Origin of the sequence: Cryobacterium sp. M23, assembly GCF_002929655.1 — a bacterium.
Lineage (GTDB): Bacteria > Actinomycetota > Actinomycetes > Actinomycetales > Microbacteriaceae > Cryobacterium > Cryobacterium sandaracinum.
This window is the reverse complement of record NZ_PJJV01000076.1, coordinates 1-56,088: the sequence shown is the minus strand read 5'-3', so window position 1 is coordinate 56,088 and position 56,088 is coordinate 1. Positions and strand designations below refer to the sequence as shown.

General features: G+C 63.7%; 53 protein-coding genes, 1 tRNA gene and 10 pseudogenes (1 of these 64 only partly in view). 24 read left to right on the top strand and 40 right to left on the bottom strand.

The features are described 5' to 3' along the window. The 8 genes from CXY82_RS11805 to CXY82_RS11775 all read right to left on the bottom strand — a co-directional run. Window positions 1-47, bottom strand: the beginning of a protein-coding gene (locus CXY82_RS11805) for a hypothetical protein (protein ID WP_104171093.1). Its footprint begins 292 nt before the window's first position; the window shows 47 of its 339 coding nt (coding positions 1-47); it begins with the start codon at window positions 45-47; the stop codon falls past the left edge of the window. 79 nt (window positions 48-126) lie between these two features. Then, window positions 127-318 (bottom strand): ANTAR domain-containing protein, encoded by a 192-nt coding sequence (locus tag CXY82_RS18000; protein ID WP_233199310.1) that lies wholly within the window; start codon window positions 316-318, stop codon window positions 127-129. Beyond that, window positions 284-1,000: a hypothetical protein gene (locus CXY82_RS18630; RefSeq protein ID WP_370443705.1), complete on the bottom strand. Its 717-nt coding sequence runs from the start codon at window positions 998-1,000 to the stop codon at window positions 284-286. Before CXY82_RS18630 ends, CXY82_RS18000 begins: the two co-directional genes overlap by 35 nt. A gap of 167 nt (window positions 1,001-1,167) precedes the next feature. Next, window positions 1,168-1,416: a hypothetical protein gene (locus CXY82_RS11795; protein ID WP_104171092.1), complete on the bottom strand. Its 249-nt coding sequence runs from the start codon at window positions 1,414-1,416 to the stop codon at window positions 1,168-1,170. A 254-nt stretch (window positions 1,417-1,670) separates the two neighbouring features. Further along, the gene (gene mtnN, locus CXY82_RS11790) at window positions 1,671-2,396 is read right to left on the bottom strand and encodes a 5'-methylthioadenosine/S-adenosylhomocysteine nucleosidase (RefSeq protein WP_104171091.1); all 726 of its coding nucleotides are present in this window, start codon (window positions 2,394-2,396) and stop codon (window positions 1,671-1,673) included. Further along, window positions 2,393-2,845 (bottom strand): S-ribosylhomocysteine lyase, encoded by a 453-nt coding sequence (locus CXY82_RS11785; RefSeq protein WP_104171090.1) that lies wholly within the window; start codon window positions 2,843-2,845, stop codon window positions 2,393-2,395. The genes mtnN and CXY82_RS11785 overlap by 4 nt, the downstream gene beginning before the upstream one ends. Window positions 2,846-2,933: 88 nt before the next feature. Further along, a tRNA-Val gene (locus CXY82_RS11780) sits at window positions 2,934-3,006 on the bottom strand. Between the two features lie 71 nt (window positions 3,007-3,077). Next, window positions 3,078-3,545, bottom strand: coding sequence for a peroxiredoxin (locus CXY82_RS11775; RefSeq protein WP_104101900.1), 468 nt, complete (start codon window positions 3,543-3,545; stop codon window positions 3,078-3,080). Between the two features lie 256 nt (window positions 3,546-3,801). Between CXY82_RS11775 and aceE the strand changes: the two genes are divergently transcribed. From aceE to CXY82_RS11745, 6 genes are all read left to right on the top strand, one after another. After that, complete coding sequence (gene aceE / locus CXY82_RS11770) at window positions 3,802-6,528, top strand: pyruvate dehydrogenase (acetyl-transferring), homodimeric type (protein ID WP_104171089.1); 2,727 nt, start codon at window positions 3,802-3,804, stop codon at window positions 6,526-6,528. An 8-nt stretch (window positions 6,529-6,536) separates the two neighbouring features. After that, complete coding sequence (locus tag CXY82_RS11765; RefSeq protein ID WP_104101895.1) at window positions 6,537-7,742, top strand: CdaR family transcriptional regulator; 1,206 nt, start codon at window positions 6,537-6,539, stop codon at window positions 7,740-7,742. A gap of 105 nt (window positions 7,743-7,847) precedes the next feature. Beyond that, the gene (locus tag CXY82_RS11760; RefSeq protein WP_104171088.1) at window positions 7,848-8,774 is read left to right on the top strand and encodes an ACP S-malonyltransferase; all 927 of its coding nucleotides are present in this window, start codon (window positions 7,848-7,850) and stop codon (window positions 8,772-8,774) included. 12 nt (window positions 8,775-8,786) lie between these two features. Continuing rightward, window positions 8,787-9,791 (top strand): beta-ketoacyl-ACP synthase III, encoded by a 1,005-nt coding sequence (locus tag CXY82_RS11755; RefSeq protein ID WP_104171087.1) that lies wholly within the window; start codon window positions 8,787-8,789, stop codon window positions 9,789-9,791. Window positions 9,792-9,855: 64 nt separating this feature from the next. After that, the gene (locus CXY82_RS11750; protein ID WP_104171086.1) at window positions 9,856-10,104 is read left to right on the top strand and encodes an acyl carrier protein; all 249 of its coding nucleotides are present in this window, start codon (window positions 9,856-9,858) and stop codon (window positions 10,102-10,104) included. A gap of 90 nt (window positions 10,105-10,194) precedes the next feature. Continuing rightward, window positions 10,195-11,430, top strand: coding sequence for a beta-ketoacyl synthase (locus CXY82_RS11745; protein ID WP_104171085.1), 1,236 nt, complete (start codon window positions 10,195-10,197; stop codon window positions 11,428-11,430). Between the two features lie 93 nt (window positions 11,431-11,523). Here CXY82_RS11745 and CXY82_RS11740 read toward each other — a convergent pair whose 3' ends face one another. Next, the gene (locus CXY82_RS11740) at window positions 11,524-12,045 is read right to left on the bottom strand and encodes a DUF3145 domain-containing protein (RefSeq protein WP_104101883.1); all 522 of its coding nucleotides are present in this window, start codon (window positions 12,043-12,045) and stop codon (window positions 11,524-11,526) included. 231 nt (window positions 12,046-12,276) lie between these two features. Here CXY82_RS11740 and CXY82_RS11735 point away from each other — a divergent pair, with 231 nt between their 5' ends. After that, entirely contained in the window at window positions 12,277-12,861 is a 585-nt protein-coding gene (locus CXY82_RS11735; protein ID WP_158252019.1) for a PadR family transcriptional regulator, read from the top strand. A gap of 51 nt (window positions 12,862-12,912) precedes the next feature. On the opposite strand, the gene CXY82_RS11730 is transcribed toward CXY82_RS11735, so the two are convergent. Both CXY82_RS11730 and CXY82_RS11725 read right to left on the bottom strand, forming a co-directional pair. Beyond that, window positions 12,913-14,739 carry a bifunctional 3'-5' exonuclease/DNA polymerase gene (locus CXY82_RS11730; RefSeq protein WP_104171083.1) on the bottom strand — a complete coding sequence of 609 codons (1,827 nt, stop codon included), beginning with the start codon at window positions 14,737-14,739 and terminating at the stop codon, window positions 12,913-12,915. Window positions 14,740-14,746: 7 nt separating this feature from the next. Next, on the bottom strand, window positions 14,747-15,436 hold the full coding sequence (locus CXY82_RS11725; protein ID WP_104171082.1) for a phosphoribosyltransferase: 690 nt from the start codon (window positions 15,434-15,436) through the stop codon (window positions 14,747-14,749). A gap of 229 nt (window positions 15,437-15,665) precedes the next feature. On the opposite strand from CXY82_RS11725, the gene CXY82_RS11720 reads away from it, so the two are divergent. Both CXY82_RS11720 and CXY82_RS11715 read left to right on the top strand, forming a co-directional pair. Further along, window positions 15,666-16,331 carry a hypothetical protein gene (locus CXY82_RS11720; protein ID WP_104171081.1) on the top strand — a complete coding sequence of 222 codons (666 nt, stop codon included), beginning with the start codon at window positions 15,666-15,668 and terminating at the stop codon, window positions 16,329-16,331. Window positions 16,332-16,375: 44 nt separating this feature from the next. After that, a complete protein-coding gene (locus CXY82_RS11715; protein WP_104171080.1) occupies window positions 16,376-16,579 on the top strand; it encodes a hypothetical protein in 204 nt (67 codons plus the stop codon). A 383-nt stretch (window positions 16,580-16,962) separates the two neighbouring features. On the opposite strand, the gene CXY82_RS11710 is transcribed toward CXY82_RS11715, so the two are convergent. After that, window positions 16,963-17,850, bottom strand: a complete 888-nt coding sequence (locus CXY82_RS11710; RefSeq protein WP_104171079.1) for a hypothetical protein — start codon at window positions 17,848-17,850, stop codon at window positions 16,963-16,965. Window positions 17,851-18,702: 852 nt separating this feature from the next. Beyond that, window positions 18,703-19,104 (bottom strand): VOC family protein, encoded by a 402-nt coding sequence (locus tag CXY82_RS11705; RefSeq protein WP_104171078.1) that lies wholly within the window; start codon window positions 19,102-19,104, stop codon window positions 18,703-18,705. Window positions 19,105-19,473: 369 nt separating this feature from the next. Here CXY82_RS11705 and CXY82_RS11700 point away from each other — a divergent pair, with 369 nt between their 5' ends. Further along, window positions 19,474-19,914, top strand: coding sequence for a nitroreductase family deazaflavin-dependent oxidoreductase (locus tag CXY82_RS11700; RefSeq protein ID WP_199180947.1), 441 nt, complete (start codon window positions 19,474-19,476; stop codon window positions 19,912-19,914). A 50-nt stretch (window positions 19,915-19,964) separates the two neighbouring features. Here CXY82_RS11700 and CXY82_RS17075 read toward each other — a convergent pair whose 3' ends face one another. The 10 genes and pseudogenes from CXY82_RS17075 to CXY82_RS11665 all read right to left on the bottom strand — a co-directional run bounded on the left by CXY82_RS17075 (window position 19,965) and on the right by CXY82_RS11665 (window position 28,410). After that, window positions 19,965-20,159 carry a three-helix bundle dimerization domain-containing protein gene (locus CXY82_RS17075; protein ID WP_134343049.1) on the bottom strand — a complete coding sequence of 65 codons (195 nt, stop codon included), beginning with the start codon at window positions 20,157-20,159 and terminating at the stop codon, window positions 19,965-19,967. Window positions 20,160-21,347: 1,188 nt separating this feature from the next. Continuing rightward, a pseudogene (locus tag CXY82_RS11695) lies at window positions 21,348-21,668 on the bottom strand (hypothetical protein); the annotation flags it as partial. 153 nt (window positions 21,669-21,821) lie between these two features. Beyond that, the gene (locus CXY82_RS11690) at window positions 21,822-23,783 is read right to left on the bottom strand and encodes an amino acid transporter (protein ID WP_370443704.1); all 1,962 of its coding nucleotides are present in this window, start codon (window positions 23,781-23,783) and stop codon (window positions 21,822-21,824) included. Between the two features lie 188 nt (window positions 23,784-23,971). After that, a pseudogene (locus CXY82_RS11685) lies at window positions 23,972-24,957 on the bottom strand (magnesium and cobalt transport protein CorA); the annotation flags it as partial. Then, on the bottom strand, window positions 24,948-25,394 hold the full coding sequence (locus tag CXY82_RS17635) for a CorA family divalent cation transporter (protein ID WP_304481770.1): 447 nt from the start codon (window positions 25,392-25,394) through the stop codon (window positions 24,948-24,950). The pseudogene CXY82_RS11685 and the gene CXY82_RS17635, both read right to left, overlap by 10 nt. Window positions 25,395-25,488: 94 nt before the next feature. Beyond that, window positions 25,489-25,560 (bottom strand): annotated as a pseudogene (locus CXY82_RS18625) (hypothetical protein); the annotation flags it as partial. Between the two features lie 45 nt (window positions 25,561-25,605). Beyond that, window positions 25,606-26,067: a CorA family divalent cation transporter gene (locus tag CXY82_RS17625; RefSeq protein WP_233199318.1), complete on the bottom strand. Its 462-nt coding sequence runs from the start codon at window positions 26,065-26,067 to the stop codon at window positions 25,606-25,608. A gap of 222 nt (window positions 26,068-26,289) precedes the next feature. Further along, window positions 26,290-26,808, bottom strand: a complete 519-nt coding sequence (locus CXY82_RS11675) for a hypothetical protein (RefSeq protein WP_370443701.1) — start codon at window positions 26,806-26,808, stop codon at window positions 26,290-26,292. A 100-nt stretch (window positions 26,809-26,908) separates the two neighbouring features. Beyond that, complete coding sequence (locus CXY82_RS11670; RefSeq protein ID WP_199180943.1) at window positions 26,909-27,379, bottom strand: class F sortase; 471 nt, start codon at window positions 27,377-27,379, stop codon at window positions 26,909-26,911. A 260-nt stretch (window positions 27,380-27,639) separates the two neighbouring features. Beyond that, entirely contained in the window at window positions 27,640-28,410 is a 771-nt protein-coding gene (locus CXY82_RS11665; protein ID WP_104171074.1) for a hypothetical protein, read from the bottom strand. A 393-nt stretch (window positions 28,411-28,803) separates the two neighbouring features. Here CXY82_RS11665 and CXY82_RS17360 point away from each other — a divergent pair, with 393 nt between their 5' ends. Next, complete coding sequence (locus CXY82_RS17360) at window positions 28,804-29,037, top strand: hypothetical protein (RefSeq protein WP_158252181.1); 234 nt, start codon at window positions 28,804-28,806, stop codon at window positions 29,035-29,037. 665 nt (window positions 29,038-29,702) lie between these two features. On the opposite strand, the gene CXY82_RS11660 is transcribed toward CXY82_RS17360, so the two are convergent. The 5 genes and pseudogenes from CXY82_RS11660 to CXY82_RS11640 form a co-directional block, all read right to left on the bottom strand. Then, complete coding sequence (locus tag CXY82_RS11660; protein WP_104171136.1) at window positions 29,703-30,923, bottom strand: MFS transporter; 1,221 nt, start codon at window positions 30,921-30,923, stop codon at window positions 29,703-29,705. 27 nt (window positions 30,924-30,950) lie between these two features. After that, window positions 30,951-31,741 (bottom strand): annotated as a pseudogene (narI, locus tag CXY82_RS11655) (respiratory nitrate reductase subunit gamma). Next, window positions 31,741-32,388, bottom strand: a complete 648-nt coding sequence (gene narJ, locus CXY82_RS11650) for a nitrate reductase molybdenum cofactor assembly chaperone (RefSeq protein ID WP_104171073.1) — start codon at window positions 32,386-32,388, stop codon at window positions 31,741-31,743. The pseudogene narI and the gene narJ overlap by 1 nt, the downstream one beginning before the upstream one ends. Then, window positions 32,385-34,106 carry a nitrate reductase subunit beta gene (gene narH / locus CXY82_RS11645; RefSeq protein WP_104171072.1) on the bottom strand — a complete coding sequence of 574 codons (1,722 nt, stop codon included), beginning with the start codon at window positions 34,104-34,106 and terminating at the stop codon, window positions 32,385-32,387. Before narH ends, narJ begins: the two co-directional genes overlap by 4 nt. Continuing rightward, window positions 34,106-37,834, bottom strand: coding sequence for a nitrate reductase subunit alpha (locus CXY82_RS11640; RefSeq protein WP_104171071.1), 3,729 nt, complete (start codon window positions 37,832-37,834; stop codon window positions 34,106-34,108). The genes narH and CXY82_RS11640 overlap by 1 nt, the downstream gene beginning before the upstream one ends. Window positions 37,835-38,253: 419 nt before the next feature. On the opposite strand from CXY82_RS11640, the gene CXY82_RS11635 reads away from it, so the two are divergent. Continuing rightward, window positions 38,254-39,102 carry an alpha/beta fold hydrolase gene (locus tag CXY82_RS11635; protein ID WP_104171070.1) on the top strand — a complete coding sequence of 283 codons (849 nt, stop codon included), beginning with the start codon at window positions 38,254-38,256 and terminating at the stop codon, window positions 39,100-39,102. Between the two features lie 50 nt (window positions 39,103-39,152). Here CXY82_RS11635 and CXY82_RS11630 read toward each other — a convergent pair whose 3' ends face one another. After that, window positions 39,153-39,566 carry a hypothetical protein gene (locus tag CXY82_RS11630; protein ID WP_104171069.1) on the bottom strand — a complete coding sequence of 138 codons (414 nt, stop codon included), beginning with the start codon at window positions 39,564-39,566 and terminating at the stop codon, window positions 39,153-39,155. A gap of 51 nt (window positions 39,567-39,617) precedes the next feature. Between CXY82_RS11630 and CXY82_RS17355 the strand changes: the two genes are divergently transcribed. The 3 genes and pseudogenes from CXY82_RS17355 (at window position 39,618) to CXY82_RS11625 (ending at window position 40,842) form a co-directional block, all read left to right on the top strand. Beyond that, window positions 39,618-39,776, top strand: coding sequence for a hypothetical protein (locus CXY82_RS17355; protein WP_158252180.1), 159 nt, complete (start codon window positions 39,618-39,620; stop codon window positions 39,774-39,776). A 55-nt stretch (window positions 39,777-39,831) separates the two neighbouring features. Beyond that, a pseudogene (locus tag CXY82_RS18620) lies at window positions 39,832-39,930 on the top strand (hypothetical protein); the annotation flags it as partial. 63 nt (window positions 39,931-39,993) lie between these two features. Beyond that, the gene (locus CXY82_RS11625) at window positions 39,994-40,842 is read left to right on the top strand and encodes a transposase (RefSeq protein ID WP_369828351.1); all 849 of its coding nucleotides are present in this window, start codon (window positions 39,994-39,996) and stop codon (window positions 40,840-40,842) included. A gap of 197 nt (window positions 40,843-41,039) precedes the next feature. On the opposite strand, the gene CXY82_RS11620 is transcribed toward CXY82_RS11625, so the two are convergent. Continuing rightward, window positions 41,040-41,639: a TetR/AcrR family transcriptional regulator gene (locus CXY82_RS11620; RefSeq protein ID WP_104171067.1), complete on the bottom strand. Its 600-nt coding sequence runs from the start codon at window positions 41,637-41,639 to the stop codon at window positions 41,040-41,042. A gap of 131 nt (window positions 41,640-41,770) precedes the next feature. On the opposite strand from CXY82_RS11620, the gene CXY82_RS11615 reads away from it, so the two are divergent. From CXY82_RS11615 to CXY82_RS17995, 5 genes and pseudogenes are all read left to right on the top strand, one after another. After that, window positions 41,771-43,039 carry a sugar ABC transporter substrate-binding protein gene (locus tag CXY82_RS11615; protein ID WP_233199308.1) on the top strand — a complete coding sequence of 423 codons (1,269 nt, stop codon included), beginning with the start codon at window positions 41,771-41,773 and terminating at the stop codon, window positions 43,037-43,039. Window positions 43,040-43,149: 110 nt separating this feature from the next. Continuing rightward, entirely contained in the window at window positions 43,150-44,010 is an 861-nt protein-coding gene (locus CXY82_RS11610; protein ID WP_233194030.1) for a carbohydrate ABC transporter permease, read from the top strand. A gap of 2 nt (window positions 44,011-44,012) precedes the next feature. Beyond that, window positions 44,013-44,834 carry a carbohydrate ABC transporter permease gene (locus tag CXY82_RS11605; RefSeq protein ID WP_198411515.1) on the top strand — a complete coding sequence of 274 codons (822 nt, stop codon included), beginning with the start codon at window positions 44,013-44,015 and terminating at the stop codon, window positions 44,832-44,834. A gap of 11 nt (window positions 44,835-44,845) precedes the next feature. Further along, window positions 44,846-46,024, top strand: a complete 1,179-nt coding sequence (locus CXY82_RS11600) for a glycoside hydrolase family 1 protein (protein ID WP_104171064.1) — start codon at window positions 44,846-44,848, stop codon at window positions 46,022-46,024. An 11-nt stretch (window positions 46,025-46,035) separates the two neighbouring features. Beyond that, window positions 46,036-46,621 (top strand): annotated as a pseudogene (locus CXY82_RS17995) (transposase domain-containing protein); the annotation flags it as partial. Between the two features lie 57 nt (window positions 46,622-46,678). Here CXY82_RS17995 and CXY82_RS11590 read toward each other — a convergent pair. Continuing rightward, window positions 46,679-47,072: pseudogene (locus CXY82_RS11590) on the bottom strand (transposase); the annotation flags it as partial. Between CXY82_RS11590 and CXY82_RS11585 the strand changes: the two are divergent. Beyond that, on the top strand, window positions 47,056-47,484 hold the full coding sequence (locus CXY82_RS11585) for a TetR/AcrR family transcriptional regulator C-terminal domain-containing protein (protein WP_104171063.1): 429 nt from the start codon (window positions 47,056-47,058) through the stop codon (window positions 47,482-47,484). The pseudogene CXY82_RS11590 and the gene CXY82_RS11585 overlap by 17 nt on opposite strands. A gap of 63 nt (window positions 47,485-47,547) precedes the next feature. On the opposite strand, the gene CXY82_RS11580 is transcribed toward CXY82_RS11585, so the two are convergent. From CXY82_RS11580 to CXY82_RS11560, 5 genes and pseudogenes are all read right to left on the bottom strand, one after another. Continuing rightward, window positions 47,548-48,201 (bottom strand): hypothetical protein, encoded by a 654-nt coding sequence (locus tag CXY82_RS11580; RefSeq protein ID WP_146069116.1) that lies wholly within the window; start codon window positions 48,199-48,201, stop codon window positions 47,548-47,550. Next, on the bottom strand, window positions 48,131-48,874 hold the full coding sequence (locus CXY82_RS11575; RefSeq protein ID WP_104171061.1) for a GPP34 family phosphoprotein: 744 nt from the start codon (window positions 48,872-48,874) through the stop codon (window positions 48,131-48,133). Before CXY82_RS11575 ends, CXY82_RS11580 begins: the two co-directional genes overlap by 71 nt. Window positions 48,875-49,323: 449 nt before the next feature. After that, the gene (locus tag CXY82_RS11570; protein WP_104171060.1) at window positions 49,324-49,767 is read right to left on the bottom strand and encodes an integrase core domain-containing protein; all 444 of its coding nucleotides are present in this window, start codon (window positions 49,765-49,767) and stop codon (window positions 49,324-49,326) included. A 210-nt stretch (window positions 49,768-49,977) separates the two neighbouring features. After that, window positions 49,978-50,193, bottom strand: coding sequence for a DUF2945 domain-containing protein (locus CXY82_RS11565; protein ID WP_104171059.1), 216 nt, complete (start codon window positions 50,191-50,193; stop codon window positions 49,978-49,980). Between the two features lie 470 nt (window positions 50,194-50,663). Then, window positions 50,664-51,059: pseudogene (locus CXY82_RS11560) on the bottom strand (recombinase family protein); the annotation flags it as partial. Between the two features lie 560 nt (window positions 51,060-51,619). Here CXY82_RS11560 and CXY82_RS11555 point away from each other — a divergent pair. Both CXY82_RS11555 and CXY82_RS11550 read left to right on the top strand, forming a co-directional pair. Then, window positions 51,620-51,850: a PLD nuclease N-terminal domain-containing protein gene (locus CXY82_RS11555; protein WP_104171058.1), complete on the top strand. Its 231-nt coding sequence runs from the start codon at window positions 51,620-51,622 to the stop codon at window positions 51,848-51,850. A gap of 266 nt (window positions 51,851-52,116) precedes the next feature. Beyond that, window positions 52,117-52,614, top strand: coding sequence for a GNAT family N-acetyltransferase (locus tag CXY82_RS11550; protein ID WP_255408588.1), 498 nt, complete (start codon window positions 52,117-52,119; stop codon window positions 52,612-52,614). A 68-nt stretch (window positions 52,615-52,682) separates the two neighbouring features. Here the strand turns inward: CXY82_RS11550 and CXY82_RS11545 are convergent, their stop codons facing one another. Next, window positions 52,683-53,639 carry an MFS transporter gene (locus CXY82_RS11545; protein ID WP_370443703.1) on the bottom strand — a complete coding sequence of 319 codons (957 nt, stop codon included), beginning with the start codon at window positions 53,637-53,639 and terminating at the stop codon, window positions 52,683-52,685. A gap of 334 nt (window positions 53,640-53,973) precedes the next feature. On the opposite strand from CXY82_RS11545, the pseudogene CXY82_RS11535 reads away from it, so the two are divergent. Further along, window positions 53,974-54,117, top strand: a pseudogene (locus CXY82_RS11535) (IS256 family transposase); the annotation flags it as partial. A gap of 198 nt (window positions 54,118-54,315) precedes the next feature. Here the strand turns inward: CXY82_RS11535 and CXY82_RS11530 are convergent. From CXY82_RS11530 to CXY82_RS18610, 3 genes and pseudogenes are all read right to left on the bottom strand, one after another. Then, the gene (locus tag CXY82_RS11530) at window positions 54,316-54,738 is read right to left on the bottom strand and encodes a DUF302 domain-containing protein (protein WP_104171056.1); all 423 of its coding nucleotides are present in this window, start codon (window positions 54,736-54,738) and stop codon (window positions 54,316-54,318) included. 73 nt (window positions 54,739-54,811) lie between these two features. Then, entirely contained in the window at window positions 54,812-55,552 is a 741-nt protein-coding gene (locus CXY82_RS18615; RefSeq protein ID WP_370287903.1) for a multicopper oxidase family protein, read from the bottom strand. An 18-nt stretch (window positions 55,553-55,570) separates the two neighbouring features. Further along, window positions 55,571-55,999, bottom strand: a pseudogene (locus CXY82_RS18610) (multicopper oxidase family protein); the annotation flags it as partial. Window positions 56,000-56,088: the final 89 nt, after the last annotated feature.

Genomic DNA, 56,088 nt, shown 5'->3' with positions numbered 1-56,088 from the left:
TCATCGCCCGTGATGACCGATCCGCCGGGGTGAAATAGACGCTTCATGGTAGACCCCTGATTGTTCACGAAATGGACATGTGCAGCCAGGGTCTGGGGCATATTCCAATTCTAGACCGTGCGGGGTTTATAGGTCGAGGGTTCGGTTCACAACCTGTTCGGCAACCTCGACCAGCCGCTGGCCGTTGTCGCGGGCATATTGACGCAGGATCGCGAAGGCCTCTTCCATGTCGACGGTGTGGGTGAGAGCGACGACGCCCTTGGCCTGCTCGATTAGAACGCGGTTACTGAGCGCGCGTTGCAGCTGCGCCCGAGCCACGCCGCTCTCCCTGATGGCGCGTTCCTGAAGAATGCCGATGGTGGCGGTGTCGGCCAGCGCCTGAACGTGCGCAGGTCCTCCGCTCCCAGACCGCCGAGGCAATCCCAGAAGAGATTGAGCGATCCGATGGTCGTCGCTCGCAGCCGCAGGGGAACCGAATGCATCGACTTGAAGCCGAGTTCGAGCGCTCCCGCCCGGAACCGTGGCCACGCCGGGGCGAGGACATAGAGGTCGGGAATGGCCACGGGTAGCCGGTCGTGTAGCACTCGACGCACGGCCCATTGCCGGCCCGCAGCTGCAGGATCTCAATCAGGCGACTTCGTTCGTTGGTTGAGGCCATTACCTCGAGATCGTTGTCGTTGTAGGCGGAGAGGATGATCCCGACCGCGGACGCCCCGAAGAGTGTGGCGCAGGTCTCTACGAGTGTGTGCAGCAGGTCGACGACGTCGTACCCGACGACAAGCGGGTCGGCCAGCGTGACGAAGGTCTCAACCAACTGACCTTCACGTGTTCTGGTCACCATAATTCCATCCCAATACCGGTCTAATTCTGATGTAAAATCGACCCTTCGCGCCACAACATCGTCCGCTACCTCGCGGACCGTGCGCGCGTGGGAGAACGCGTAGCCCTGGAGGATCAGGAGGGCATCCGAGGCTCCCACGTTCAACTGGGCCAGTACCATCCCCGTCGCCTGGTGCACGAAGCGACGCGAGTAGCCCTCGTCGGCGTCAGGGTCCGGCTTCACCGTATGCTCGAGCAGGACGCGCCGAAGCACCTGCCGGGCGGCGATCCCGACCAGCATCGTGGCGTCGCGATCTCAAGTCCGGTCAGGGTGCGGGGGCGGCGGGATTACAGGTCAACCGCTCCGATGTCCAACGTTCCGACGACCATCGGGAACGCGAACACGCCTTCGACGTCGCTCGCGCACACGGTTTCGGTGCCGAACGGTGCGCCGAGGGTGGAGATCGCCACGCCGGTGACGGGCAGCACCCGCAGGAACGACGAACACAGGTGCGTGCTGTTCAGGTGCGCGTTGGGCAACTCCTCGACGGCGAGGCCGAACGATTGACGGTCAGACCGGGACATGACGACGTTCACCCCCCCATGGCATCCGTTACTCGGGTCGAAATTACTCGCATCGAAGTCGCTCGCGCGTGAGTGTGAACGGTGCCTTCACGACCACTCGACTCCGCGGGAAAGCAACGATTATTCCGCGGCGGGCAGCGACTTTCTCAGTCACGCCGTTTCCAGCGTATCGCGCGGAACCCGGCTCCGCAGAGCGATTAAAGAACCTGCGTCCGACCTTTGCACGCACCGAGGATCGGTGACGGCCGGATGGGGCGTAGGCCGAGTCAGTCGGCGAACCTGCGCAGCATCTCCAGCACGACCGCGGCCGAGCGGTCGGCCGCGTCGTCGATGTGGGTGAGGTGATCGTCAATCGGTCCGCACAGGTCGGAGATGCCGCGGACCGCCACGAACGGTACGCCATAAGCGAAGCAGGTTTGAGCAGCGCCCACGGATTCCATGTCGGTGGCGAGAACCCCGGGGAACAGCACGCGGAGGCTCTCTGCGCGCTCCATGTTTACGAAGGCGTCGTTGGAGACCAGCAGCCCGCGGCGCACGACCAGCGCCGATCCGTCGGGCATCCGGGCAGCCGACTCGGCGCCGCGCAGCGCCTCAGTCGCGCCCTCGTAGCGAGCCGGCATGCCGGGCACCTGGCCGAGCGCGTACCCGAAGACGCGTGCGTCAGCGTCGCTGTTGAGGTATTCGCTCCCGATGACCACCTCGCCCACCCGCACCTGGGCACCCACCCCGCCGGCCGAACCCGCGCTGATCACCAGCGGCGACGCCTCGGGGTCCTCGGCGCGCACAAAGAGGAGTGCGGATGTCGTCCCACCGGCCGCGTTGACCAGCCCGATGCCGCTCTGCACGAGCAGCACTTCACGCCCGGCCAGGGTGAGGCGGTGCCGGCGGGCCCTGCCGATGGCGACCGGCGGCGCGGAAGCGGTGGCCGCCGCCAGGAACGGAGCGGCCTCCTCCTCCATCGCGACCAGAATGATCGCGTCGACGGTCGTCATGCGGTGACGGTGGCCCAGGCGCCGCGGGCGGCCAGGAAGACCTTCACGGCGTCCTGGGCGGCTGCCAACGAGTGGTTGGCTCCCCACCCGCACTGAACCTCGTTGGCGGCGGGCACCTCGGTGGCGCCGAGGATGTCGGTCATGGTGGCCTCGATCAACTCGAGGACCTCGGCGTACTCCGGCTGCCCCTGCAGAATGAGGTAGAAACCGGTTTGACAGCCCATCGGCGAGAAGTCGATGACTCGGGTGGAATGGTTGCGGGAGTGCTCGGCGAAGAGGTGCTCGATCGAGTGCACTGCCGGCATCTCCAGGTGAAGGACGTTGGGCTGGGTGAAGCGCACGTCGTACTTCACGATGGTGTCCCCCTGCGGCAGCATCTTGGTATCGGCCAGGCGCACGTAGGGTGCGACAACCGTACGGTGATCGAGGTTGAACGATTCGACGTTCATGCGTGGCTGATTCACGTGTTCTCCCTGGAAACTGTCGTGGCACTCGGCTGGGGCTCGTTCGCAACGGACGTGATCAGGGGGTTATGTGTGGGCCCTACCGGGCTCGAACCGATGACATCCACGGTGTAAACGTGGCGCTCTACCAACTGAGCTAAAGGCCCCTGACGCAACGGCCGGTGAAGGCCGTGGTCCATCATACAGATTCTGCGCGCCGGGTGGACCGCGGCCGGGTTCAAGCCGGCTGGAGTTCGCCGATCGCAGCCCGGTAGGCCTCCAACGACCGGGGCTCGCCCGGCGCGGTGATGAAGCTGGCCCGGATGATCCCCTCAGGGTCGATCAAGAACGTGGCCCGGTTCGCAAAGCCCTTTTGCTCGAGGAACACCCCGTATTCCTTAGCGACCGCACCGTGCGGCCAGAAGTCGGCCAGGAGGTCGAAGGTGTACCGTTCCTGTTCCCCCCAGGCACGCAGGGCGTGACGGGAATCGACCGAGATGCCGAGCAGTTCCACCTCATTGGCGACGAACAACGACAGGTTGTCCCGCAGCTCGCACAACTCGCCACTGCAGATTCCGGAGAACGCCAGGGGGAAGAAGACCAGGGCGACCGACTTCTTCCCGCGGAACTCGCTGAGCTGCACCCGCTCGCCGAACTGGTTGAAGAGCTCGAAATCAGGAGCCTGGGTGTCATTTTCCAACGCCATGGAGCGCTTCCTTTCGTGCGCCCACGGGAACGATGCAAGGCGACGCCACAGCCTAGCCCCGCCTCCTGCCGGAACCAAGATGAGCGTCCCGAGGGACCCTCGATTCCCGGCCCGAACGGCGCTCACCGACCGCGCACAAACCGAAGGCAAAATCTGTAGGCTTGCGTGGTGCCATCGGTCGTGATCCGACCGTCATCCGGCACCGCTAACTTGGCAGGTTCGCTTCGATGGTCTGCCCAACAGAGAGAGGTCGAGTGTGACTGTCAACGACCAGGACCCGTATTCGGTTAACAGCACGGATGCGGACCCGGAGGAAACCGCCGAATGGTCGGAATCGCTGGACGCGCTCGTATCGGCCCACGGTCACCAGCGTGGTCGGGAGATCATGCTGACGCTCCTGAAACGCTCCAAGGAACTGCACCTCGGCGTGCCCATGGTGCCGACCACGGACTACATCAATACCATCGCGGCCGGCAATGAACCCGACTTCCCCGGTGACGAAGACATCGAGCGCCGCTACCGCGCCTGGATACGCTGGAACGCCGCCGTTCTCGTGCACCGCGCTCAGCGCCCCGGCATCTCCGTCGGCGGCCACATCTCGACCTATGCATCCTCCGCTGCCCTCTACGAGGTCGGCTTCAACCACTTCTTCCGCGGCCAGGACCACCCGGGCGGCGGAGACCAGATCTTCATCCAGGGCCATGCCTCCCCCGGAACCTACGCGCGGGCCTTCCTCGAGGGCCGCCTGAGCACCGACCAACTCGACGGATTCCGCCAGGAGAAGTCCCACGGCCCCAACGGGCTGTCCTCCTACCCGCACCCGCGACTGATGCCGGAATTTTGGCAGTTCCCGACGGTCTCCATGGGACTCGGCCCGATCAACGCCATCTACCAGGCGCAAACCAACCGGTACCTCACCAACCGCGGGATCAAGGACGCCAGCGACCAGCAGGTCTGGGCGTTTCTCGGCGACGGCGAGATGGACGAGGTCGAGAGCCGCGGGCAGCTGCAGGTTGCCGCCAACGAGGGTCTCGACAACCTCAATTTCATCGTCAACTGCAACCTCCAGCGCCTCGACGGCCCGGTACGCGGCAACGGCAAGATCATCCAGGAACTAGAAAGCTTCTTCCGCGGCGCCGGCTGGAACGTCATCAAGGTCGTCTGGGGTCGCGAGTGGGACGAGCTGCTCTCCCGCGACACCGATGGCGCCCTGCGCGACCTGATGAACGCCACCCCCGACGGCGACTACCAGACGTACAAGGCCGAGAGCGGTGCGTACGTGCGCGAGCACTTCTTCGGCCGCGACCCCCGCGCGCTCAAGCTCGTCGGGGGTTACACCGACGACGACATCTGGAACCTCAAGCGCGGTGGCCACGACTACCGCAAGGTCTACGCGGCATTCAAGGCCGCATCCGAGCACAAGGGCCAGCCGACCGTCATCCTGGCCAAGACGGTCAAGGGTTACGCCCTCGGCCCGAGCTTCGAGGGCCGCAACGCGACCCACCAGATGAAGAAGTTCACCCTCGACAACCTCAAGACGTTCCGCGACAGCACTCACATGCCGATCACGGATGCCCAGCTCGAGGAGAACCCCTACCTCCCGCCGTACTTCAAGCCGGACGAGGACGATGAGGCGATCCAGTACCTGCATGAGCGCCGCCGCGCGCTCGGCGGGTACGTGCCGGAGCGTCGCAGCAAGTACACGCAGATCACCCTGCCGGGCGACGCGACCTACGCTCCCACCAAGAAGGGTTCCGGCACGCAGGAGATCGCGACCACGATGGCCTTCGTGCGGCTGCTCAAGGAACTGCTGCGCGCCAAGGACTTCGGACACCGCATCGTGCCGATCATCCCGGACGAGGCTCGCACCTTCGGCATCGACGCGTTCTTCCCGAACGCCAAGATCTACAACCCCAGCGGCCAGCAGTATACCTCGGTCGACCACGCGCAGCTTTTGGCGTACAAGGAGAGCCCGCAGGGCCAGATCCTGCACGTGGGGATCAACGAAGCCGGCGCGATGGCTGCCTTCACCAACGTGGGCACGTCGTACGCAACGCAGGGTGAGCCGCTCATCCCGATCTACGTCTTCTACTCGATGTTCGGCTTCCAGCGCACGGGCGACGCCATGTGGGCCGCGGGCGATCAGATGACCCGCGGGTTCATGATCGGCGCCACCGCCGGACGCACCACCCTCACCGGTGAAGGCCTGCAGCACGCCGACGGCCACTCGCCGCTGCTGGCCTCGACGAACCCCGCCGTGGTCTCGTACGACCCGGCCTACGGCTACGAGATCGGGCACATCGTGCGGTCGGGACTCGAGCGGATGTACGGAGGAACGCACGCCGACCCCAACGTCATGTACTACATCACGGTCTACAACGAGCCGCAGGTACAGCCGCGCGAGCCCGACGACGTGGACGTGGACGGCATCGTGCGCGGCATCCACCGCGTCAGCGCGTCCGATGTGTCGGGTCCGAAGGCGCAGCTGTTGGCCTCCGGCGTCTCCGTGCCCTGGGCACTCGAGGCCCAGGCCCTTTTGGCCGAGGACTGGGGAGTGTCCGCCGACGTCTGGTCGGTCACCTCCTGGGCCGAACTGCGTCGCGATGGCATCGCGGTCGAGGAACACAACTTCCTCTACCCGGACGACGCGCCGCAGATCCCCTATGTGACGGAGAAGCTGGCCGGCACCGCCGGACCGTTCATCGCCGTCACCGACTTCATGCATGCGGTGCCCGATCAGATCCGGCAGTTCGTGCCCGGCGACTTCGCGACCCTCGGCGCCGACGGGTTCGGTTTCTCCGACACCCGCCCGGCGGCCCGCCGCTACTTCAAGATCGACGGACCGTCGATGGTGGTGCGCGCACTCGAACTTCTCGCTCGCCGAGGCGAGGTCGACCGCAGCGTCGTCGGCCAGGCGATTGCGAAGTACCGGTTGCACGACGTAACGGCGGGAACTACCGGTTCCGCCGGGGGCGAGAGCTAACAGCCCCCGTGGCACCCACACCGAAGACGAAGGAACAGACGCTCAGCTGGCTGCGAACGATATCCGGGGAGCTTTCCACGGCGACGCTGAAGCGTCTCGAGGACACGCTGCCCTGGTACGGCGATATGCCGCCCGGGCGGCGTTCCGCCGTGGGCCTGGTCGCCCAGGCCGGGATCACGTCGTTCATCTCGTGGTTTGACGACCCGCGGTCCACCCCCTGGATCGCGGCCGACGTCTTCGGTGCCGCTCCGCGTGAACTGCTGCGCTCAATCAGCCTGCAGCAGACCCTGCAGCTAATTCGCGTCACCGTCGAGGTGGTGGAGGAGCGGGTCAAAGACGGCGGGGAAATCCTGCGGGAGGCCATCCTGCTGTACTCCCGCGAAATCGCCTTCGGCGCGGCGGATGTCTATGCCCGGGCAGCCGAGGCACGCGGCCTCTGGGATGTACGCCTCGAGGCCCTGGTCGTCGACTCGATCCTGAGCGGCGAGTACGACGACGAACTGCCCAGCCGGATCGCGGCCCTCGGCTGGCACGGGCACGGCGAGGTCTGCGTGCTCGTGGGCACGACACCCAAGATGCTCGACGTCGACCAGCTGCGTCGCTCGGCCCGCCACATGGCCGCCGACGTTCTGATCGGGGTGCAGGGCAACCGGCTCGTCCTGGTCATCGGCCGGGCCCACCCGTCGCCGACCGAGACGGATGACGCGATCGGCACGGCCTCCGCTCTCAGCTTCATGGAGATCGCGGTGCAGCTCGAGCCGAGCTTCGGCGCCGGCCACCTGGTGCTCGGCCACGAGGTGCCGAATCTCGTCGACGCGTCCAAGAGCGCTAAGGCCGCCTTGGCCGGCTTCGCCGTGGCGCGCTCCTGGCGCAACGCCCCACGCCCTGTACAGGCGGACGATCTGCTCCCCGAGCGGGCGCTGGCCGGCGATCCGCTTGCCCGCGCCACGCTGATCCACCGGATCTACCGCCCGCTGCAGGCGCATTCGACCGAGCTGCTCACCACACTCTGGTGCTACCTGGACAACGGTCGCTCCCTGGAAGCCACCGCCCGGGAACTGTTCGTACACCCGAACACCGTGCGCTACCGCCTGAAGCGGGTGTCAGAGGTCATCGGCTACGACGCCACGGGCGCCCGTGAGGCCCTCATCCTGCAGGCCGCCCTGATCATCGGGTCGATCAGCGACCACGACGGCTCAACACGCCGGCGTTAATCGCGGCGTCAGAGGTGCCGAACTAACGAGATTCGACAAACACTCCGCAAATAGTTGGTGGATCTCCGACACGCCCGCAACAAACGAGGTTGGGAGACTGGATCAATGATTGTTGTCGTCTGCCCCGGTCAGGGCTCACAAACCCCCGGTTTCCTCGAGCCCTGGCTTCGGAACCCCACTTTCGCCGCCGGCCTGGACGAGATCTCCGCGGCCTGCGGAATTGATCTGATGCGCCACGGCACCGTGAGCGACGCCGACACCATTCGGGACACCCGAATCGCCCAGCCGCTGATCGTAGCCGCCGGACTCCTCACGTTGAACGCACTCCTCGCCGACGGACGGCGGGAGCGCATCACCGGTATCGCCGGTCACTCGGTGGGCGAGATCACCGCCGCAGCCGGCGCAGGCATCCTCAGCGCGGCGGACGCCGTGCGTTTCGTGCGCGAGCGCGGCACAGCCATGGCCGAGGCCGCGGCGCTGGAGCCCTCCGGCATGAGCGCCGTGCTGGGCGGCGATGAGACCGAACTCCTGGCCCGCCTCGACGAACTCGACCTCGCGCCGGCCAACTTCAACGGTGGCGGACAGATCGTCGTCGCCGGCTCCCTCGCGGCTCTGGCCGCTCTCGGCAAGAACCCCAATCCGCGCACCCGGGTGATTCCGCTGCAGGTGGCTGGTGCATTCCACACGCGGTATATGCACCCGGCGGTGAAGCACCTCACCCGTGTCTCCGCGCTGCTCGCGCCCGCCGATCCCACGCTTTCGATCTGGACGAACCGGGACGGCAGCGCGGTGTCCAACGGTGCCCGGTTCGTGGAGTTACTGGTTGATCAGGTGTCCTCGCCGGTACGGTGGGATATGTGCATGCGTTCGTTCGCGGATGCCGGCGTGACCGGAATCATTGAGGTCGCACCGGCTGGGGCTCTTGTCGGCCTCGCCAAACGTGCCCTCAAGGGCGTGCCCAGCATAGCGATCAGGACGCCGGACGACCTGCCCGCTGCGTTCGACCTGATCGACCAGCAGAACCTAGTCTGACCGAAAGAGAATATGTCCAAGCCAACACTCCAGCAATCGCACGGTCCCCAGTACACCCGGATTCTCTCGATCGGCGCCGCCCGCGGGGACCTAGTCGTGCCCAACGACGACCTGGTCGGTCCGATCGATTCGTCCGATGAATGGATCCAGCAGCGCACCGGCATCATCACCCGCACCCGAGCGAGCCAGGACATCCAGGCCGTCGACCTCGCGACGGATGCCGCCCGCGAAGCCATAGAGAGGTCCGGCATCCAGCCGCACCTGATCGACGCCGTCATCGTGGCCACGATCAGCAACGGCCGGCAGACACCGTCCATTGCCGCCGTGGTCGCCGATCGGGTCGGCGCCAACCCCGCCGCCGCCTACGACGTCAACGCCGCCTGCGCCGGATACACCTACGCCGTGGCGCAAGCCGATTCCCTGATCCGCACGGGCACCGCCCACTACGCGCTCGTCATCGGCGCCGAGAAGCTGTCCGACCTCGTCGACCCCACGGACCGCAGCATCTCGTTCCTCCTCGGCGACGGCGCCGGCGCCGTCGTCATCGGCCCGAGCGACTTCCCGGGGATCGCACCCACCGTGTGGGGATCCGACGGGTCCAAGGCCGATGCCATCACCATGAATCACACCCTGCAGGAATACCGACGCGGAGAATCCGAATGGCCCACCCTGCGCCAGGAAGGCCAGACGGTTTTCCGCTGGGCCGTCTGGAACATGGCGAAGGTGGCTAAGGAGGCTCTCCAGGTCGCGGGAATCGAGAGCGACCAGCTCGCCGCTTTCATCCCGCACCAGGCCAATATGCGCATCATCGACGAGTTCGCCAAGCAACTGAAGCTTCCCGACTCGGTCGTCATCGCCCGCGATGTCGCCACCACCGGGAACACCTCGTCGGCGTCGATCCCGCTGGCCACCCACCGTCTCCTGGAAGAGCACCCCGAGCTCAGCGGTGGCCTCGCCCTCCAGATCGGCTTTGGAGCAGGACTGGTGTTCGGCGCGCAGGTCGTCGTGCTTCCCTAGATTTCACTCAACTCCCCTCTAAACTGAATCTCGGTCATACGAGACACCCCCAAGGAGAAATAACATGGCATTGTCCACCGAAGAAGTTCTTGCCGGCCTGGCCGAACTCATCAACGACGAGACTGGCATCGCGACCGACACAGTTGAGATGGGGAAGTCATTCACCGATGATCTGGACATCGATTCCATCTCGATGATGACCATCGTCGTCAACGCCGAAGAAAAGTTCGACGTTAAGATCCCCGACGAAGAGGTCAAGAACCTCAAGTCCGTCGGCAACGCTGTCGACTTCATCGTCAAGGCTCAGGTCTAGTCCACAAATGAACAGGCCGGTCGGCATCTGCCGACCGGCCTGATCTGTGGGTGATGCCCACGTTTGCACGCCTCACGGAGAGTTAACGTTATGACCAAAAAAATCGTTATCACCGGCATCGGTGCGACCTCCCCTCTCGGCGGCACGGCCGCCGACAGCTGGGCGGCCCTGCTCGCCGGCGAATCGGGGACGAGCACGCTAGACCACGAATGGGTGGCCCGGACTCAGCTCCCCGTGACCTTCGCCGCCCAGGCCAGGGTTCCATCCGTCGACGTTCTGGCCCGCCACGAGACGAAGCGTCTCGACCCCTCCAGCCAGTTCGCGTTGATTGCCGGGCGTGAAGCCTGGGCGGATGCCGGCTCCCCCGAAGCAGACCCCGAACGGCTGGCCGTCGACTGGGCCACCGGAATCGGTGGAGTCTGGACCCTTCTCGACGCGTGGGACACCCTCCGCGAACGCGGTCCGCGCCGCGTGCTGCCGATGACCGTGCCCATGCTCATGCCGAACGGCCCGGGAGCGGCCATCGGAATGGACCTTCACGCCCGGGCCGGAATCACCACGGTTGTGTCCGCGTGCGCCTCGAGCACCGAGTCTCTCGTGAACGCCTACAACCGCCTGCAGGCCGGGCTCGCCGACATCGTCATCGCCGGTGGCTCCGAGGCCGCAATTCACCCGCTTCCGATCGCATCCTTCGCTGCCATGCAGGCCTTGTCCAAGCGAAACGACGACCCGGCCACGGCGTCGCGCCCCTACGACATCACCCGGGACGGCTTCGTTCTCGGTGAGGGTGCCGCGGCGCTCGTCGTCGAGACGGAAGAACACGCCAAGGCCCGCGGCGCGCGCATCTACGCCGAGCTCCTTGGTGGTGCCGTGACCAGTGACGCGTACCACATCACCGCTCCAGACCCCGATGGCACGGCTGCGGCCCGCGCGATGATCACCGCGATCAGGAATGCCGACGCGAGCCTGGCGGATGTCTCGCACATCAACGCGCACGCGACCAGCACTCCGGTCGGGGACATCGCCGAGTACAACGCACTGCGCCGCGTGTTCGGCGACCTGCTCGACGGAATCCCGGTGTCGGCGACCAAGGCTTCCACCGGTCACCTCCTCGGTGGTGCCGGGGCGATTGAGGCCCTGTTCACGGTTCTCGCTCTGGCCAAGCGCATGGCCCCGCCGACCATCAACCTGCTGAACCAGGATCCGAGCATCCCGCTCGACGTGGTGACCATGCCGCGCACGTTGCCTTCCGGCGATCTGCTGGCCATCAGTAACTCGTTCGGTTTCGGCGGTCACAACGCCGTCGTGGCGTTCCGGTCGGTCTAGCTCCACCCGGCGGAAAACCCGCCTGCACCGGGATGGCCCCGACCGGCACCGGTCGGGGCCTTCCCGTGTTCGGGAGCGACCTTGCGCTGCACGTCAGCCCACCTGGTGCAACCACACGACCGAGTTGAAATCGCCGGCGTGCCGGAACGGTTCGAGCTCGTCGTCCCAGGCCTGCCCGAGCGTAATGCGGAGCTGCCGGTGGAGCTCCAGCGCGTTTGCCCCGGCCAGGTCCATGGCGTGGCGCAGCCGGTCCTCCGGGATAACGACGTTACCGGCCGTGTCGGTCTGGGCGAAGAAGATGCCCAGGTCGGGGGTGTGCAGCCAGCGCGCCCCATCGGCGCCGAAACCGGCGTCCTCGGTGACCTCAAAGCGAAGGTGGTCCCACCCGCGGAGCGCCGACGCGAGCCGCGCCCCCGTACCGCAGGCGCCCTCCCACTGGTACTCGGCCCGCTGCGCTCCGCGGAGCACGGGCTGCTCAGACCAGTCGAAACTGACGGGCACGCCCAGGGCGCGACCCACCGCCCACTCCACATGGGGACTCAGAGCGCGAGGCGAAGAATGCACGTAAATGTAGCCGCGCGCAGTCGCTTCCTGCCGAGCGTGTGTAGCCACCATCGTTTCTCCCGTTCTGTGAGGTGCGTCTTCCCCAACGACCTCTGAACGAAACAATGCGGCGTGCTGTGAACTTATCGAGAACTTGAACCTATGACCAACGGTCGACGCACCGCGCAGGCGCTGCATCCATGAATTATGCCTCAGCGACCCCTGCGATCACAAGACTCGAGCCGGGACCGGATCTCCGTTCGCTATACTCAGTATGGTCATACCTTGGCCACCGGAGGTCCCATGTCTGTTCGCAGCTGCCTGCTGGCGATCCTCACGATCGGTCCGGCCTATGGCTTCCAGATTCATGGCGAGCTGGAGTCTCGAACGGCCGGTCGGCGGGCGGTCAACGTCGGGCAGATCTACGGCACTCTTGAGCGGCTGGTGAAACAGGCGGCCGTTGAATCGGCCGGCAGCACCGCAGACGGCCTACCGCTGTACCGAATCACCGCGCTCGGCCAGGCCGAGGCGCTCCACTGGCTGGCCGATACCGAGAGCGCTCCCGGCAACGAGTGGAGCGACCTGGTCGACCGGGTCCTGATCGCCGTCTCCCTCCCTGATCCTCAGGTGCTGGGCATCGATGCGCGCGGCATCGTTGCCCGGTACCGCCAGCGGTGGCAGTCAAGCACCGAGACTGCGACCATGGACGCCGCGGCCACGGGCGCGGAGCGCTTGGCGGGCGCCGCCCGGGCCGCGCTGTCCGCCGCTGCGCTGGACTGGCTTCGGGACGTCGACGCGCTGCTCGAGGACGGCCACGCCGCGGGTTTTCGGCACGGTCTGAACGACGTGCGGCCGAAGCGCGGACGACGACCGGCATCCGTCGCCTGACCTGGACGACACGCACCGTCGGAGCTGCCGTCGCCTCTGCAGGGGTCGCACCTACTTCGCCTGCGCGTAGCTGTCGACCGTCGCAACGGTGAGCAGGAAATCGACCGGGAAATCGCCGAACAAGTGCCGGCCGGCGGTATCCGCTGCGCGCCGGATGATCTCCTCGACGGTATCTGCCAGCGCGGCGGGCGTGTGCACCATGACCTCGTCGTGCAGGAAGAAAACCAGGTGCGGGGCCCGGTCGAATTCCGACCCGGAGGCACCCTGAACCCCTTGAGCACCCTGGGGCAGCATTCGCAGTTCCCGGCGCACCTCCGCCATCCAGCACAGCGCCCATTCCGCGGCGCTGCCCTGAACGATGAAATTGCGGGTGAAGCGGCCCCAGTCTCGCGCCTGACTGCGGGCCCGGCGCTCGTCGGCATCCGTCGCCCCGGGGTCGTAGGCCTTGGCCTGGGTGGCCAGCCAGCGTTCCCCGGGCCGCGGGGAGGAACGCCCAAGCCGTGTCGTCACGCTCTCGCCGCGTTCCCCGGCGCGTGCGGCCGTTTCGGTGAGGGCCAGTGCCCTCGGAAAGGCCTTCGCGAGCCGGGGCAGGAGGCGCCCGCTCTCCCCGCTGGTGGCGCCGTACATGGCCCCGAGCATGGCCACCTTGGCGTGGTCGCGGGTCTCCACGACGCCCCCGGCGACGATCCCGGCGTACAGGTCCGTTCCCCGGCCGGCCTGGGCCATGGCCGTGTCGGCCGACAGGGCGGCGAGGACGCGCGGCTCGAGCTGCGCGGCGTCCGCGACCACGAGCTTCCAGCCCGCATCGGCGACGACTGCGCCGCGCACCTGTTTGGGCAGCTGCAGGGCTCCCCCGCCCCGAGTGGCCCAGCGGCCCGTCACCACCCCGCCGGGGATGTACTCGGGATGGAACCGGCCGTCGACGATCCAGGTGTCCATCCAATACCAGCCGTTCGCGCTGAGCAGCCGGGCCAGCTTCTTGTATTCGAGCAGCGGATCGATCACAGGGTGGGTGAGCTCCTTGAGCTCCCAGGCGCGGGTGGACGTCACCTTCAGGCCGACCTTCTGCAGTGCCCGCATCAGGTCGGGCTGCGAGTCGGGGTTGAGACCGGGTTCGCCAACGGCGTCACGGATGCGCCGAGCGAGGTTTTCGAGGCGTTCGGGCCGGATGCCCGGGGCGACGCGGGGGCCGAGTTCGCGGGTCAGCAGAGCGTCGTGCACGTCGGTGCGCCACGGCAGGCCGGCGAACTGCATCTCGGCGGCGATCAGCGCCCCGGCCGATTCCGCGGCGAGCAGCAGGCGGAGGCGGCCGGGCTCCGCAGATGCGCGGACCGCGTCGAGCTGGCGCCGGTATTCCGCCTGCGTACCGAACCCAGCGGCCGCGCTGCCGGCGTCGCGGCCGGTCACGCCGTCGGCGGCGGTCTCGGTGTCGCTGCCGGCGGCGCTGTCACCGTCGCTGTCGAACAGGTCGAAGAGTGTCACCTCGGATGCGGACGCGGCCGGTTCGAAGGCCACCGCCCGATCCCAGCGGCTCGGCTCCGCCCGGGCCAGCGCGCTTGCCTGGGTCAGCGACGACTGGCGCAGGATCGCGTGGCACAGGCGCAAGTCGTGGGCGCGGTGCACCCTGATTCCGGCCGCCAGGAGCAGCGGGTAGATGCGGGCCGTGTCCTCCCACACCCAACGGGGCCGGTCTCGCTCCTGACCGAGCACATAGCCGGGGAATTCGTGTGAAGGCAAACGGAGTGCTGGCCCCGCGACGTTGCCCTCGGCGTCGAGCGACAGCACGAGGATCTCCCCGTTTCCCGTTCGACTCGCCAGAAGGTGCACCTGCCCATTCTGCCGGTTCGGGACCGTGCCGGCGGGAAAAGCATCCGTCATATGACCGTCAGTTCGGCCGGCCGTCTGTCGGTGGAGTGGCGTCGGCCTCAGCCCACGCCTCCTGCAGCAGGGCGACGGTCTCGTTGTCTGAGAGTTGGTGGAAGTCGGTGTAGAAGGGCCCGATTGCCCACAACTCCTGCGGGGCGTGCAGCACGACGATGACATCCGCATACTGCCGCATCTCCCCGAGCAGCTCGGCGGGTGCGACCGGGACCGCGAGCACCGTGAGTGCGGCGCCCTGCCGTTTCAGGGCCGCGAGGGCTGCCTTGGCCGTGGCTCCCGTCGCGAGGCCGTCGTCCACGACGACGGCGACACGGCCCCGCGGACTGATCTGCGGGCGGTCATCGAGGTAGAGGGTGCGACGTCGTGCGATTTCGGCCAGCTCGCGACGGCGGGCTTGGGCCAAACCCAGCGAGTCGCCCCCGGTGGCGGCGAACACGTCCTCATTGACGATCGCCTGTGGACTAGCACCGTCGACGACCGCCCCCATCGCGACCTCCGGATAGCCCGGGGCCCCGATCTTGCGCACCAGGATGAGGTCCAGCGGGGCTTGCAGGCGCCGAGCGACCTCGATCGCCACAGGCACACCGCCCCGCGGGAGGGCGTAGACCACCGGGTCGTGCGCCTCAAGCTCGGTCAGTCGTTCGATCAGTGGTTCGGCCAGCAGTCGGCCGGCCTCGCTCCGATTCGTGAACATGAGGCTCCCACCCGGCGAATACCTTTTGCGGGTCCGCCTAGACCGATTCTGCCGCCGACTCTCGGCTTTGTCGAGGGCCGCCCGGGGCTCAGGCGCGGCGACCCGATTCGAGCTGACTTGCACACATGCCACTTCGGTGGTCCCGGGCACTGGACGCGTCCGAAGACCGAGGGCAGACTCGGGTCAACCAGAACACTCACGGCACCATCGAACGGAACCTGGATCAGCTGTGTATCGACGACTCACCACCCTGATTGCCGCGACCGGGCTCACGGCCGGGATCGCTCTCCTGCTGACGCTCGGCACCGTGATGCCGAGTGCGACCCGCGTCTCCGCCAGCGAGTGCCCGGGCGGAACCGTGATGATCGTCGATGTCGACGGGGAGGCACAGTGTGTGGCCCTGACCGAGGGTGAAACCACCCCCGGACCGACACCGACTCCGCCGCCCCCTCCCACCCCCACTCCGACCAAGTTCCCCTCGCCACCACCTGAGGAACCCGCCACCACTCCCCCGGCAGAGCCGGCCCCCTCGGCCGGGCCACAGTCCACGCCGGTTGTCGTTCCACCGTCGGCGACGGCGGCGGAACCGTCGGAAGCCCCACCTGACGAGAACGTGGATCCAGCCCCGACCTCTGCTCCCGCTCCAGGCGAGCGCGCAGGAACGACCAACGGGCCGGAGAACACCAGCACGCCGACTCCGGCGATGATGCCCACGGAGCCGCCCGCGAACGGCAACATCACCGGCGTGATCGTGCCCGGCAATGGGCCCCGGCTGCTCTGGGGCGTCGCCGTCGGGGCATCCGCATCGGGGTTGCTGGCCGCGCTCGTCGCCTTCTACCTGGTGTCGGTGCGACCGTTCTTCATCGCACGCAGACGGCCGGGAGCACTCGGCTGACTCGCACAGGTTTTTTTGGCGCCGACCGGGTCAGCCTGATGTCGATGACGAACGCCTACCGCGGCCGGGGCGCTGTGCGGTACGCCGGCCTGGCCCTGGCCCTGAGCCTGTCGGGCGAGATGATCGACGCGATCGCCAAGCAGCCATGGCGCATCGTCGCGCGCGACTTCCGCCGCGCCGTCGACGAGAGGCCGAGCTGGCCGCCGACGTGCGGCGGTCGGATCAGTGTGACCTGCTGGTCGACCTGACCGCCAAATTCGACCGGCTCCCCCGGTATTTCTCCGTGAACCCCGGCAGGGTCATCCTCGCCGATGCGTCACTGCTGGATGGCACCCCGGTGCAGGGGTCCGGCATGGGGAGGTGATGCCCGACTGTCTCCGTCACCCGGGAGAATCTGTGGGACCTGCGTGAGGTCGCTCGCCAGAGTCAGCGGCGTGCGGGGGCCCCGGCTCGCGCACCGCGCACGACGATCGACGCAGGGGCCCTCCTCAACGCACACTGAGCCTTCCACCCGTTCGACTGTGGAGCAGCCAGGAGCATGACCGTCCACCTCGACCTGCGGCTCACCCCCGAATCCGTTGCCCGGTCGGGTCAGGTCAGGTCAGGTCAGGTCAGGTCAGGTCAGGTGCGGTCAATACCAGTTGTTGGTCACGGAATGCGCCCAGGCTCCGCACGGGGTGCCGTACCCGGCCTTGATGTAGCCGAGACCCCAGGAGATCTGCGTCGTCGCGTTCGTGGCCCAGTCGGATCCCGCCGTGGCCATCTTGCTCCCGGGCAGGGCCTGAGGGATTCCGGTGGCGCCGCTGGGGTTGTTGGCCGTGTACGACCAGCCGGATTCCTTGTTCCAGAGCTGTACGAGGCAGGAGAACTCGGACTCACCCCAGCCGTACTTCGAGGCTGCCATCGCCCGGGCCGTCGCCTTCGCCTCGGCGGGCGTGTTGCCGCCGGCGACGGGCTGGGACTCAGCAGCTGGAGCAGAATCGCGCGCCGCATCCGCGGCCGCGGCCCGGGCGTCCGCCTGACCCTGAGCCTGAGCGGCAGCCTCGGCCTGGGCGCGAGCGGCCTCGGCGGCGGCCGCTGCTGCGGCCTCGGCGGCGGCTCGGTCTACCTCGGCCACAGCCGAACGGGCCGTGTCGGCCGCCTCCTGAGTCTGTTCGGTGAGCTCGATGACGGTGTCCGTTTCCAACGACTTGTAGTCCCCGAGCGCGGCAACGGATGACGCCAGTGGGGTCGGATCCACCTTGTTCGCCATGGCCGTGATCACCGTTCCGGCGTCACTGAGGGTGCTCTCCGCTCGGTCATGGGCGGTTTTTGTGGCTATGGCGGAGTAGACGCTGAGCTGCTCGTGATGCAAGCCGGTGCTTTCGGAGAGCTCCGTCGTCGCGGCGATGCCGGCAGAACTAACCGCGGATGCCTGTGACACCGCACCAATTCCCATGATCAGGCCGAGGAGACCGAGAGCTGCTCCGGTGCCGACAGCGACGGATCTGGTGCGCGAACGTTTACGTTTGGCGTTCATTTCTCGCCGGGCGGTCAGGGGTGAACGGGGTGAAGCAGAGCGCATGACTTCCAAATGCGATGCGGCCGGGCTACACGATTCTCGGCGCACCTTAATCGGTGGACTTGCGGCCAGATGTAGCCGCGTGAACCAAATTTCCAGCTTGCACTCATTTTCTGGACAGATGCTCCGTTGTAGCTGGCAAAGTCATCCGTACTTGGCCGCCACCGATGCCGGTGCACGTCGGTAGGCTCGAGTCAGGACAACTCGTTGTCCGCGTAACGGGGTGGTACAGGTGAACTTCGGCAGATTTGTTTTGAGGGAACTTTAGGTGTGGAGTTCGCAGCCCTAAGCTCTCAGCCTGCCGTCAGGCGCCGTCAGGCGCCGCTCGGCTTCGCGACGTCACGGCCTCGCTCAGGCTTTGGGTGTCTCGCCGTGGTCGTCGATACTTCGCTGACCCGGCGTGATGCGCTGCCAGACCGGTCGCGGCATGTCCAGGCTGGAGATTGTGACGGATGCCACGCTCGAAGCGAAATACGGGGTGCACCCGATGCAATAAGTTGCCCGACTTCGACGCCCACATGCGGGTGAGCACTCGCGGACAGCCGGTGCGTTGATCACGACTTTCTGTTGGCCGCCGTTGCTGATCAGGTCTCTGACGGCGAGCACGTCCGGTCGGGACCGGTCGGGCCGCCGCGGACGGGCCGGGCACAGCATCCGCTTCGAGGCTCTCCAAAAGGGCGACAGGGGGCAAGCTCGGTGGAGATCAGCAGCGATCAAGAACACTTGTTGGAGGGGTTCAACAGGGAGGGACATCCAGATCGATCCTCACGAGGACCTTGTCGCTCTCCACGATCGAGCGTTGTGTGCCGCTCATTGCCCGAGTTCGTATCCGATGAGCCAGTGCAGTCCATGACGGTCGATGACTTGGCCATCCGAAGCACCCCAATGCTTTGGGGCAAGGTAGTCAACGATCTGGCCGCCCATCGCGAGTTTGTCAAACCACTCGTGGAGAATTTCCGGTTCAGCGGCGCCCAGCAATGAGAGCTTGACGCCATCAAGCCGAACACTTTTTTCACCTGCGGCTGCATCGGATCCCATCAATACAACTACGCCCTCGAGCACTCCGTGAGCTATGTTGTGGGGCGGGCCGTCGCTGCGACCGAAATCCTCGTAGGTATGCAGGGTGAGCTCTCCACTGAAAACATCCGCATAGAAGCGGAGCGCTTCGCGCGCTGTACCGGGGAAAGTGACATAGATCTGCGGCGCCATCATATGCAAAGCATACAGATCGACCTACCACCGATCGCAAGAACGCTGTGAGGGTTCGTTGTCTGATCGAGCTGGTGATCGTCGATTCGCTGAAGTAGGACATCCCTTGGCCGCGGTCGCGCCCTGACATTGGTGCACGTCATCAAGATCGGCGACGGTGTACCGTCCCCTACGGTTACGGTATCGGCTATTCACTGGCAATGGTCGCGCCATGATGCGATGGTACTGTCAGCTCGCCCGAGCGACACAGCCGCAACGATGGTGTCAGTCAGAAAACGAGAGAGGCACACCTCTCAGGCCAAAATTCGTGCACAACACCCACTTCAAGATCAGCGGCGACCCGACATGATCCGTGGAGACTCGTTACGGCGCATGTACGTCGGCGGGCGCCCGAACCGGTGGGCGCGTTTGCTGAACCGAATCAGCGCGATGGTGTTCTCGCTCGGTATCGTTGGCCACGGCGCGGTAAGCCTCGAGACCGTCAATCCGAAGTCGCACACCCTGCTCACCCTGCCGCTCGTGGTGGCCCGCTACGAAGGTTGTGAGTACGTGGTTTCGATGCTGGGCCAGGGCTCGTGGTGGGTGCGCAATGTGCGGGCCGCGAGTGGGAGCGCCGTCATCCACGCGGGGCGCAGGCGACCGGTGCTACTCGAAGAGGTTCGCGCGGATGCCAGCGCACCGATTATCAAGTCATACCTGGCGCAAGCACCCGGCGCCCGACCGCTTATTCCGGTCGATCAGTCGGAGCCGGTCTCGGCATTCGAAAACATAGCAGCTGACTTCCCGGTGTTCATGATCCGGGATGTCCACTAAGGCGCAACGGGCACCACTGGTGGTCGCGCACTAACCCGCTGAACCGTGGCTCACTGTTTGCGTAAGCGTTCCTTGACACCGTGTTCGACGAGAACGGGAACAAAGTCACGTATCGGGCGGCCGGAGAAGTTCTGATGCTCCTCGCGGACAGCTCTTTCAACGCTCGACCGTGGCACATTTGGGAATCGTTTCGTGAGTCGATCCACCACTTTTTCCACGGCCTGCAATTCATCGTTGAGGTTCACAACTTCCAGTGTCCCACCGTCGGGAGCTGCCTATCAAGGCGTTGCTGTCAGCGAAAGTTGCGCACTCTGCCCATCGCTTTCGTCAGCGACCAGCACGGAACGGAAATTACGCATCTCCCGGTCGAGGGTGCACGATGAAGTCATGGGATCTTCACAAGATGAACCTTGAGTGCGTGCCTTGCGTCCATCGCGATCGAGCCGGGACGAGCGGATATCGGGCCGAGACTTGGCGGGGTCCGACGGTTGCCTCTGCCGCCCCGGCCTTCGTTGGCAGCGTGGTTGGGCGCTCAGTTGACGGGATAGACGACAGCCTGATCTCGCCAACCCGATCACCGCGGCCTTCCTCGTTTTTCGTCTCCTGACGTGCCCGCCGATTCTGATCACACTCTTCATGCAAGATCATCGCCGTGCTCGCACTCCTCGGCATCATCCCAGCAATGGTCAACATCTCGGGTACTCGGCGTCGTTCGATTTATTCCCGGGCGGGAGCTATGACGAGACGGACCTGAAGACGTCGATGCGCCACAAGCCGGTCGCGCGGGTCACCCTGGCGATGCACGCATCCGTGGCCACCGAGGACTATTCATCCCTGTTCCGGTCCGACACGAATCGCGCTCCCTACACCCAGGCACCCCTCACCACGTCGCAGACGAACGCTCTGACAGCCCTCGCCGACAGCTCCGCGTGGGTCCTGGCCGCATCTATGCTCAAGCGGTTGTCGATACCCTCGTGCCGATGCCACTCTCGTGGGTGCTCCTTGCGACCCTCGATGCGCACCGCCTCATCGAGCAGGGGGTCTTCGAGCCATTCCCAGACCCTCAGCAGTCAATGATCCTCGACGGTTCCCGATCCCTGTCACCGCTGCGGAACGGGGTGAGAGGTTGCGATCGGCTCCCTGGCTGTCCCCGTGGCCTCGACCCCGGATGACAGCACGGGTCCGCCGCATACCGCGGTACGCGGCGGACCCCCGACTTGCCGGTGCTGTCCCGCAGATGGTTCTACTGTACGTCCGTCGGTTCCGGTTGCCCCGGTACTTCATCCGAAACGCGAGTGCCGTCCGGGTTGAGACGGATCGCTCGTGGTCGCGCCGCGCGCATCCGGTCTTCGTCCCATTCGGCGCCGGACGGGTCCGCGGTCAGATTCTCGTGCGCGACGGCTGCGGGGCCGGGTTCGTCATTCGGGTCAGGTTCAGGCGGCGGCGGCATAGGCGCTCTCGATGACCGATCCCCAGTACGGCCCGAACATGGTGTTCGCGACGTTGTTGTAGCCGAAACTGTTGACCGAGTTCTGATAGCCGGCCGAACCACTGCCGATGAACCGCGGGCCGCCGGATGATCCACCGGTCATGCCGCAGGGGATGCCCTGCGATTCGGACTGGGCGTATGGGTCGTCCGTGGCGGTGCCGGAGCAGGACTGCAGGGTGTTGCCGGTGAACGGTGCCGCCGCCGGGTAGCCGAAGGCCGAGTAGGTGAACCCTCTGCCGTCATTGACGGCCACGCCCGATGCGCCGCGACAAAATCGACACCAGGCAGGTGGGCACCGGCACCGTCCACAACGACGCATCCGATACGCTCTGGCTCGACGGGGAGACGAACCGCCCTGCGTGAGTCACGATTTCCTGACCGTGCAGATTTCTCTGAACCGTCGCCGTACGGGGCGCCGTCAGCCGCCGCCGACGTGGATTCCGGGTCGGCGTGCCGGATCAGCTTCGCTCTGGCGAAGGATTTCGCGCACGACGGGTGCGGTATCTCCTTGGCCGAGGAGGAGGTAGCGCAAGAGGTGCCCAAGGGGGTTGCCTTCTGACCATTCAAAGTAAGCGTGAGGTCGCACTCCGGATGCGTCCTGCAATGCCAAGAGGATAGCGGCGATGGCGTTCGGAGCTGCGGGGCTCTGGGCTCGAAGCACCCGAAGCCCGTTGACTTCTTCACCGCGAACATGGAGCGTCTCGCTGAAACTAGACGGATCCACCACCTCGATCTCCAGGAACAGTACGTCGGCACGACCCGGCACGGGATTCATCCCCCGCTGCTCCGTCTCTTTTCCGGCGTAGTCGGTTTGTTTGCCCGGTTTGGGCTTTGTCGCAATCAGGTTCAAGGCACCGTCGAATACGAGCGAGTCGGTGATGAAGCGCCGCGCTTGTTCGTCGAGTTCGACCGCTTCGACCCGCAGTTCGGTGGTGCGTGACACCCGGGAGACGAGTGACACGACGATGATCCCCAAAATGAAGAATGCCGAAATGGCTATGCCGTCGGGCTTCTCCAGGATGTTCGCGCCGAGGGCATAGAGGAGGATCAGGGTCAGGATGGTGAAGGCGACACTGGCCCGGCGCTGGTGGCGTCGGATCGCCGAGATCGTGACGGCGATGGCGCCGGACACCATCATGGCCAGGATGCCGGTGGCGTAGGCGCCGGCCTGCGCGTTGACGTCGGCGTTGAAGCCAATCGTGATCACGATGCTGATGCCGGTGTAGACGAGGACCACGGGGCGTACGGCGCGGCTCCACTCGGGGGCCATGCCGTAGGACGGTAGGTAGCGCGGGACGATGTTGATCAGGCCGGCCATGGCGGACGCCCCCGCGAACCACAGGATGAGGATGCTGCTGACGTCGTAGACGGTGCCGAAGGTGTTCCCGACCAGTTCATGGGCCAGGTACGCCAGTGCACGGCCGCTGGCTTCGCCGCCGTCTTCGAAAGCTTCCTCGGGGATGAGGAGGGTGGTGACGAAGGTGCTCGAGAGGAGGTAGGCGCTCATGATCAGGGCCGCCGCGGTCAGGAGCTTGCGGGTGTTGCGGATGCGTGAAGCCAGGCGCTCCTCGGTGGTTTTCCCTGCCGAGGCAACCAGGGGCATCATGCTCACCCCGGTCTCGAATCCGGACAGACCCAACACGAGCAGCGGGAAAGCGATGATGGCGGGACCGAGAAGATCACCGAACCCCCCGCCGCGAGCGGTGAGGGCCTCGGCCCATCCGGCGAGAGCGGCTGGATCCGTGAACACGTTGTAAAGGCCCACGCCGATCACGACGGCATTCAGGGCGAGGTACACCGCCACCAGCGGGATGGCGACCGCGACGGCTTCGCTGAACCCGAGGAGGAAGACCCCGCCCAGGGTCAGGAGCAGGACGATCGTGATCGTCACGGCGTGCCCCTCGAGGAAGCTGGGAGCGTAAGGGTTCTCGAGAAGGTGGACCGTGGCATCCGCCGATGACAGGGTGATCGTGATGATCCAGGACGTTGCGACGAAGCCCAGGAGTACCAGGACGAAGAACTTGCCCTTCCAGAATGGGAGGAGCCGCTCGAGCATCGCCACCGAACCCTGGCCGTGCGGGCTCTCCTTCGCCACCCGCCGGTACATCGGCAGCATCCCCAGCAGGGTCAGTGCAACGATCAACAGGGTCGCCAACGGCGCCAGTGCTCCGGCAGCGAGCACGGCGATGCTCGGCAGGTACGACAACGTCGAAAAGTAGTCGACGCCCGTCAGACACATGACCATCCACCAGGGACGCTTCGTCGCGGTATCTGCGGGGCTCTCTGGCCCGACGGGCTGCACACGGTTCCGAAGCAGCCACCGAGCAAGGCCGCCCGCTGGCGCTCTCGAACGGACGGGGCGCCCAACGCTCGCCGGGATGACCGGAACGTCCAATGAATCCACTGTGATCTTCCATCCCGCCCGCGCCGGTCACAAGACCGTGAGAGCAGATCTATCGAATGCGAACAACACCTCTATTGTGAGCCACACACGAGCGAGCGCCGCACGCTCAGGGCAAAGATCTGAGCTCGAAGTGCTGTCGGCCTCGAGCGCGGTTCACAGCCATTTTTTTTCTTGAAGACCACGTACAGGGCGACGCCAAGGAAGACCATCTCTCCGAGTGCGATCGGGTATCCGAAGGTCCAGTGCAGTTCGGGCATGAAGTCGAAGTTCATGCCGTAGACCGTGCCGACGAAGGCTGGGGCGAAGAGGATGGCCGCCCAGGAGGAAATCTTCTTGACCTGTTCGTTCTGAGCGAGGCTCGTCTCAGACATGTGGCGCATTTCGTCATTCTGCCGTCGATTCACCAGGGTGGAGTGCACGGTTAGTGCGTTTTGTAGGATGGCGCGGAATGAGTACGCTCGATCGACGACGCGGATGGCGTGGTCCAAGACGTCGCGGAAGGAACGTTGGAGCTCCAGTTCGACGCCGTATTTTTCCGAGCCGCGGAGGAGCGCTTGGAGCATCCCGATAAGGAGGGGGTGCACCGCGCGCTGGAACTCGATGACTTCCCGGGAGAGGTCATAGATGCGTCGGGAGACGCTGGGGTCGCCGTCAAAGAGTTGGTTTTCGATTTCGTCGATATCGTTCTCGAGTCCGGCGATGACGGGTGCATACTAATCGACTACCTCGTTGAGGATGGAGTACAGCACGGCTTGTGGACCCTTCGCAAGAAGCGGGAGATTCGCCTCGAGGCGATGTCTGATCCGGCTGAGGGCCGTCGCTTCCGCGTGGCGAACGGTGACAACAAAGTCCTCGCCGATGAAGAGGTGAAGCTCACCGAATTCCACCTCTTCCTTCTCGTCGATGTATCGTGCGGGGCGCAAGACGAGGAACAACGTGGATCCGTACCGCTCGAGCTTGGCTCGTTGATGGCCGGCGGGCGGAGATCGAATTCGCTGGCAACCGACCGTATCTCGGTGGCGTCCGGTCTGTAGAGTCCGATCCACGCCATGCCAGCGCCCTCGCGGAGGGCTTGGTACGTTTCCTCAAGGCTGCGGGGGCTCTCGGCGCGGTGTCCGGCTACGTAGATGCCGTTGTCAATCAATGCCATGGTCGTGACCCACCGTTCAGTCGTGCGAGAAAGTGTGTGAGCAGAGCCCAAAGACGGCGTGCCATCAGGGCGTCGATCAGGATGGGGCGGGAGAGCACCGCACGTGAGTGCGGGTCAGGATCCGAGATCCAGTCGTTGCGTTTGAAGAGGAAAAACAACTGCGTGGAGAAGCCCACGATCAACGCTACCGAACTGAAGAAGCCTCCAATCTCGCTGAACCCGGGGTAGGGCACGTTTTGGCCGTAGAAGCCGGTGACGGCCGTCGGTACGGCGATGATGGCGGCATAACCGGTCACCTTCTTGGTGATCACGTTGAGCCGGTTTCCCTGGAGGGCCAGATTCGCTTCGAGGATGCTCGTGGCGAGGTCGCGCAGGCTCTCCGTCCATTTCATAGCGCACAGTACATGGTCGTAGACATCCTGAAAGTAAGGACCCATCTCGTCGGCCACAAGGTGAAGGTCGCGGCGGCGTGTTCACCACTTCGCGCATCGGCAGGATCACCCGCCGAAGCGTTACCAGGCTCTTCCGGAGCGCGAAAGAACTCCGTTGCAGGGCTTCCTGGTCGGCCGAGGGCACGAACAGCTGGTTCTTGAGCTCTTCGATCTCCTCGTCGAGGGCCTCTACCGCCTCGAAGTACCCGTCGACGAGTTAGTCGAACAGTCCGTGCAACAGGAAGGCGACACCATGCTTCGCCAAGTCCGGGAAAGAGTCCCATCTGGCAACCACAGCGTCCAAATCGATGCTCTCCTCCTTGTGCACGGTAACCAGTGCACGGGCCGTGATGAAGGCGGCAATCTCGTCGGTGGTAACCGCTTTCGAGGCCGGATCGAAGCCGACAGCGTAACCAGACAAGAACGAGTGATCGGGATAGTGATCGAGCTTCGGCCGCTGACGCAGTTTCGTGGCGTCTTCGACGGCCAACTCGTGCAAACCCAGCTCCTCGGTGAGTAGTGCGAGGTCGGCACCATCCGGGGTACAGAGGTCCACCCAAACCACGGAGTTGGGCAACTCAAAATGTTCGGACACATCGGCCAGCGCAAAGTTCTCGTCGATGAGGACATCATCACGGTAACAGCGGGTACGAGGAATGGGCACGGCCCAGTCAACCATGTACACCCGTGATCTTCTGGAACCCCGTTTCGCGATTCACGAAGGCGCATTGGGCGACAATCCTTCTCCAAGCGGCATGGTCTTCGCACTGTTACGCCTCTGGCATGCGCAAGGACAGAGTCCCTGGTGGCCAGACAGATCCCCACCAACCCCCGGCTGGATCATAGGACGCGAGTCCCGTTATAGGCGGCCCGGGCTTGGCTAATTCGACGCGCGGACGGACTAGTGTGCGGTCCAGCAGCCCAGGATGGCAGTAGCTACTTGGTAGGAAAACGCGGTGCGGGTGACGCCATGCGGCCCGATCTTATCCGTCAACTTTCTGGCGTCAACTTGTAACGTCATGTTGTCTTTAAGGAAGACGACCACGCCGCCTTTGGTTTCGTAAGCAGGCAATCCGAGATTCGCGAGTCCTTCAATGGGTTGGACTGGGGCAAGGTTTCCTTGCATTGTGTCGAAGTAGCTGCGGGCAGACGCTGCGTCCGAGGATTCCTGCACCGAGATCACGAATTCTCCACCAGTCAGATGGTATGTGCAGGTGTATTGTCGATTGATCCAGCTGTCGACGGAGTGTGGTGAAGCGGCGAGAGCCAGCGCACGTGTGATGTTGTCGCGTGTTTCGGTGCCACAAATCATCTGTGATGCTGCGGACGGTCCTGCGTCCGCGCTGCCTGCCGAGCTCGACTGCGGAATCGGGGAGGGCGACGTGCCTGGCATGGACATTCCGGGGGCCATTGTGTCCACGGCGCCAGAGGAGGTAGTGGCGCATCCAACCAGCAAAGCCGTGGAAGCCACCGCAATCGCGAGCAGCCAGTCGGGCCTGTTGATACGCGTCTTAGCCCTGCTACGCCGCATGGCTGGACACCAAGCTGGCGTAGACAACAACATTATCTGGGTACGTACGAGTGGTTTCGTCGAACTCTCCACCACAGGTGATCAGCCGTAATCCCGCATGATCGATGTTGCCGTAGACGGCGAACTGCGGAAAGTCATCTTTCGGGTATTTCTCCACTCCGTCGACCACGAATACCGCCACTGTCGCATCGGCTCGGGTAACCAAAATCTCGTCGCCGGGACGCATCTCGCCAAGTCGGTAAAACACCGCGCGCCCCTGCACCCTGGAGTCGACGTGACCCAGGATGACGGAAGGTCCGATCGCGCCAGGGGTGGGCGAACCGGTGTACCAGCCGGCCGGCGTGGCCTCGTCCAACGACGGCGTCTGCACCGTGCCATCAGGATTCTGTCCCAATTGCATCAGGACAGAGTCCACTTCAATCGCGGGGACGTTGATCTGAGTGGGCTCGGAGTCGGTCAAGGTCGGGCCGACAACCTGGTCAACCCGCGGAGTCGGCGGAACTGAGATGGGCTCCGGTGAGGGTGTAACGGAGACGGGCTCCTGCGATGGGGCTGACACGGCAGCCGAGGCAGGCGGCCGTGGAGGAGGAGGGTTGCCCCACAGGGCGAAACCGATCGCCGTACAGCCGACGGTGAAGAGCAGAACCGCCGCCGCGGTAGCCAGTCGGCTACCGCGACGACGATTTTCAGCCGGGATAATCACCGGGGATCAAACCGATCTCAGCCTCGTGCGGCAAGACGCCGACGAATCATCACCGCGCCACCTGCCGCGGTCAGGAACCCGGCACCGAGGGCGAGAAGGCCCATGTCAGCACCGCTTGAAGTGCTGCCACCGCCGGTTTCCACGCCACCGTCAGGCATGTTCGCTTGCGACGCGCTCAGGGCGCCACACAGAGCCGGCGACGTTGCTGCCAGGGGCAGACTCGGAACCAAGTCACTCTTTGCGTCCTGTGCTGCTTTCGTCAACGTGGCCGGGTCTAGCCCGTGGACCACCACAACCGCCGTGCCTGCCTCCAGCGAGGCCGCGGTGGCGGAATCCAGAGTGAAGGTTCGGTTGTAGTCGTAGTTTGCACCCATCCCGGCAAGCGTTAGATCAGTTCCGGCCGCCGGACTCGTGTCGCCACTCGTGGACAACGTTGTGCCAATCTCTCCGTAGGACGGCTGACCTTCGGTCGTGCTGATCACACCATCTCCATCGGTGTCAGCTGCCGTGGTGGGACATTCCCCCTTCGCACCGATGTGGATGTGCTGGACGTGCGGGTACGGCTTACCGTCGAAGGTCTCGGCCAGACCCTTGACGGTCTGGGTGACTGTGGCCTGGTCACCGGAAACCTCAACGGAGATGGTGCCGCTGCCATTACTACCGTTAATCGCATCGAGCGTCCCCTGGTAGGACGCGTCACCAGTGGCCGCAAAGGCTGGACCACTCGTCAATACGGCGACACCAATAGCAAACGCGGGCACAAAAAACACTGCTGTTTTCTTATTCATCAAAGTCCCTTACTAGGAGGTAGTTTCGAAAACATATCGGAGCGAAAACATAAACGAGTATTCTTCAATTGAGTTTGTGCGTACAGGCCCTATATGTCAAGAGTGGCCCTGGCCTTGGTGGCCGACAACTCACAAGACACACTGTTTACTGTGGAAAGATCACGTCGGGAGTTCACTCTTGAGTAAGCAGACGAGGCCGTGAAGCTGATCATCACCACCGGCAAAGCGGTCGCGACCGTCACCCGAGAGAGCGGAGTCAACGAGGCAACCCTGGGCCGCGGTGACCGCGTTCAAGGCGCGCAACGAAACCCGACGGGCCGAAGTGATGGAGTCTGAAGGGGCCGAGCTGCAGCGGCTACGGCAAGAAAACGCGGATCTGAAGATGGACAGGGCGTGCTTGAAAAAAGCGTCGACCTTCTTCCACCAGGAAGCATCGGATACGAAGGCCAGGCGAATGAATCGATTGGCGTAATAGAGATCAATTTCACCATCACCCGCATGGTCCGCCTCGTCGACATCGGCCGTCCGCCATCGCCGGCGTCGATTGGGGGTGGAAATCATTTCCCGAAGAACTGTCGCCACGACCAGGAAACGCCTAAGGATGGCGAGATCTGTCCGAAGAAATAGAAGACCTCCACCACCGCCACCACCCCTGGCCGAGACTTCCGTCGCGACACCGCCGCCGGGGCCACTCCTCGATCGGGCCTGTCACACCAGTTGACTTCGAGTTGCCAGAGCTACTCGGGCGTTCAAAGGTCGACCCGGGCGCCCGCTGGCAGAGCGTCATGAAGCCAGTCTGCAAGCGCCACTTACGTCGCTGCATCACAACATCGCTCGCGGAGCGGATGCCCTACTTAGCTCATACCCTTCGTCATCGGTGAGGCACACCTGCTCGCCAACACCCACCTCAAAATGCTCCGCATGCTCACAAACGTCGACATGGACACCGGATCGCACATCGCGATACGCCTTATCGGGCAGCACACACTTCGGCGTCGGTGAGCTCAAACTCGCGGTGCTCCCAGCGCCAGACCGAAACATCTCCACCCGGGACAATGATCGGAATGAACACAGCCGATACGACCGATTACTTCCGCAGCACCCCGAAGCTGCCGGCCAGTCCAACCCACACTTCGCCAACGACACCATCCACGCCGTCACGCCATCTACCTCGCACCGGAAACCTCCGACAGGGCTTTAACAAACCCGGTCGACGTCACCGACGGTGACCCCGCCACCGTCAAATAACGCGACGGGCGATACCAACGAGCGGGCGTAGGTCTTTGGAAATGTCACTGAGTCGTGGTGGCAGACGGTCGGTTTTTCACAAAAAGGATCGTAAAAATTAGAGCGGCCAGAGCGGTACCGGCGAGGAGAATTAGTCCGATCGCGTAGCTGTTTTCCGCAGCGTTGTAGGTGGCCCCCATCACCAGTGGCGGGAAGTATCCGCCTAACCCTCCGGCAGCGCTGACGATGCCGCTCACCGCCCCCACTCTGGCGGGCGGTGCGCTCCTCCCGATCCAGGCGAACACTCCCCCAGCACCGAGACCGAGTGCAGACGCCATCGCAACAAAGGTGAGGCCGGCGGGGATCTCGCCATCGGGACGGAGGTTCACCACCCAAGCGAGAACGGCCACCGCCGCCAGCGACCCGATTACCACTGGCTTCGGACCGATGCGGTCGGCAAGAATTCCGCCGATGGGGCGGAGAATAACGGCGGCAACCGCAAACCCAGCCGTTCGTGTTCCCGCGGCAGTGAGGTCGAAATCGTATATCTGGCGGAGGTACGTGGGCAGGTAGGTGGAAAAGGCAACGAATCCGCCGAAGACCAGCGCATAGAGAAAACTCATCTGCCACGTCACGCTGAGCCGCGCCGCCGCGGTGAGCTTGGGAAGGAATGGATCAGTGCTGGCCGTGAATCCGGGGGCCTCTGCCATAAGTGTCCATACGCATATTGCGGTGACGAGGAGGAGCGTCGCGATGATGAGGTGAGTTGGAACGTATCCGAGCCATTCCACCAAACGTGGAGTGAAGAATGCAGACACTGCGGTGCCGCCCATCCCTGCCCCGAAGACGCCGGTTGCAAAGCCTCGGCGGAATGGTTGGTACCACTGGCTCACGAATGGAATTCCCACGGCGAACACGGTTCCGGCTACGCCGAGCAGCAGCGCTGCCACGACCAGGAAGGCAAATGCGTTGAGGGTTCCGGCAAGCGCGACGAGCAAGAGGGCGGGGACGGATGCAAGCAGTACCAGTGTGAACAGGAGGCGTCCGCCGAATCGGTCGGTGAGCACGCCCACTGGAATGCGGCCGATCGATCCGACGAGTATGGGCATCGCCACGAGTACAGACGTCTGGGCCGACGAGAGATTCATCGACTCGGTATAGCGGATGCCGAGCGGCGAGACACTCGTCCACGCCCAGAAGCACACGACGGAGGTGAGAGTCGCGAGGGTGAGGTTCACACCCTTGCTGTGGTGTGCCTTCTGCCGTGCAGTCATTTTCGAGCCCATCGGTGTGCCCATCACCCGCAACTCCGATCAGCGTTTGTCCCGGGTGCGATCCTGGGTTCCGATGGGCGCCCACCCGCGGCGCACCGGCCGAATCTGCCCGGGCTCTTGATCTCTGGACCGGTAGACGATGTAGGGCCGGAACAGGTAGTGCAGAGGTGCGGTGAAGGCGTGCACCAGCCGNAGTGCAGAGGTGCGGTGAAGGCGTGCACCAGCCGGGTGAAGGGCCACACGACGAACAAAATCATGCCCACGAGGGTGTGAATGTGGAAGGAGAACGGAGCTGCGGCCATGGCCGCGATATCTGGTTGCAGAATGAAAAGCGAACGAAACCAGGGCGACACGGTTTCACGGTAGTTGTGGCCATGCTCGCCGCTGAAAACGCTAGCGAGGGTGGTCCAGAGCCCCAGGACGATCGCGGCGGTCAACACGATGTACATCATCTTGTCGTTGGTGGTCGTGGCCATGAAGACCGGCCCGGTTTTGCGGCGCCGATAGATCAGGATCACAATGCCACCGAGAGTGCAGACCCCCGCAACGCCGCCGACCAGCAGAGCGTTGAGGTGATAGAAGTCCTGGCTCATCCCAAAAAAGAGTGTCCAGGACATCGGGATCACCAGGCCGAAGAAATGCCCGGCGATGACGGCGAGGAACCCGAAATGAAATATTGGCGATCCAATGCGCAGGAGCCGGGATTCGTAGAGCTGGGACGAGCGGGTGGTCCAACCGAATTGGTCGTAACGGTAGCGCCAGATAGTTCCACTGATCAGGATCGCCACCATCACATAGGGGAGAATTCCCCAGAGCAGCACGTCCCACATCACGAGCTCGCGTTCAAAGGAAGCAGGCGCGGGTCGTACGGTTCAAGTCCGACACTTTCGGCGGGGGGGCCGACGCCGGCCATGGCTTGCACGGCCTGCCGGTCGGCGGGCGAGGGGCCTGGAAGTGTGGCGCAAATGCCGTCCATCACGGTGGCGTACGGCGACCCGTGCTCCGTGAGTGAAAGCCGGAGCATTTCGACGCTGGGCCGGTACTGGATGAGCAGGTCCCGGCCTGCTACTGGGCTGGCCACAGCCGCGAACTCGAGCACCAGCGGCAAGAAGTCGGGCAATTCACCGTGCGTATTGGTCAGATAGTCGCTCCCCCGGTACACCTGCTTGAACGCAGCCAGCACGTCACCCCTGCGCCGGGTGTCGCCATCCGTCCAATAGGACAGGTAGAGCGGATGATGCTTACTGAGGTCGAACGTCTCAACGTAGGAGCGCTGCAGGGTGCCGATCGCGGTGTTCTCAAGGTACGCGATGACCGCGGTGAGATCAGGTGCTGCCGGGCCCTGTTCGGCCAGTGCGGACCGCATCAACTCGCACCTTCCCACGAGTTGAGCGTCCGGATACGACAGGCACCACGAGGCTGCCTGGTAGAAGACCCGCTGCGCCAGGCTATGAGCTGCAGCCCGGTCGCGCCTCATAGCGCACCGCCATCCGTCGGTGGGCGCAAATCAGCCGGTGACGGCGGTGCAGCGCGCGGCTGGTCGCGTTTCTCGGAGAAAGAACCCACGGGGCTTCCGTTGCCGTCCCAGTTGAGGAGGTTTACGCGGCCCCGGAGCGACTGCTCGCCGGCGGGAGTGTCGGAAGTCTGCCGATCTTTGAGCGCGTAGAAGTTCTCCACAGCGACGGGCGTCGGTCGACCACTCGCCTCCCCGAACGGTGAGTCTTCGTACATGCCCGGCCCGCCCTCGAAATCGACCGAGCAGCCCATCTCCTCCAGGTCATGCGCTTGCTCGACGTGCGCCTTGGGGATAACGTAGCGCTCGTCGTACTTTGCGATCGCCATCAGCCTGTACATTTCATACATGTTGCCTGGCGTCATCCCCACAGCCGCGGGGATCGACGGGTCAGGTTCTTGTCCCATCGTGATGCCGCGCATGTAGGCGCGCATCGCCGCGAGTTTGCGTAACACCTCGGTGATCTTGTCGGTGTCGCCAGCGGTAAAAAGTTCGGCGAGGTACTCGACGGGAATGCGCAGCGCGTCGATGGCGCCAAAGAGGTTGCCGTTGTCTTCGGCATCGTGGCCCTGTTCGCTCAGGAGATCGACAATGGGAGACAGCGGGGGCACGTACCAAACCATGGGCATCGTGCGATACTCCGGGTGCAGCGGTAACGCCACCTTGTACACCTTCGCGAGAGCGTACACGGGCGATTTCCGTGCGGCGTCCAGCCAATCGCTGGGAATGCCTTGGTCGAGGGCGGCAGCGGCCACTTCGGGGTCGTTCGGGTCGAGGAGCACGTCCATCTGCGATTCGTACAGGTCGGTGACATCCGTCACCGCTGCGGCGTCGGTGACGCGGTCGGCGTCATAGAGGAACAAGCCGAGATAGCGGAGGCGCCCGACACACGTTTCGGAGCAGACCGTGGGGAGGCCAATTTCCACCCGCGGATAACAGAAGGTGCACTTCTCGGCCTTGCCGGTTTTGTGGTTGAAGTAGATCTTCTTGTACGGGCAGCCGGTGATGCACTGGCGCCAGCCGCGGCACTTGTCCTGATCGACGAGCACAATGCCGTCTTCCACGCGCTTGTAGATGGCACCGGACGGACACGATGCCATGCAGGAAGGGTTGAGGCAGTGCTCACAGATCCGCGGAAGGTAGAACATAAAAGTTTGTTCAAAGGCGAACTTTATCTTGTCCTCCGACTCCCTCCGCACCTTCTCCACGATGGGGTCAAGGTGACCCATCTCCGGGGCGCCGCCGAGGTCGTCGTCCCAGTTCGCCGACCAACTGATTTTGGTGTCCTCGCCCGTGATCAAGGATTTCGGGCGGGCCACTGGGAAGTCGTCTCCCAGCGGTGCGTCGATCAGTGTTTTATAGTCATAGGTCCAGGGCTCGTAATAATCCTTCAACTCGGGCTGCACGGGGCTTGCGAAGATTCCGAAAAGCTTCTTCAGGCGTCCGCCCCCCTTCAGCACAAGTCGGCCCTTCTTGTTTAGCTGCCAACCGCCCTTCCACTGTTCCTGGTCCTCGTAGCGACGCGGGTACCCCTGCCCCGGCCGGGTTTCCACGTTGTTGAACCAGACATATTCGGTTCCGGCGCGATTCGTCCACGCCTGTTTGCAGGTCACCGAGCAGGTGTGGCACCCGATGCATTTGTCGAGGTTCATCACCATGCCCATTTGAGCCATCACGCGCATCAGTACCGCACCTCCTGGGAACGCTTTCGGATTGTGGTGACCATGTCACGCTGGTTGCCGGTAGGGCCCAGATAGTTGAAGGCGTAGGACAGCTGCGCATACCCGCCAATGAGGTGGGTGGGTTTGACGAGCAGGCGGGTGGGCGAGTTGTGAATTCCGCCCCGGCGGCCCGTCGCCTCCGACTTGGGTACATCGATTGTGCGCTCTTGCGCGTGGTAAACGTAAACGACTCCCGCGGGCATCCGATGGCTGACCACGGCGCGGCACACGTACACGCCGTTGAAGTTGACACACTCGATCCAGTCATTGTCAGAGACCGAGATGGCCGCCGCATCCGTGGGGCTAATCCAAGCCGTCGGTCCTCCCCTCGATAGAGACAGCATAAAAAGGTTGTCCTGATATTCTGAGTGGATCGACCACTTCGAGTGCGGAGTCAGATAGCGCACTGTGATCTCGGTGGTTCCGTTCGGGCCAAACCGAGGTTCGCCAAACAGGCGCTGCATATCCAGCGGTGGTCGGTAAATCGGGAGGGCCTCCCCGAGGTCGCGCATCCAGTCGTGGTCGAGGAAGAAGTGCATCCGGCCGGTGAGGGTGTGCCAGGGTTTCAGCCGCTCGACGTTGATCGTGAACGGGGAATACCGACGCCCACCAGTCTCCGACCCGGACCACTCAGGCGAAGTGATGACAGGGACGGGCCCCGCTTGCGTCTGCGCAAAGGTCACCCGCTTCTCCTCGGATCCCTCGGCAAGGTCGACGAGCTTCATGCCGGTCTGCTCTTCCAGTTCGCAAAACCCCTGCACGGCCAGTTCGCCATTGGTGGTGCCGGAAAAGCTCAGGATGGCCTGGGCGAACTTTGCATCGGTATCGATGGCCGGGCGGCCATTCCCCGCGCCACCGAGCATCACCCCGTTGCTTCGGGCGAGCCGCTCGATCTCGTGCCCCATCCGATAGGTGATGTTCTTCACGGTGAAACCGCGTTCCTCCGCGAGGGGTCCAACCGTGGCTAGCTTCTCCGCGATAGCGGTGTAGTCCCGTTCGACGATCGAGAAGACAGGCATATTCTGACCAGGGACCGCCGGTATATCGGTGTTCCGCCAGTCGCGCACCACCCCACCCGGCTGCGCTATCTCCCCCGGCGTATCGTGTTGCAGCGGCACACTGACCAGGTCCCGTCGGGTGCCGAGGTGCGTCACCGCCTGCCGGGAAAACTCCTCGGCGAGCAGTCGAAACGTGTCAAAGTCGGTTTTCGCCTCCCACGGTGGGTCGATTGCGGGGCTGAAGGCGTGCACGAAGGGGTGCATGTCGGTAGAGGAAAGGTCGTGTTTTTCGTACCAAGTTGCAGCCGGAAAGACGATGTCCGACAACAGTGTGGTTGACGTCATCCGGAAATCAGCTGAGACGAGCAGGTCCAGTTTTCCTTCCGGAGCCTCGTCATGCCATTTCACATCGCGCGGTCGGGTAGCGTTCACGTGGTCGGCGCCCATCACGTTGTTGTGAGTGCCGAGAAGGTTGCGCAAAAAGTACTCATTGCCCTTGGCAGATGAGCCGAAAAGGTTGGAGCGCCAGAGCACCAGGGTGCGCGGCCAATTTTCGGGAGCGTCGACATCGTCGATGGCGGGGGTCAGCCGCCTGCTTTTAAGGGCATCGGCGATCCAGGTGGGGGCGTCGGGCGCCTCCCCCGCATCCACCGCCGCTTGCGCCTCATCGGCGAGGTCTAGCGGGTTGCGGTCGAACTGAGGGTAGAACGGCATCCAACCGAGCCTGTTCGACTGCGCGATCGTGTCCGCGGTGTGCATACCGTCGAAGTGCCCATCAGCGAGAGGGGACTTGAGCGAGTCGGCCGAGTACCCATCTGAGCGCCATTGATCGGTGTGCATGTACCAATACCCGGTACCGATCATGGTGCGCGGCGGTCGACTCCAGTCCAGAGCGTTAGCGAGAGAAATCCATCCCGTGATCGGACGGGTTTTCTCTTGGCCGACGTAATGCGCCCAGCCGCCGCCGTTTCGCCCCATGCATCCGGTGAGCATCACGAGCGAGAGCACCGCACGGTAGGTGGCGTCACCGTGGAACCACTGGCAGATACCGGCCCCCATAATGATCATGGACCGCCCCTTCGATTCCTCAGCGTTGCGGGCAAATTCTCGCGCCACCCGGATGCACGCGGCGGCCGGCACGCTCGTGATCTCCTCCTGCCACGCCGGCGTGTACGGCGTCGACGCGTCGTCGTAGTCGGTCGCCCAGTCGCCCGGCAGTCCTGGACGCCCAACCCCGTATTGAGCGAGCATCAGGTCGAACACCGTGGTTACCAGGTGCCCGGTCACTCGCCGGACGGGAACGCCGCGAGTCACGATCGACCCCTCCCCGGAGGGTGCCTCGAAGCAGGGCATCCGGATCTCAGCGGTTTCCGAGGGCTGGCCTGAGACGGACTCTTCGAGAAGGCTCAACGCCGGGTCGACACCCTCGAGGTCGAGGTTCCACTTGCCCTTACCCGCTTCACCGTACCGGTAGCCGATGGAACCATTGGGCACCACGGGAGCGCCAGTGGCTGAGTCAAGCAAGACCGTTTTGAACGCAGCATCCGGAATATGCGCCTTGTCGGGCAAGTCAGCCGCCATCAAAAATTTCGTGGGCACCAGCCCACCGCCGGCGTGCTCCTCGAGCCGGACAAGGAAGGGCAGATCTGTGTAGCGGCGCACATAGCCGCTGAAATAGGGCACCTGCCGGTCGACGAAGAATTCCTTGAGCATCACGTGCCCCATCGCCATCGCAAGCGCCGCATCAGTGCCGGCCTGCGCGGGCAGCCACTCGTCGGCGAACTTCGTGTTGTCGGCATAGTCGGGGCTGATCGCGACCACCTTTGTGCCGCGATACCGCACCTCCGCCATAAAGTGCGCGTCAGGCGTGCGCGTCACGGGAACGTTTGAACCCCACATCATCAGATAGGTGGAATCCCACCAGTCACCTGATTCAGGCACGTCAGTCTGGTCGCCGAACACCTGCGGAGAGGCCACGGGAAGGTCGGCATACCAGTCGTAAAAAGACGTCATCACCCCGCCGATGAGCTGGATGAACCGGTTACCCGCCGCGTGCGACACCATAGACATGGCCGGGATCGGGGAGAACCCGGAACACCGATCCGGACCGTACTTCTTGATCGTGTGGACGTGGGCGGCGGCGGCGATTTCGATCGCCTCCTGCCACGGAATCCGGACGAGCCCGCCCTTCCCTCGCGCTTGCTGGTAGCAACGACGTCGTTCAGGGTCGTCCACAACGTCGGCCCAAGCGAGCACGGGGTCCTGGAGACGCACCTTCGCCTCACGGTACATTTCGACGAGAACTCCACGGGCGTACGGATACCGCACCCGCGTGGGTGAGTAGGTGTACCAACTGAACGCCGCACCACGGGGGCACCCCCGCGGCTCGTACTCCGGACTGTCGGGGCCCACCGACGGGTAATCCGTCTGCTGCGACTCCCAAGTGATAATGCCGTCCCGAACGTAAACCTTCCACGAACACGACCCCGTGCAGTTTACCCCGTGGGTGGAACGCACCACCTTGTCATGGCTCCACCGGTCGCGGTAGAACACATCGCCCTTGCGCCCGCCTTCACGGAACACTGCGCGCCCATCATCTGTTTGGTCCCACCGAGTGAAAAAACGGCCTAGCGCCAACATGGTGTCCGACGCTTTTCCGTCCAAACCGGCAGGCACTGGAGCAGCTGCCATGGGGAGATTCTATATATCGCCCTTGCAGTCCGCTAGTGGTGCCCGTGAACGCGGATGGTCGACACCTAACACGAGACTGTCATCCTGGGAAACAGGGTTGAAGCGGGTTTCTCAAAAACACCTCACTTCTTAATCCAGGACGCCATGGATAGTAGCGCTAAGTGTTCGCACTGACGCCGGTTGAGAAGACGTACTTCAGCAGCGTCCGCACGGAAGTGCGCCGTGCGTGGAGGGCTGCGGCTCGCCAGGCAATTCGTTTCGGCGTCTGACGGTTTTAAGCTGCTCCTTCCGCGGAGCGTTGATGGTGACACGGTTTGCCTCTGTGCCCATCAGCTCAGCGTTCTCCCAGCGAACCTCTATTGTCTTAATGCACAATTTCGATTGCCTCCAACGAACCGCCCCGATTACGAGGAGAGACCATGCCCTTCATCACCGCCCCGGATCACAACGGTCCCGACGTCGAACTGCACTACGAAGACGTCGGAGCCGGTAAGCCCGTCGTACTGATCCACGGTTGGCCCCTGAGTAGTAGGTCCTGGGAGGGGCAGGTACCCGCACTGGTCGAGGCCGGCTACCGGGTCATCACTTTTGACCGTCGCGGGTTCGGCCAGTCGTCACAGTCTTGGGATGGGTACGACTACAACACGTTCGCCGCCGACCTGAAGGCCGTGATCGATACCCTCGATCTGCGGGAGGTCACCCTCGTCGGATTCTCGATGGGCGGTGGAGAGCTCGCTCGATACGTCAGTACCTATGGCACCGCCCGCATCGCCAAGCTCGTCTTCGCCAGCGCCGTGCCGCCTTACCTCTGGAAAGCGGATGATAACCCTGACGGAGGCGTCGACACCGATTTGGCTCAATGGTTCCACGACGGCTTGACCGGAGACCGGCCAGCGTTCCTGCACGAATTTTTGCAGATGTTCTTCACCGCCGGCAAGCCGTCCCCGGTCAACACTCCAAAGGTTAGCTCCGAGCAGATTGCCTATAATCTCGACATCGCTCAACTGGCATCGCCGAAGGGGACGCTCGACTGCGTAACCGCATTCTCCACTACCGACTTCCGCGACGACCTTACGAAAATCACGGTGCCGACTTTGGTCATCCACGGTGACTCCGACACCATCGTGCCATTCGAGGTGAGTGGCAAACGTACTCACGAGGCCATTACCGGCAGCGAACTCGTCGTGATCACAGACGCCCCGCACGGGGTCACCGTTTCGCACAAGGACGAATGGAACCAGCACGTACTCGCATTCCTCGCGAAATAGCCAACCGCGTAAGGCCCTCGCCGACGGGGTTACGTACCCTTTAAGCAGGATTATTTCGCCTTGTGATAGGTCGTAGCCATGCATGAATAGCCCGACACTAAAGCCTTGTCCCGGGCTTTCTTCTCCGCGTCCTTCCGAGCCAGAGCGGCCGCGTCGGCCTCCAATGCAGCGCGCGTCTCGGCAAGTTTCACCAGGCGTGACTCCCGCCGCGCGACCTCCGGCGGCAACTCATCGCCGCGTTTGTCTTTCCCGAACCGTGCATTTTCGGCATCGTCGATCGCGTTCGCGTCAGCCAGCAGCGCGGAGACTTCATCGGCGAGGACCTTCTGCTTCTCTGTCAACCGGCCGTAACTCATCGCCTTGCGCAGGGACGCGTTCGCGCGCACCTTCGTGCCGTCCAACGCGACCTGCCCCAACGACACCATCCCGGCAGCGCGGCAGAGTTCCAACGCCTGCAAGAACACGAACGCCGGTTGTTTTCCCGGGCTTGGGGTCGTGGTCTGGGAAAATTGCTTATGAGCGATTTGGGTGGTCTGTTTCCTGCGGCTGAACTGGAAAACGTTGATCCGGTCGTTGATGACGGTGTTGAGGCTGGCGCTGGCGTGAACAAGTGGTTCCGGGCGTTCGAGCCGGCTTGCGTCGTATGCGAAGTCGAAGGGGCAGCCGCCGTATGACCCCAGGTTGATGGCGCGTGTCCTGCTCTAGGGGCATCGCGTCGGGGTTCGATCGTCGCGGGAGTTGAAACGGGTCTTCGTGGACGTGGTCGCGTTTCGGTGGTTGGCCGCGCAGCAGGCACCAGATTTTCGTTTGATCGCCCGGTTTAGGAAACGGCACCTCTCCAGCCTGGGAAACGTGGTCTTGCAAGCGTTGGAACTGTGCCGTGCGGCCGGGATGGTGTCGCTCGGGCAGGTCGAGCTGGACGGCACGAAAGTGCGCGCGAACGCGTCCAGACGCAAGGCCATGAGTTACGCCCGGTTGACAGAGAAGCAGAAAGTCCTCGCCGACGACGTCTCCCCCCTACTGGCTGATGCCGATGCGATCAACGACGCCGAGGATGCCCGATTCGGGAAAGACAAACGCGGCGACGAACTGCCGCCCGAGCTCGCCAGGCGGGAGTCGCGTCTGGTGAAACTGGCGGAAACGCGCGCCGCGCTGGAGGCCGACGCGGCCGCTCGGGCACGGAAAGACGCGGAGAAGAAAGCTCGGGAGAAGGGCCACGATGACGATACTGCCCTGCAGAAGGGTGCTGTGGATGTGGAACAGGTCGTGCCACTGATCGAGAAACTCCATGCCACGGTAGGTGTCCTGCGCCAGCAGATCCTCGCAGATGCGGGGTATTGTTTAGCAGCGAATCTGGACTACGCCAAGACCGTCGAGGCGGCCAGCGGCGGCCGGACCGAGTTTTTCATCGCGACCGGCCGGGTCAAGCACGGTGAACGTGTTCCGGAGGTTCCCCGCGGATGGATCCCCGCCAATGCGACGTTGCGGGAGCGGATGGGCCGGAAATTGAAGACGAAGAAGGGCCGCGCCGTTTACGCACGACGCAAAGCGATCGTTGAGCCCGTGTTCGGTCAAATCCACACCCGGCAGGGTAAGTTCCTGCTGCTGAGCGGGTTGGATCAAGCAGCCCACGAGTGGGACTTGATCGCTGCCTGCCACAACCTGATGAAGCTACACACCCTGCAAACCAAGGCCCGCCTGGCCGCGCACAACGCCCTGACAGCCCGCCCAGCAACCTAAAAACCCGGCGGAACCGCCCTGACGGGGGCAGCGACCCCGGCTTGCGCCGTCAACGCGCCCGTGGCCCCGTTTTCGATCGGCACAAGAACAAAAGCACAGCCACAGTCCCTGACGATCGCGCCGGCAAAGTCCCACCCAACCGACGATATCGACCGCCATTTCGTGCAATCAACATCGTTCGCCGGGGTCAAAGGCGGTCAGGACGGCGGCAACAGGTAGCCGCGCAGGAACTCATCGAATGCGGCGGGCATGTCGACGCTCTCGTCGAGCAGCCACTGCTGCTGGAGCCCGTCCATCACGGCAGTGATGAGACGCGAGGCATGCCGCACGTCGAGGTCGGTGCGCACGAGGCCGTCGCGCTGTGCCTCGGAGAGCACGCGCTCGGTGTCGGCGGCCGTCGCCGCGTACCGTTCGACGAAGTACTCGTGCACCGGATACTCATAGTCTGTGGCCTCGGCGGAGATGACCGTGTATAGCGATGTCAGTCCGCGCGTGGTCTGGTTGTAGGCGACGACCTTGCGCATTTGCTCGAGAAGCGTGATCTCGCTAACATCGCCGACGGCAGCGCGCACGCGATCGTCGCGCTGTCTCAACACCTCCGTGAACAGGTCTTCCTTCGAGGCGAAGTGGTGCAGCACCCCTGCGGGGGTCAGCTGGACGCGCTTGGCGATCTCGCGCAGGGAGCCGCTGTGGAAGCCGCTCTTACCGAACACGAGAAGCGCGGCATCCAAGATTTCCTGGCGTCGGGCTTGGCCCTTGGGGTAGCTGCCGCGCTTGCGGTCCTGAGTGTCCGTCATAGAAGAAACCTATCGCATGTAAGGTTTTTGGGCTAGGGTCGAAATCCAACGAGGGGCTTCACCCCTCTGCGGCCGTTACGAGCAGTCGCAACTCTGCCATACGGCAGGAGTCGAACCAATGGAGGCACGACATGAATCGATGGGGATCAATCGCGGCAATGGGCCTGGTGGGGGTTATCGCCCTGACCGGCTGTGGCCGTTCCGAGGGCGGGAGTACCGCCACGAGCGGCGCCGCAATCGACGACAGGCCGGCAACGGGCGAAGTCACGGTCTGGGCGATGGGCAACGAGGGCGAAGTGCTCGACCAGCTCGCGACCAAGTTCGAGGACGAGAATCCGGATGTCACGATCAACGTCACTGCGGTGCCGTGGGATTCCGCGCATGACCGCATTGCCACGTCGATCGCCGGCGGCGAGACCCCGGACATCTCGATGCTCGGCACGACCTGGGTCGGCGAGTTCGCTGCAACCGGCGCTCTCGAGCCCACCCCGGAAGGCCTCGTCGACGAGGAATCCTTCTTCGAGGGCTCTTGGAGCACGGCGGTCGTCGACGACGTCGCCTACGGTGTGCCGTGGTATGTCGACTCGCGTGTTCTCTACTACCGCACCGACCTCGCCGAGGCCGCCGGCGTCGAGGCGCCTACCACGTGGGACGAGTACAAGGCCTTTGCCCTGGCGCTCAAGGGCGGCGGCGCCACGTCAGGCGTCTCCCTTCCGCCGGGCGGATTCGACTCCTGGCAGTACGTTGCCCCTCTCGCCTGGCAGGCCGGCGGCGATATCCTGAACGAGGATGGCACCGAGTTCACGTTCGACACCCCAGAGTGGGCCGAGGCGTTCGAGTTCTACAAGAGCTTCTTCGACGAGGGCGCCTCCGAGGCGGTTCGCCTCGAGGGCGGCGAGATCGAACAGAAGTTCATCGACGGATCGGTCGGCTCGTTCTTCAGCGGCCCGTTCCACGTCGGACTGCTCCGTGAGCAGGGCGGCCCGGACTTCGCCGACAAGTTCGCCGTCGCCCAGGTTCCCGGAGCCGACACCCGCACGAGCTTCACGGGAGGCGGCAACCTCGCCGTCTTCGGCGACAGCGAGAACCGTGACGCGTCGTGGAAGTTCGTGCGCTGGCTCAGCCAGCCCGAGACGCAGCTCGAGTGGTATGACATCTCCACCGACCTCCCCTCGGTGCAGTCCGCGTTCGAGGATCCGATCTTCGCCGACGACCCCTACCTGAGCGTGTTCGCCGCGCAGCTCGCCGACTCGAAGGCGCCGCCCGCGATCCCAACCTGGGCCCAGGTGTCTGCCGTCATTGACCAGGAGCTCGAGAAGGTCACGCGCGGTGACCAGACCGTCGACGCCGCACTCAAGACGATCCAGCGGCAGGCGGACACGATCGGCACCGGCAACTAGCCATGGCCGTCTTCGCACCAGAGACCGGGCGGGCGCCCTCACCGCGTCCGCCCGCGCCGCCCGCGCCGCCTGCGCCGACGGCGCTTCGGCGCTCGCCCGGTCGGCGCAAGATGACCTGGATCGCGTGGGGCTTTGCCGCCCCGTTCATGATCCTGTTCGTGGTCTTCATGGCCGGCCCGATCTTCGCGTCCTTCGTGATGAGCTTCACCGACCTCACGACCCGCGACCTTCGATCGCCGTTCAACGTGAACTTCATCGGCCTCGAGAACTACCTAAACCTCTTTCAGGACCCCCGGTTTCTCAAGGCCCTCTCCAACACCGCGGTCTTTGTGATTGTGGGCGTCCCGCTCACGATCGTTCTCGCTCTGCTCGTGGCCCTCGCCCTGAACAACGGCATCAACAAGTTCCGCACCGTGTTCCGCGTGGGCTACTACGCTCCCGTCGTCACGAGCATCGTGGCGATCGCGATCGTCTGGAAGTTCATCCTCCAGCCGGATGGGTTGCTCAACGGGTTTCTCTCGATCTTCGGAGTCTCCGGCCCCAACTGGCTCGAAGACACCGCGTTCGCCCTCCCATCGCTCATTGCCATGGCGATCTGGCGCAACATCGGAACCCTCATGGTGATCTTCCTCGCCGGGCTCCAGGGCGTGGGGCAGGAGCAGCTCGAGGCAGCCATGATGGACGGCGCCGGTCCGGTTCAGCGATTCTTCAACGTCGTCGTGCCTGCCCTGCGACCGACCCTGCTGTTCGCGGCGGTCATCACGGGCATCGGGTTCCTGCAGTTCTTTGAGGAGCCCTTCGTGATGACGCGCGGAGGGCCGCTCGACGCGACCCTCTCGACCGCGATGTACACGTTCAACCAGTTCGGATTCGGCAACTACTCCTATGCCTCCGCAGCCAGTTACGTGCTGTTCCTCGGCATCGTTGTCCTGTCGCTCGTGCAGTTCCGATTCCTCCGACAGAAGGACTGACCATGATGAGACGCAAACCGAGATGGTGGCTCTACATCGTGCTCGTCACGGGGTTCGTCGCGATGATTTTCCCGTTCATCTGGATGCTACTCGGCTCGTTCAAGACGAACGCCGAGATCCGCAGCGCCCCACTGAACTTCTTCCCGGAGAACCCGACGCTCGAGAACTACGTGCAGCTCTTCGGGCGGCTCGACTTCACGACCTACTTCACCAACAGCGTTGTCGTCGCGGTTTTCGTGACGCTCGGCAACATCGTGTTCTCGTCAATGCTGGGCTACGCGCTCGCGAAGCTTGAGTTCGCCGGCAAGAAGGTGCTGTTCGGTCTTGTGCTCGGCACGCTCATGGTGCCGGGCGTCGTGACCTTCGTGCCGCTGTTCGTGCTCACCTCGAACCTCGGCCTCGTGAACTCGTACCCCGGCCTCATCCTGCCGTTCCTGATCACGCCGCTCGGCGTGTTCCTGATGCGGCAGTTCATCCTGAGCCTTCCCGACGACATTATCGAGGCCGCCAGGATCGACGGCGCCAGTGAGTGGCGGATCTTCCTCCGGGTGATCATGCCGCTGTGCGGACCGGCCGTCGCAACCCTTGCGATCCTGACCTTCCTAGGCAGCTGGAACAACTTCCTCTGGCCGCTCGTCGTCGCGACGAGCGAGGACAAGTACACGCTTCCGGTCGCCCTCGCGCTCTATTCGGTCGGCCAGAACGCCTCGCAGTACGGCCTGATGATGGCGGGCGCCGTCGTGGTCGTAGTGCCCGTGCTCGCGATCTTCATCGCCCTGCAGCGCTACTTCGTTCAGGGCATCGCCCTGACCGGAATCAAATAGTAAGGAACACAATGACTTTTCCCAACGGATTCCTGTGGGGTGCCGCCACTGCGCCGCACCAGGTCGAGGGCAACAACACTTCCAGCGACTGGTGGCTGCGCGAGCACGGGCGGCTGCCGAGCCCGCATCCAGTCGAGTCGCCGAGTGGCGATGCCGCGGACAGCTACCACCGCTACCCGGAGGACATGCGCCTGCTCGCCGACGCCGGGCTCACGAGCTACCGGTTCGGCATCGAGTGGGCCAGGATCGAGCCAGAGGAAGGCTTCGTCTCCCGGGCGCAGCTCGACCACTACCGCCGGATGATCGACACGGCGCTCGGCCTCGGACTCACGCCCATGGTCACACTGCACCACTTCACCAACCCCGCGTGGCTCGCGCGGGACGGCGACTGGCGCAACCCCGCGGTCGTCGACCGGTTCGCGCGTTTCGTCGAGTCGGCTCTGCCGATCCTCTCCGACGTCGACCTCGTCTGCACGATCAACGAGCCGAACATGGTCGCCATCATGGCGAACTCGCGCGAGGCGTTTCCGCACGTCGGCCTCCGGGCCGGCGACCCCGTCGTCACCGAGAACCTCATCGCCGGACACACGCGCGCGGTCGACATCCTGCGCGGCGCCGGCAAGCGCGCCGGGTGGTCGGTCGCGACGCAGGCCTACCAGCCCGAGCCGGGCGCCGAGCAGGCGGCCGACGACTACGGATACTCGCGCGAAGATGTCTTCATGGACGCAGCGCGCGGTGACGACTGGATCGGCATCCAGGCCTATACGCGCACGAAAATCGGCGCGAACGGGCCGATCGCGATTCCGGCTGCTGCGGAGCGCACCCTCACCGGTTGGGAGTACTACCCCGGAGCGATCGAATTCGGCATCCGCCGCTCCTGGCAGCGCAACGGTGGCGTACCGATCTACGTGACGGAGAACGGCATCGCGACCGCCGACGACGCGCGCCGCATCGACTACACGACGGGAGCGCTCGAGGGGATTCTGAGTGCCATCGCGGACGGCATCGACGTGCGCGGCTACCTGCACTGGAGCGCGCTCGACAACTACGAGTGGGGCAGCTACGCGCCCACCTTCGGGCTCATCGGCTGGGACGCCGAGACGTTCGAGCGCCACCCCAAGCCGAGCCTGGCGTGGCTCGGAGAGGTCGCCCGGGCCGGGCGGCTCTTAACCTCAACACCGTTCAGTTAAGCGTTCTCGTGTTGCGTTGTGGTTATGCGCGTACAGGGTGGGTGAAGCCGGTCTCTGACCGTCGGTTGTCGGATGTATTGTCGGTTAGTTTGTTGACCCGGGTGTTCCCGGCTGATGTCATCGACGAGGTGGTTCAGGCCGCGGGGCGGACTGAGCAGCGAAACCGGGCGTTGCCGGCGCGGGTGATGACGTATTTTTCAATCGGGATGGGCTTGTATGCCGAAGCGTCCTACGAGGACGTGTTTGCTCAGCTCACGGATGGGCTGTCGTGGTCGTCTGGTTGGTCCGAGGCGTATGCGCCGCCGTCGAAGTCCGCCATCTTTCAGGCGCGTCGGCGGCTGGGGTTTGAACTGGTTCGGGACCTGTTTGCCCGTGTCGCACAGCCGCTGGCAGGGCCTGACACGCCGGGGTCCTGATTGGCTGGATGGCGCTTGATGTCCATCGACGGAACGATCCTGGATCTGGCCGACAGCGTCGTAAATGCTGAGTTCTTTGGTCGCCCACCCGTCAGTCGCGGGGAGCAATCTTTTCCCACAGGCACGGTTGGTGGCGTTGGCTGAGTGCGGAACGCATGCCAGTCTGGACGCGGTGATGGGCCCGTGCACGACGTCGAAAGAGCTTGCCAAGTGGTTTGTGTAAGTGTTTCGGAATTGGTTAGAGGTGGGGGTTGATTCGGTCTGGGTAGGCCAAGGCGAGCTGGTTGAGGGCGAGCTTCCAATTCGTGGTGATTTTGGCCTTCGACGAGGCGGCCTTCGGCCTTGCGTTTGGTCGTGCGGTTGCCTCCTCGTTCCTTGGCTCGGTCGCGGGCGCGTTTGTCTTCGATGTTGCAGATCGCCAGCCAGAGCATCTTGATCGCGGCCTCATCGTTGGGGAAGTGACCGCGGTTCTTCGTCACCTTCCGCAGCTGGTAGTTCAACGACTCAATGCTGTTAGTCGTGTAAATCACGCGTCTCAAATCGGGTGGAAACGCGAGGAACGGAGTGAAGCGTTCCCACGCGTCCTCGAACGTTTTCACCGCTGCCGGGTACCGAATGCCCAGGGGTGATGACGCGGACGACGAAGCAGATCTCGCGCCCTACTTCATGCAATACGCCATGGACGAGATGCGAATCGTCATGACACCGAGGCTGCTCCGCCTACGACGCCTAGTGATCGGAGAGGTCAGCCGCTTCCCCGAACTGGCCCAAGCCCTATTCGAAAACGGTCCCCAACGATCGATCCAATCATTGGCCATCGTCATCTCCAAGCTCGTACAGCGCGGACTCCTGAGCGCACCGAGCCCAGCAGTAGCAGCCACGACCCTGAATTGGCTGGTACTCGCCGCGCCGGTCAACGAAGCCACGCTCCTGGGCGACGAGGCCATCCCGACTACCACCGGCATGAAGGCCCATGCAGCGGAGGCCACGCGCGTATTTCTCACCGCCTACGCCAGCGATACCGGTCTCGACGATCTGCGCTGAGACTGACGAGGAAGACTGGGAACACGCACTACCGGCCACAATGCGCCAACGCGATACCGCCGCTTAGCTTTGCGACTCACACACTTGTTCGGGGGTCTGTCGGACTGGTCTCCCGGCTGCTAGACAGACGTGCGCCCGTATGGATGGGCGCTTGGGCGAATTGACGTGGGGCAACATGGGGCATGGTCCTAGAGACTGGAACCCGCCGGGATATTGGGACGCACCGAGGGCCGCCACATCGTCGATGAGCAGCTCGTCGACGATGTCAGCGCGGGTGTGGGTGGCACCCTTCCGTGGGTTCGCGCCGATGCTCCCGATCATGGCTTTGATGACGTCGCCGCCCTCTTCATTGACGTTCGCGATCCGACCCCAGCGTCCGGCGGTATAGGCCGCGCCGACACCTGCAAATACCTGTCCCGCGGGCGGAGGGGCGAACGAACCGATGCTCGTGATCGTTCCCGCGACACCATCGGCGAGAGCCCACCTGTCGTCTGAGCTGACGTCGCCGTCCAACATCCCGTTGACGCCGGTAGCCATGTTGAGAACGCCCACACCGACCCCGAGAACACCGAAGCCCTTGCCGATCCGCGCTGTCTCCCGGCGAGGTGCTGAACAGATACTGCAGCTCGTGCACCAGAAACCGATGTCATCCACATTCGGGGACGCCGGCGTCGCGGGTAACGAAGACGTGGGGGTCATCGTTTCGGTATCGGTCATGTTCATCCTCTCCCGTGGAAAGTCGTACGGTCACGCATTCATTGCGATGTGGACATATGGCGGACGCCGCGAAGTATCGACGAGATGACGTCCCTCGTCGCTGGCGGGTACCAGTCCCCGGCGATGATCGACAGCAGACCCGTCTCTCCACGGTACGTGCCGTTGTTACGCAGCAGGTCGATGACCGCCCGATTCGGGGATCCGACACCGTTGCTGGCAGGGTCCGCGCCCGCGCCAGAACGGACTTGCGCTCGAGGAACACAGACTCGTCGGCGATCTCGAGTCGATCACGTCCGGTCGGATAGCCGCCGGTTTCGCGTACGACCCCGCGCTCGACGAGTGCCACATAGAGGTGGGGCACCACGGCGACAGTCACCGGCTGAAGCACCTTGTAGGTGAACGGGGGTCGTCGCCGAGCAGATACCACTGCAAGGGCATCCAACATGGCGGACCCGGTCGGCGAGTCGTCGACGACCACGAGGCGGGCGTTGTCAGCGGGCTCGGTTAGAAATCCGTCCTTCGGGTCTGTCAGGATGCGTCCTTCGAGCGCGAGTTCGATCAAAGCGCCGGCGCCCGGCATGATCTGGTCGGGTTCGAGCTGTCCCGGCCTCTGCTGGAGCATCAGCTGGATGTCTTCGGCGATGCTCGGCACCGACGTGGTGGCGTCTGTCATGGTCCTATTCTTTCAGGCCGACGGGGCAAGGTCACCATGGCCACGCATCCTCGACGAAGTCGCCTACTGCTTCGGCGCCATCAGAGACGGCATTTCCGACGTCCGATGCGACATCGGATACGACCCTCGCCGTCGCCTGTCCGAAGTCGCCGATCTTGTCGATCTCCCGATTTGCCGAATCGGTGAATAGTCCCCAGCGGGAATGTCGCTGCTCAAGGTCGATGAGCTGCTGACTCTTTCTCCAGCGGACGGCCGAGGCTCATGGTTTGGCCCGGCGCCGGTGGATCGTGGGGCACGTGTCTCCGAACTCCTGGAGGGAGTTCGATAGATCGATGAGGTTCTCCAGCGACCGGCTGAGCCGGTGGAGTTTTTGTCACGACGAGCGGATCGCCGGTCCGGTTCGCTGAGCGAGCGCCTTGTGGCCTTGCCCCCGGTTAGTGGACACGGGGTTATGCGGCTTCAGCGAAGACCGCGTTTTGGTTTGAGTATTGCAGTTCGAAGTCGACGGGGCTGACCTGGCCGAGGGATGTGTGCCGGCGGCGCCGGTTGCAGCGGTCTTCGATCCAGGCGCCGACCTCTTTGGATGCTTTGTTTTTGCTGGGCCAGACGCGTCGATGGTAAAACTCGGTCTTGAGCGTGGCGAAGAAACTTTCCGCCATCGCGTTATCCCAGCAGACCCCGGTGTAGCCCATCAACCGGGTGATGCGGTGCTGTTTCGCGAACGCGGTGATCTGCGCTGACGGGGTGACACGATCGGAGTGGAAGATTACCTGCTCGGGCCGCTCACCGCGGAGCGCCATGGCCATGACCAGGGCGGTCTTGATGAGGTCGGTGCGGTCGGCGATGGCCCAGCCGATCGCGCGGCGCGAGTGCGCGTCGATCACGGTGGCCAAATGAGAGCCACCCTTCCCAGGTCCTCAGATAAGTGATGTCGCCCAGCCAGACCTGGTTCAGGGCCCCGGTGTCCCACTGCCGTTTGATGACGTCGACCGGGTAGGCGTCCTCGGTTTGGCTGACCGTGGTGGTGCGCCAGCGTTTGGGGCTGATGCCCACCAACCCGAGGCGGCGCATGGTGCTGGCCACGGTCGCGCGCTCAGTTGCCCCTAACGTGGCGACAGCTTGCGAAGGGCACTGGCCTTATGCGCGGCTTCGGCATCCGTTTTCTCAGATTTCACGATAAACGCAAGGTCATCTTTCGAAGCGTGGAACGTTTTGCCCGCGAAGTCAAAATCGCTCGTCTTCTTCTCGATTACCTCCCCCTGAGTTCGCCCCTGAGACGTCGCCCAACTCACCCGGTCGCCTGTGCTGAAGTCTGTCATCCTTGAAGCATACGGACGGAGACGGACCTGGGCTAGAGGGGTGGGCTGAGTGTCATGTTCCTGTCTGTTCTAAGGAATGATCGTGCCCGCGCAATTCGTTTTCCACGCTTGATTTGCCACGCGCTCGTGACGGCGCTCGCTGAAATTCTCCAGTCCTGCTCACTGAAATTCCCCACTCCGGGTCGCTTCCGCACATAGAAGCGGGCCTTTCTCGAAACTGATGGTCTTCGACCACACACCAGCTTCAAGAAAGGCCCTACTCCTATGCTTTCAGAGGAGGACGACGTAGGTGGAGAACCGGCCAGTGCTGAGTCATTCCTCTATCCAGGGCCCTCGCTCGATGTCGTTGCCACAGCGCGCCCTGCGCAGCGTTTGGCCCTGGCGCCTGTTCCGCGCCAGGAAACGAGGTGCCGCGAACTCGTCCCACTCCCCCAGTTGCAGGCATGGCGCCTGCCTCAACCGAGAATCTTTCAGACCTCGGCGCGGAGATAGGCGTAGACGGTTTCGCGGCTGATCCCAAAGTGTCGAGCGAGAGCAGCTTTCGGCACGCCGGCGGCGGCCTTCTCACGCAGCTCCGCGGCGCGGGCCGCGTCCAATGAGGGGGTGCGGCCGCGGTACACGCCACGCTTCTTAGCCAGGGCAATACCCTCGCGCTGACGTTCACGGATCAGGGACCGCTCGAACTCAGCAAAGGCTCCCATGACGTTATGGAGCAGGTTCGCCATCGCGTTGTCGTCACCGGTGAAGGAGACTTGCTCTTTCACAAACTCGACTCGGACCTTCTTCGCGGTGAGCCGGCGCACGATCGAGCGGAGGTCGTCGAGGTTACGGGCAAGGCGATCCATGGAGTGCACGAGCACAGCGTTCTACGCAGGTCAGAGAAGCCCTCGGCAGGTGAACAGCCCATCAGGGTGAATACCGTGGCCGACACTGCGATTAACCACACAAACGCCCACTTGTCGGCCACTTTTCTCCCCTGATTGAGGCAAACCTATCGGTTTACGAAATCAAGCCACAAGGGGTCCTTGCGCGGGTAGCACCCTGGCCTTTTGCTCGAGACGCTTCCTTTGGCTTGCAATCGGCAGCGCGTTGCCCTGGACAGCCACCGAGTCGTAAGCTCGCGCTAGATAGCGCAATCGAATGCCCGCGAGCCGAGGGGCGGTCGAAATGGAATTCGGTTCTTTGTCTTGGTGGAACTTTTGGGTGGTCGTTCAGGTTTTCCTTTTGGTTGGGATCATCGTGGCTCTGGCGCTCTTCATCCGCTGGGGACGGCGCAAGAGCGCGATTCTTGAAGCAAACGAATCCACAAAAGGTCAGGGAGGCGCTGGCCACGGAAGGTAGTGGGAGGGAAGCACCCCGCGAAGGGTTCCGTAGACGCATCTTCACTGGGGCCCTATCTTGAAGTAGCCAAACGAACGGAACCGTCATGGACAATCCAGCCGCACTTGCAATCGCTCTCGCATCCGTCGTCGCAGTCCTCTACGGCGCTGCGATCGCGTACGCCATCGTCCAGATCGCGCGAACCCGCGACCTGTCCGAGGTGGAGAAAGTTCTCTGGATGATCGCCGTCGTATTCGCGCCTCTACTCGGCGCGCTCGTTTGGTATTTCGCCGGGCCACACCCATTCGGCCTTCGACTCACACGCCAGGTTCGATAGACCTCGACCTTCATTTCCCTTCGCGGAAGGGGTTCCCCGGTGGCACAGTGCATCAGCCCCAGCGAGCCGCGCTGGCGATGGTGTGCGAAGTAGCCAGACTGTTGTCATGCTCATTGATCACTGGCCCTTCGTCGGCTTGCACCTGAACACGGATCGACTCGAGCTTCACCTACCCACCGATGAGGAGTTGACCGAAGTCGCGTTGGTCGCCGCCGGGGGCGTCCATCAGCGCGGTGAGCGCCCCTACCTGACGCCGTGGACGGACTATTACCACCGAACGCACAGTGCACGTCATGAAGCAGCATTGGAGCCGCCGAGGCGATTGGAGCACGGACGCGTGGACCCTGGAACTCGCTGTTTTCCACGAGCAGCAACCCATCGGCATGGTTGCTCTCAGAGGGCGTGAGTTCTCAATCCTTCGCGAAGTCAAGACAGAATCCTGGCTCGGCGTCGAACATCACGGGAAAGGCCGGGGGACCGAGGCACGGTCCGCCCTATTGCACCTCGCCTTCGACGGCCTCGAAGCCGACGCTGCCTTGTCCGAGGTTGTCCAAGACAATCCAGCGTCACAAGGTGTCTCGCGAAAGCTTGGCTACAAGCACGATGGCATCTCCAGAGATGTACTCGATGGCCGAGCAGTCACCTCCGACCGACTGCGTCTGACACGTGAGGCGTGGGACGGGAGGCCGCGTCTCAAGGTGAAGATGGCTGGCCTCTCGCCCTGCCTGCCGTTCTTCGGTGTGACACCTGGCCGACGAAACTAGACAATCCGTCACGACGGTGACGGCGAGGAGCTGCCGTCGTTCCAAAAGACCTTCCTGAAATCAGTCAATTAGGCGGAGGGTCGTCGCCAGGGCCTCGCGGAGATGCCGGCGCTGAGAGCGACGAAGACTGCGGCTGCCCCGGCTGTGGTGAGGAAGGTTGAACTCACGTTCCAGCTCTCGACGAGGAAGCCGCTGAGCGCGCTCCCAGCCGCTGCACCGACGTTGTGAGCGGTGTTCACCCACGTTGTTGACTCGGTCTGACGGGTTGTTCCACCAAAATCGTTGGCCGCAAAATACGCCACGATCATGACCGGGGAAAGGAAGAGTCCAGCGGCCGAGATTACCAGTCCCAGGGAGATTGTCGACGTCGCGAGGCCAGCACCGGCGGTGGCCGTGATGAACAATGTCGCCAGGATCACGAGTTGGCGCTGCGAGGACACCGTGATGTGAAGAGCACCATAGGCAAGGCCTCCAACGGCACTGCCGACCGCGAACAGGGCGAGGACAACTCCCACCGCTGCCGCATTACCAACAGTGGCAATCATGGCTGGGACCGCAACGTAGACGGTGCCGACCACGAGGCCGACTGCCAGCACCGGCAGGAGCAGCGCAATGAATCGAGGTTCTGTAAGCAGGGGCGCAGCGCTGGCTGCGTCCCTGCGTGACGCGTCGACCGGGGTCGCGGCCATCGCGGGAGAAGACATCATCAGTGCTGTCCCGACCAGGATCAGTGCGGCAGGGATGAGTAGGGCGGTACTTGGCTGGATGATGACCAAGAGCAAGCCGGACAAGGCGGGGCCGACAAGGTAGAGCAACTCCTCCAGGACTGCATCCAGACTCAAAGCCTTTTTCAGGTGGCCTGGCGTCGGGGTCAGCGATGCCCAGGCGACCCGCATTGTCGGGCCCAGCGGTGGAGCGAACGCGCCGAGGAGGCCGGCCACGGTCACGCATAACCAGACTGGTGCGCCCGAGCTCGTGAGCAGTGCGAGTGCGACCAAGCTCAACCCGAAAACGCTGCTGAGCAGGAGGAGGACAAGGCGGCGACCGAATCGATCGATGAGGCGGGCTCTGGCTGGTGCGAGGAAACCGGGGTAATCTTCACATTTCTCCTGTAAAGCATGGCGCGGGACATACTCAGATCTCTCGCGACCGGGGTGGCAGATTCGCCGGCGTCGGGTATTTAACTCTCAGCGAATCGACGTCGGCACCCGCCGAGATCCTTCCTCGCTGGACAGCGCTTGCTGACACTCTCCACGATGCGTTCACGTTTGATGACCAGTTCCGTATCGGCCAATGCCGCCATCACCGTGAACACCATCCCGCCATCGGCGTGCTCGTCGCCACGTTTCCCGGCCCTTCGTGGTGAAGACCCGCGACGGGCAGATTGCCACCCGACCTTTCTCCCCGGCCAACGGCGTGACGCTGGCCGGGGAGAAAGACGTTCTGGGGCTGTGGGCTGGCACGAGCGGTGAGGGCGTCAGGTTGTGGATGTCCGTCCTGACCACGGGCTCCAAGAGATGAACGAGTAGGTCCCCGGCAGTTTTTTCAGCCTGTCACAGATCAGGAAGAACGTGATGGGCACGCTTGGGTTCTTGATGACCCTCTTCCCAGATAAACCCAGGAAAATAGCGCCGCTGAGCGTTGCTGTTCACAGATTCAGCGACAAAGTCCTGACCGTGCTTCAGCGGAGCGGATCGCATGTTACTTGCTGCTGTTTTCTTCTTGGAGAGCTGCTAGCGCGGCGAGAAGACGTTCATCGGCTTGATCAGCAACGTTCTGTATCCCTGGGGAATTGCTCAACTGGACCATGGTTTGTGCGTTGATGGCTTGCACCGTGGTGGTATTCGCTGATGGGCTGCGTCGGATGACGACGTTGCACGGAAGCAGCAATCCCATGTCGGGCTCTGCGTTGAGTGCTTGTTCGGCGAGGGCCGGGTTGCAGGCGCCCAGGATCAGGTAGTCGCCGAGTGACTGTGCGCTTTCCGCGCCGAGTTTCGTTTCGAAGGTCGCATGGACGTCGATTTCGGTAAGAACGCCGAATCCCTGGTTGGCGAGTTCTTCCCGCACTCTGGAGACGGATTCCTCGTAGGGCAGCGAGACGGTGATGGTGTGTGCGTAGTTCATTGGTTTCTCCTGATCCATTTTCTTGAACTGATGGTTGCAGCTGGTGTCAGTTTGCGGTGATGACTCCCATCATTCAACTGTCTTCGTGGTCGAGGATGTGGCAGTGGTACACGGTACGTCCGCTGAAGTCGTCAAACGCGATGCGTACACGCACGGTGCTGAGTGCCGGGATGTTCACGACGTCCTGCCACATGATGGTTTTGACGGGCTGGCCTGACTGTTCGATGATCTGCATCGGCCACACGTGCAGGTGCACGGGGTGATCGAGCGGGCTGGTATTTGTCAGCAACCAGTCCTCCACGCTGTCGAATTGCACGGTCGTGTCGACCCGGGTGGCATCGAATGCGCGGCCGTTGATCGTGGCTGACATCATGCCGCCATCCATTCCTCCGCCCATGCCGCTGCCTGTGTCCCCGCCCATTCCGCCGCCCATATTTCCGCCCATTCCCATCGCGAAGATTAGCTCGCGTCGGGCGGTTCCGGTAGCTGTGCGTAGGTCACGCGGAACGGGCTGACCGGGTATGGCGGCGACTGTGGCGACAACGTCACCGGCCACGATAAATGTGGCCAGCGCGATGTCGGCGGCGGCAGTGGAGCCTACGCCGCCCATCATCATTCCGCCGGATCTACCTCGGTCGTAGGTGTGGGCACGCAGTACGGAGGTGCCGATTGTGCCGGTGACGAGAAGGTCGGCCCGGTTCCCCGGGGCCAGCACGACCTCGTTGACTTCGTGCGCGGCTTCGAAACGTCCGGAGTCGATTCCGAGAAGGGACATCTGCTGCCCGTCGAGGCGCAGCCGCAGGTAGCGGGACACACAGGCATTGATGATGCGCTATCGTTCCCGTTCGCCAGGGCGGGCAGTCATGCTGGGGGTGAGTTGTCCGTTGACCAGGACGAGGTCTCCCTCGCGTCCGGACATTTTCTCCATCGCTGTGGCCGCTGGAATTGTTCCTGTGGAATCGAGGGTGATGTCGGAGACGACGAGGACGCGTTCCCGGCTGGCAGGGATGGGGTCGGGGTCTTCGACGATGATGGCGCCGTAGAGTCCGCCGAATACCTGATCGGCCACGAAACCGTGGTGGTGCGGGTGATACCAGTACACGCCCGGCGGGTGATTGGCGGGCAGGTCGTACTGGTAATCAAAGGAGTCGCCGGTTGCGACGGTGACGAACATGTTGTCGCTGTCGTTCTCGGACGAGACGTGGAGGCCGTGCACGTGCAGGTTGCTTGGGTCTGCCAGACCATTGCGAAGGCTCACGCTGAGGGTATCCCCTACGTGTCAGGGTGAGTTGAGGCCAGTAGCTCAGAGCAAGTCCGCCGTTTGACGTAGGGCGAGAACCAGGAAGTCCG

Coding starts and splice junctions, on each gene's coding strand:
- CXY82_RS18630 (WP_370443705.1), bottom strand. CDS start 1,000: ATGGTACTGGCCCAGTTGAACGTGGGAGCCTCGGATGCCCTCCTGATC.
- mtnN (WP_104171091.1), bottom strand. CDS start 2,396: ATGACGACCGTCGACGCGATCATTCTGGTCGCGATGGAGGAGGAGGCC.
- CXY82_RS11785 (WP_104171090.1), bottom strand. CDS start 2,845: ATGAACGTCGAATCGTTCAACCTCGATCACCGTACGGTTGTCGCACCC.
- CXY82_RS11775 (WP_104101900.1), bottom strand. CDS start 3,545: ATGGCGTTGGAAAATGACACCCAGGCTCCTGATTTCGAGCTCTTCAAC.
- CXY82_RS11760 (WP_104171088.1), top strand. CDS start 7,848: ATGATTGTTGTCGTCTGCCCCGGTCAGGGCTCACAAACCCCCGGTTTC.
- CXY82_RS11755 (WP_104171087.1), top strand. CDS start 8,787: ATGTCCAAGCCAACACTCCAGCAATCGCACGGTCCCCAGTACACCCGG.
- CXY82_RS11750 (WP_104171086.1), top strand. CDS start 9,856: ATGGCATTGTCCACCGAAGAAGTTCTTGCCGGCCTGGCCGAACTCATC.
- CXY82_RS11745 (WP_104171085.1), top strand. CDS start 10,195: ATGACCAAAAAAATCGTTATCACCGGCATCGGTGCGACCTCCCCTCTC.
- CXY82_RS11740 (WP_104101883.1), bottom strand. CDS start 12,045: ATGGTGGCTACACACGCTCGGCAGGAAGCGACTGCGCGCGGCTACATT.
- CXY82_RS11735 (WP_158252019.1), top strand. CDS start 12,277: ATGTCTGTTCGCAGCTGCCTGCTGGCGATCCTCACGATCGGTCCGGCC.
- CXY82_RS11730 (WP_104171083.1), bottom strand. CDS start 14,739: ATGACGGATGCTTTTCCCGCCGGCACGGTCCCGAACCGGCAGAATGGG.
- CXY82_RS11725 (WP_104171082.1), bottom strand. CDS start 15,436: ATGTTCACGAATCGGAGCGAGGCCGGCCGACTGCTGGCCGAACCACTG.
- CXY82_RS11715 (WP_104171080.1), top strand. CDS start 16,376: ATGACGAACGCCTACCGCGGCCGGGGCGCTGTGCGGTACGCCGGCCTG.
- CXY82_RS11710 (WP_104171079.1), bottom strand. CDS start 17,850: ATGAACGCCAAACGTAAACGTTCGCGCACCAGATCCGTCGCTGTCGGC.
- CXY82_RS11705 (WP_104171078.1), bottom strand. CDS start 19,104: ATGATGGCGCCGCAGATCTATGTCACTTTCCCCGGTACAGCGCGCGAA.
- CXY82_RS11700 (WP_199180947.1), top strand. CDS start 19,474: ATGTACGTCGGCGGGCGCCCGAACCGGTGGGCGCGTTTGCTGAACCGA.
- CXY82_RS17635 (WP_304481770.1), bottom strand. CDS start 25,394: ATGGGTCCTTACTTTCAGGATGTCTACGACCATGTACTGTGCGCTATG.
- CXY82_RS17625 (WP_233199318.1), bottom strand. CDS start 26,067: ATGGTTGACTGGGCCGTGCCCATTCCTCGTACCCGCTGTTACCGTGAT.
- CXY82_RS11665 (WP_104171074.1), bottom strand. CDS start 28,410: ATGAATAAGAAAACAGCAGTGTTTTTTGTGCCCGCGTTTGCTATTGGT.
- CXY82_RS11660 (WP_104171136.1), bottom strand. CDS start 30,923: ATGGGCTCGAAAATGACTGCACGGCAGAAGGCACACCACAGCAAGGGT.
- narJ (WP_104171073.1), bottom strand. CDS start 32,388: ATGAGGCGCGACCGGGCTGCAGCTCATAGCCTGGCGCAGCGGGTCTTC.
- narH (WP_104171072.1), bottom strand. CDS start 34,106: ATGCGCGTGATGGCTCAAATGGGCATGGTGATGAACCTCGACAAATGC.
- CXY82_RS11640 (WP_104171071.1), bottom strand. CDS start 37,834: ATGGCAGCTGCTCCAGTGCCTGCCGGTTTGGACGGAAAAGCGTCGGAC.
- CXY82_RS11635 (WP_104171070.1), top strand. CDS start 38,254: ATGCCCTTCATCACCGCCCCGGATCACAACGGTCCCGACGTCGAACTG.
- CXY82_RS17355 (WP_158252180.1), top strand. CDS start 39,618: ATGAGCGATTTGGGTGGTCTGTTTCCTGCGGCTGAACTGGAAAACGTT.
- CXY82_RS11625 (WP_369828351.1), top strand. CDS start 39,994: ATGGTGTCGCTCGGGCAGGTCGAGCTGGACGGCACGAAAGTGCGCGCG.
- CXY82_RS11620 (WP_104171067.1), bottom strand. CDS start 41,639: ATGACGGACACTCAGGACCGCAAGCGCGGCAGCTACCCCAAGGGCCAA.
- CXY82_RS11615 (WP_233199308.1), top strand. CDS start 41,771: ATGAATCGATGGGGATCAATCGCGGCAATGGGCCTGGTGGGGGTTATC.
- CXY82_RS11610 (WP_233194030.1), top strand. CDS start 43,150: ATGACCTGGATCGCGTGGGGCTTTGCCGCCCCGTTCATGATCCTGTTC.
- CXY82_RS11605 (WP_198411515.1), top strand. CDS start 44,013: ATGATGAGACGCAAACCGAGATGGTGGCTCTACATCGTGCTCGTCACG.
- CXY82_RS11600 (WP_104171064.1), top strand. CDS start 44,846: ATGACTTTTCCCAACGGATTCCTGTGGGGTGCCGCCACTGCGCCGCAC.
- CXY82_RS11585 (WP_104171063.1), top strand. CDS start 47,056: ATGCCCAGGGGTGATGACGCGGACGACGAAGCAGATCTCGCGCCCTAC.
- CXY82_RS11580 (WP_146069116.1), bottom strand. CDS start 48,201: ATGACCGATACCGAAACGATGACCCCCACGTCTTCGTTACCCGCGACG.
- CXY82_RS11575 (WP_104171061.1), bottom strand. CDS start 48,874: ATGACAGACGCCACCACGTCGGTGCCGAGCATCGCCGAAGACATCCAG.
- CXY82_RS11565 (WP_104171059.1), bottom strand. CDS start 50,193: ATGACAGACTTCAGCACAGGCGACCGGGTGAGTTGGGCGACGTCTCAG.
- CXY82_RS11555 (WP_104171058.1), top strand. CDS start 51,620: ATGGACAATCCAGCCGCACTTGCAATCGCTCTCGCATCCGTCGTCGCA.
- CXY82_RS11530 (WP_104171056.1), bottom strand. CDS start 54,738: ATGAACTACGCACACACCATCACCGTCTCGCTGCCCTACGAGGAATCC.